Annotated in this window: 48 protein-coding genes, 2 pseudogenes and 1 riboswitch (1 of these 51 running past the window's edge); of the genes and pseudogenes, 35 read left to right on the top strand and 15 right to left on the bottom strand. The window is 45.8% G+C overall.

What is annotated here, in order from left to right; all coding sequences use genetic code 11:
• Both QUA78_RS07375 and QUA78_RS07370 read right to left on the bottom strand, forming a co-directional pair.
• Positions 1–636, bottom strand: the beginning of a protein-coding gene (locus QUA78_RS07375; protein ID WP_333305728.1) for a WD40 domain-containing protein. Its footprint begins 2,565 nt before the window's first position; the window shows 636 of its 3,201 coding nt (coding positions 1–636); the start codon lies at positions 634–636; the stop codon falls past the left edge of the window.
• Positions 637–671: 35 nt separating this feature from the next.
• Positions 672–2,945 (bottom strand): AAA-like domain-containing protein, encoded by a 2,274-nt coding sequence (locus QUA78_RS07370; RefSeq protein WP_333305730.1) that lies wholly within the window; start codon positions 2,943–2,945, stop codon positions 672–674.
• A gap of 629 nt (positions 2,946–3,574) precedes the next feature.
• Between QUA78_RS07370 and fbp the strand changes: the two genes are divergently transcribed.
• From fbp to QUA78_RS07305, 13 genes are all read left to right on the top strand, one after another.
• Positions 3,575–4,648, top strand: a complete 1,074-nt coding sequence (gene fbp / locus QUA78_RS07365; protein WP_333398706.1) for a class 1 fructose-bisphosphatase — start codon at positions 3,575–3,577, stop codon at positions 4,646–4,648.
• On the top strand, positions 4,645–4,785 hold the full coding sequence (locus tag QUA78_RS07360; RefSeq protein WP_333307224.1) for a hypothetical protein: 141 nt from the start codon (positions 4,645–4,647) through the stop codon (positions 4,783–4,785). Before fbp ends, QUA78_RS07360 begins: the two co-directional genes overlap by 4 nt.
• A 116-nt stretch (positions 4,786–4,901) precedes the next feature.
• Positions 4,902–6,056 (top strand): transaldolase, encoded by a 1,155-nt coding sequence (gene tal / locus QUA78_RS07355; RefSeq protein ID WP_333307226.1) that lies wholly within the window; start codon positions 4,902–4,904, stop codon positions 6,054–6,056.
• 261 nt (positions 6,057–6,317) lie between these two features.
• On the top strand, positions 6,318–7,847 hold the full coding sequence (zwf, locus tag QUA78_RS07350) for a glucose-6-phosphate dehydrogenase (protein WP_333398699.1): 1,530 nt from the start codon (positions 6,318–6,320) through the stop codon (positions 7,845–7,847).
• A 156-nt stretch (positions 7,848–8,003) separates the two neighbouring features.
• On the top strand, positions 8,004–9,368 hold the full coding sequence (opcA, locus tag QUA78_RS07345) for a glucose-6-phosphate dehydrogenase assembly protein OpcA (protein WP_333303990.1): 1,365 nt from the start codon (positions 8,004–8,006) through the stop codon (positions 9,366–9,368).
• Between the two features lie 355 nt (positions 9,369–9,723).
• A complete protein-coding gene (locus QUA78_RS07340; protein ID WP_333303989.1) occupies positions 9,724–11,307 on the top strand; it encodes a cobyrinate a,c-diamide synthase in 1,584 nt (527 codons plus the stop codon).
• Between the two features lie 227 nt (positions 11,308–11,534).
• Positions 11,535–12,026, top strand: a complete 492-nt coding sequence (locus tag QUA78_RS07335; protein WP_333303987.1) for an ureidoglycolate lyase — start codon at positions 11,535–11,537, stop codon at positions 12,024–12,026.
• A 212-nt stretch (positions 12,027–12,238) separates the two neighbouring features.
• On the top strand, positions 12,239–13,504 hold the full coding sequence (codA, locus tag QUA78_RS07330) for a cytosine deaminase (protein WP_333303985.1): 1,266 nt from the start codon (positions 12,239–12,241) through the stop codon (positions 13,502–13,504).
• Between the two features lie 26 nt (positions 13,505–13,530).
• Complete coding sequence (locus QUA78_RS07325; protein ID WP_333303984.1) at positions 13,531–13,839, top strand: hypothetical protein; 309 nt, start codon at positions 13,531–13,533, stop codon at positions 13,837–13,839.
• Between the two features lie 11 nt (positions 13,840–13,850).
• Complete coding sequence (locus QUA78_RS07320; protein WP_333303982.1) at positions 13,851–14,303, top strand: hypothetical protein; 453 nt, start codon at positions 13,851–13,853, stop codon at positions 14,301–14,303.
• Positions 14,304–14,398: 95 nt separating this feature from the next.
• Positions 14,399–14,857, top strand: coding sequence for a KGK domain-containing protein (locus tag QUA78_RS07315; RefSeq protein WP_333303980.1), 459 nt, complete (start codon positions 14,399–14,401; stop codon positions 14,855–14,857).
• Positions 14,858–14,967: 110 nt separating this feature from the next.
• Positions 14,968–15,144 carry a DUF4089 domain-containing protein gene (locus tag QUA78_RS07310; RefSeq protein WP_333303979.1) on the top strand — a complete coding sequence of 59 codons (177 nt, stop codon included), beginning with the start codon at positions 14,968–14,970 and terminating at the stop codon, positions 15,142–15,144.
• A gap of 14 nt (positions 15,145–15,158) precedes the next feature.
• Positions 15,159–16,628 (top strand): AtzE family amidohydrolase, encoded by a 1,470-nt coding sequence (locus QUA78_RS07305; RefSeq protein WP_333303978.1) that lies wholly within the window; start codon positions 15,159–15,161, stop codon positions 16,626–16,628.
• 2 nt (positions 16,629–16,630) lie between these two features.
• Here QUA78_RS07305 and rpsU read toward each other — a convergent pair whose 3' ends face one another.
• Positions 16,631–16,825, bottom strand: a complete 195-nt coding sequence (gene rpsU, locus QUA78_RS07300; protein WP_006632476.1) for a 30S ribosomal protein S21 — start codon at positions 16,823–16,825, stop codon at positions 16,631–16,633.
• Positions 16,826–16,998: 173 nt separating this feature from the next.
• Positions 16,999–18,133, bottom strand: a protein-coding gene (gene prfB, locus QUA78_RS07295; RefSeq protein WP_333303976.1) for a peptide chain release factor 2 whose coding sequence is annotated in 2 segments (ribosomal slippage) — positions 16,999–18,060 and positions 18,062–18,133 — 1,134 coding nt in all. Because the reading frame shifts where the segments join, the coding sequence is not laid out codon by codon here.
• Positions 18,134–18,333: 200 nt separating this feature from the next.
• On the opposite strand from prfB, the gene QUA78_RS07290 reads away from it, so the two are divergent.
• From QUA78_RS07290 to QUA78_RS07275, 4 genes are all read left to right on the top strand, one after another.
• A complete protein-coding gene (locus QUA78_RS07290; RefSeq protein ID WP_333303975.1) occupies positions 18,334–19,080 on the top strand; it encodes a Uma2 family endonuclease in 747 nt (248 codons plus the stop codon).
• A 622-nt stretch (positions 19,081–19,702) separates the two neighbouring features.
• Positions 19,703–20,671 (top strand): sigma-70 family RNA polymerase sigma factor, encoded by a 969-nt coding sequence (locus tag QUA78_RS07285; RefSeq protein WP_333303974.1) that lies wholly within the window; start codon positions 19,703–19,705, stop codon positions 20,669–20,671.
• An 899-nt stretch (positions 20,672–21,570) separates the two neighbouring features.
• The gene (locus QUA78_RS07280; RefSeq protein WP_333303973.1) at positions 21,571–22,107 is read left to right on the top strand and encodes a hypothetical protein; all 537 of its coding nucleotides are present in this window, start codon (positions 21,571–21,573) and stop codon (positions 22,105–22,107) included.
• 108 nt (positions 22,108–22,215) lie between these two features.
• Positions 22,216–23,739, top strand: a complete 1,524-nt coding sequence (locus QUA78_RS07275) for a metallophosphoesterase (protein ID WP_333303971.1) — start codon at positions 22,216–22,218, stop codon at positions 23,737–23,739.
• Between the two features lie 216 nt (positions 23,740–23,955).
• On the opposite strand, the gene QUA78_RS07270 is transcribed toward QUA78_RS07275, so the two are convergent.
• Positions 23,956–25,539, bottom strand: coding sequence for a tetratricopeptide repeat protein (locus QUA78_RS07270; RefSeq protein WP_333303970.1), 1,584 nt, complete (start codon positions 25,537–25,539; stop codon positions 23,956–23,958).
• A gap of 248 nt (positions 25,540–25,787) precedes the next feature.
• Positions 25,788–26,516 (bottom strand): Bax inhibitor-1 family protein, encoded by a 729-nt coding sequence (locus QUA78_RS07265; protein WP_333303969.1) that lies wholly within the window; start codon positions 26,514–26,516, stop codon positions 25,788–25,790.
• Between the two features lie 526 nt (positions 26,517–27,042).
• Here QUA78_RS07265 and QUA78_RS07260 point away from each other — a divergent pair.
• Positions 27,043–27,369 carry a PEP-CTERM sorting domain-containing protein gene (locus QUA78_RS07260; protein ID WP_333303967.1) on the top strand — a complete coding sequence of 109 codons (327 nt, stop codon included), beginning with the start codon at positions 27,043–27,045 and terminating at the stop codon, positions 27,367–27,369.
• Between the two features lie 62 nt (positions 27,370–27,431).
• Here QUA78_RS07260 and QUA78_RS07255 read toward each other — a convergent pair whose 3' ends face one another.
• A complete protein-coding gene (locus tag QUA78_RS07255; protein ID WP_333398698.1) occupies positions 27,432–29,615 on the bottom strand; it encodes a VWA domain-containing protein in 2,184 nt (727 codons plus the stop codon).
• Positions 29,616–29,649: 34 nt separating this feature from the next.
• Positions 29,650–31,074 (bottom strand): HAMP domain-containing sensor histidine kinase, encoded by a 1,425-nt coding sequence (locus tag QUA78_RS07250; protein ID WP_333398697.1) that lies wholly within the window; start codon positions 31,072–31,074, stop codon positions 29,650–29,652.
• Positions 31,075–31,337: 263 nt separating this feature from the next.
• On the opposite strand from QUA78_RS07250, the gene QUA78_RS07245 reads away from it, so the two are divergent.
• The 3 genes from QUA78_RS07245 to QUA78_RS07235 are packed head-to-tail and all read left to right on the top strand — an operon-like array spanning position 31,338 to position 32,472.
• Positions 31,338–31,943, top strand: coding sequence for an SLC13 family permease (locus QUA78_RS07245; RefSeq protein WP_333303124.1), 606 nt, complete (start codon positions 31,338–31,340; stop codon positions 31,941–31,943).
• Positions 31,915–32,301: an SLC13 family permease gene (locus QUA78_RS07240; protein WP_333303123.1), complete on the top strand. Its 387-nt coding sequence runs from the start codon at positions 31,915–31,917 to the stop codon at positions 32,299–32,301. Before QUA78_RS07245 ends, QUA78_RS07240 begins: the two co-directional genes overlap by 29 nt.
• Before the next feature lie 15 nt (positions 32,302–32,316).
• Complete coding sequence (locus QUA78_RS07235; protein WP_333303122.1) at positions 32,317–32,472, top strand: hypothetical protein; 156 nt, start codon at positions 32,317–32,319, stop codon at positions 32,470–32,472.
• Between the two features lie 126 nt (positions 32,473–32,598).
• Here the strand turns inward: QUA78_RS07235 and QUA78_RS07230 are convergent, their stop codons facing one another.
• On the bottom strand, positions 32,599–33,792 hold the full coding sequence (locus QUA78_RS07230; RefSeq protein ID WP_333303121.1) for a sensor histidine kinase: 1,194 nt from the start codon (positions 33,790–33,792) through the stop codon (positions 32,599–32,601).
• A gap of 171 nt (positions 33,793–33,963) precedes the next feature.
• Positions 33,964–34,176: riboswitch (cyclic di-AMP (ydaO/yuaA leader) on the top strand.
• Between the two features lie 99 nt (positions 34,177–34,275).
• Between QUA78_RS07230 and ntrB the strand changes: the two genes are divergently transcribed.
• From ntrB to QUA78_RS07210, 4 genes are all read left to right on the top strand, one after another.
• On the top strand, positions 34,276–35,124 hold the full coding sequence (gene ntrB / locus QUA78_RS07225; protein WP_333303120.1) for a nitrate ABC transporter permease: 849 nt from the start codon (positions 34,276–34,278) through the stop codon (positions 35,122–35,124).
• 100 nt (positions 35,125–35,224) lie between these two features.
• Positions 35,225–36,655 carry an ABC transporter substrate-binding protein gene (locus QUA78_RS07220; RefSeq protein WP_333303119.1) on the top strand — a complete coding sequence of 477 codons (1,431 nt, stop codon included), beginning with the start codon at positions 35,225–35,227 and terminating at the stop codon, positions 36,653–36,655.
• 232 nt (positions 36,656–36,887) lie between these two features.
• A complete protein-coding gene (locus tag QUA78_RS07215; protein ID WP_333303118.1) occupies positions 36,888–37,727 on the top strand; it encodes a nitrate ABC transporter ATP-binding protein in 840 nt (279 codons plus the stop codon).
• Positions 37,728–37,773: 46 nt separating this feature from the next.
• On the top strand, positions 37,774–38,562 hold the full coding sequence (locus QUA78_RS07210; RefSeq protein ID WP_333303117.1) for a universal stress protein: 789 nt from the start codon (positions 37,774–37,776) through the stop codon (positions 38,560–38,562).
• A 215-nt stretch (positions 38,563–38,777) separates the two neighbouring features.
• Here the strand turns inward: QUA78_RS07210 and QUA78_RS07205 are convergent, their stop codons facing one another.
• Positions 38,778–38,996, bottom strand: a complete 219-nt coding sequence (locus QUA78_RS07205; RefSeq protein ID WP_333303116.1) for a hypothetical protein — start codon at positions 38,994–38,996, stop codon at positions 38,778–38,780.
• A 237-nt stretch (positions 38,997–39,233) separates the two neighbouring features.
• Complete coding sequence (locus QUA78_RS07200; protein WP_333303115.1) at positions 39,234–41,195, bottom strand: S9 family peptidase; 1,962 nt, start codon at positions 41,193–41,195, stop codon at positions 39,234–39,236.
• 161 nt (positions 41,196–41,356) lie between these two features.
• Here QUA78_RS07200 and QUA78_RS07195 point away from each other — a divergent pair.
• Positions 41,357–42,426, top strand: a pseudogene (locus QUA78_RS07195) (IS630 family transposase); the annotation flags it as partial.
• A gap of 151 nt (positions 42,427–42,577) precedes the next feature.
• On the top strand, positions 42,578–43,315 hold the full coding sequence (locus QUA78_RS07190) for an A/G-specific adenine glycosylase (protein WP_333303114.1): 738 nt from the start codon (positions 42,578–42,580) through the stop codon (positions 43,313–43,315).
• Between the two features lie 100 nt (positions 43,316–43,415).
• Here QUA78_RS07190 and QUA78_RS07185 read toward each other — a convergent pair whose 3' ends face one another.
• Positions 43,416–44,663, bottom strand: coding sequence for an ATP-binding protein (locus tag QUA78_RS07185; protein WP_333303113.1), 1,248 nt, complete (start codon positions 44,661–44,663; stop codon positions 43,416–43,418).
• A 463-nt stretch (positions 44,664–45,126) separates the two neighbouring features.
• Between QUA78_RS07185 and QUA78_RS07180 the strand changes: the two genes are divergently transcribed.
• The 4 genes from QUA78_RS07180 to QUA78_RS07165 all read left to right on the top strand — a co-directional run bounded on the left by QUA78_RS07180 (position 45,127) and on the right by QUA78_RS07165 (position 51,090).
• Positions 45,127–47,859, top strand: a complete 2,733-nt coding sequence (locus tag QUA78_RS07180; protein ID WP_333303128.1) for an endonuclease MutS2 — start codon at positions 45,127–45,129, stop codon at positions 47,857–47,859.
• Positions 47,860–48,110: 251 nt separating this feature from the next.
• Positions 48,111–48,716 carry a DUF3038 domain-containing protein gene (locus QUA78_RS07175; RefSeq protein WP_333303112.1) on the top strand — a complete coding sequence of 202 codons (606 nt, stop codon included), beginning with the start codon at positions 48,111–48,113 and terminating at the stop codon, positions 48,714–48,716.
• Positions 48,717–48,949: 233 nt separating this feature from the next.
• Positions 48,950–50,533: a DUF4335 domain-containing protein gene (locus QUA78_RS07170; RefSeq protein ID WP_333303111.1), complete on the top strand. Its 1,584-nt coding sequence runs from the start codon at positions 48,950–48,952 to the stop codon at positions 50,531–50,533.
• Positions 50,534–50,580: 47 nt separating this feature from the next.
• The gene (locus tag QUA78_RS07165; protein ID WP_333303110.1) at positions 50,581–51,090 is read left to right on the top strand and encodes a tetratricopeptide repeat protein; all 510 of its coding nucleotides are present in this window, start codon (positions 50,581–50,583) and stop codon (positions 51,088–51,090) included.
• 189 nt (positions 51,091–51,279) lie between these two features.
• Here the strand turns inward: QUA78_RS07165 and QUA78_RS07160 are convergent, their stop codons facing one another.
• Together QUA78_RS07160 and QUA78_RS07155 are read right to left on the bottom strand one after the other, a co-directional pair.
• Positions 51,280–51,663 carry a VanZ family protein gene (locus QUA78_RS07160; protein WP_333303109.1) on the bottom strand — a complete coding sequence of 128 codons (384 nt, stop codon included), beginning with the start codon at positions 51,661–51,663 and terminating at the stop codon, positions 51,280–51,282.
• A gap of 122 nt (positions 51,664–51,785) precedes the next feature.
• Positions 51,786–53,132 carry a DUF3370 domain-containing protein gene (locus QUA78_RS07155; RefSeq protein ID WP_333303108.1) on the bottom strand — a complete coding sequence of 449 codons (1,347 nt, stop codon included), beginning with the start codon at positions 53,130–53,132 and terminating at the stop codon, positions 51,786–51,788.
• 863 nt (positions 53,133–53,995) lie between these two features.
• Here QUA78_RS07155 and QUA78_RS07150 point away from each other — a divergent pair.
• From QUA78_RS07150 to QUA78_RS32795, 3 genes are read left to right on the top strand one after another with little or no spacing between them, the layout of a single operon-like run.
• Complete coding sequence (locus QUA78_RS07150; RefSeq protein ID WP_333303107.1) at positions 53,996–54,328, top strand: hypothetical protein; 333 nt, start codon at positions 53,996–53,998, stop codon at positions 54,326–54,328.
• A complete protein-coding gene (locus tag QUA78_RS32800) occupies positions 54,329–54,484 on the top strand; it encodes an ISAzo13-like element transposase-related protein (RefSeq protein WP_445302373.1) in 156 nt (51 codons plus the stop codon).
• Positions 54,429–54,692, top strand: a complete 264-nt coding sequence (locus QUA78_RS32795) for an ISAzo13-like element transposase-related protein (RefSeq protein ID WP_445302372.1) — start codon at positions 54,429–54,431, stop codon at positions 54,690–54,692. Before QUA78_RS32800 ends, QUA78_RS32795 begins: the two co-directional genes overlap by 56 nt.
• Positions 54,693–54,849: 157 nt before the next feature.
• On the opposite strand, the pseudogene tnpC reads toward QUA78_RS32795, so the two are convergent.
• Positions 54,850–56,296: pseudogene (gene tnpC / locus QUA78_RS07145) on the bottom strand (IS66 family transposase).
• Positions 56,297–56,590: 294 nt separating this feature from the next.
• Here tnpC and QUA78_RS07140 point away from each other — a divergent pair.
• Positions 56,591–57,550: an ISL3 family transposase gene (locus QUA78_RS07140; protein WP_333303106.1), complete on the top strand. Its 960-nt coding sequence runs from the start codon at positions 56,591–56,593 to the stop codon at positions 57,548–57,550.
• Positions 57,551–57,671: the final 121 nt, after the last annotated feature.

Genomic DNA, 57,671 nt, shown 5'->3' with positions numbered 1-57,671 from the left:
TGCTAATTGAAACCCCGTTAACTCTATCCCTCGACCAATATTAAAAGGAGTGCGTCGCTTGTCTTGAATTAAATCTGAGGGAGTTGCCACCCCTAACATTGTAAATGTTAATCGACGATAGTCTGGTTGATCGGCTCGATTATTATAGCAATCACGAATCACAGCAAAAAAATCTTCTATTTTAAAATTTAAGCTGATTAAACTGTCCGATTCATCGACAAAAATAACTATATTTGCTGAGATATTTTTGAGTAATACTTCTTCAATGAATTTACTAAATCGTTTAACATTCGATAGTAATCTATTCTGCTCCCACCATTCATCTAAATCAAAAATGTCATACAAATTTAATCGGCTGACGATGCTATCGATCACGCCTGCATACCACTCTTCTGGCGTAATATCTGAGGTGCCAATTTCTGTGATATCAATGCTACTACAGGCGATTCCCTCTGCTTGTAACCGCTGCATTGTCCGCACTCGCAGGGATGATTTTCCCATTTGTCTGGCATTGAGAACATAGCAGAATTCTCCGGCTTTTAAAGCTTGATAAAGTTCTTCATCCGCCTTTCTAGTGACATAAGTTGGGGCATTTGCAGGCAGGCTCCCTCCCACTTGATATTGATAATCTTTCATAGTAATTGTTAATTCATAGGTGGAAAATCAGAGAATCAAGGAATCAATTTGTACAGCCGTACAGGTTCAGGAATTCCCTTTAACTGTTGCAGACCTAAGTCTATCGCATTTAAAGGTGAGTGGGTTTTTACGACTTGATAAACTGTCTCAGAAATACAGATTCCTCCTGGCTCTGCTTTCCCTTCTAAACGAGCAGCTAAATTTACACCAGTCCCCCTGATATCATTATTAAAAAAGAAGACTTCCCCCAAGTGAATACCAATGCGGTGCTGGAGGACATGACTCGGAGGTGAGATTGTGGCAGCTTCGGCGAAATTTCGCTGTATTTCTAGCGCACAGGCGACTGCTTTTACGGCACTTTCTGGAAAGAAAATTAATAAACCATCGCCGATTTCTTTAAGGACTTTACCTTGATATTTATCGCAAATCTCTCGGATGATTCTGAAATCTCGATTCACTAATTCTAGTGTCAGCTTTTGGTTGGCAACTGATAAAGCAGTGGAATTAACAACATCCGAGAACATAATAGCTGCTAAATGACTCTCTACGGGCAAGATTGGTTGGTTATTAGTTTGTTGCCCATCAGTCGCTGGAGGAGAAGCTAGGCGATGGCGAAAATATTGACGGTACAAACCACATAATGGCATGACAGCATTTCCCTGAAATTTGATCAACCCCATGCTTCGCAATTTAAAAGCCTCTCCGGTGTGAATCTCTACAGGTTGTTCGCTGTTAATCACTTGTCTAATTGTTGCTGCTAGTTCTGCATCTGTTTCCAAGTTAACTAAATGCCGTCGTAAATGATCGTAGTAAGGGCCTTCTTCAGTAGGAGCGACTTTTAGCAAGCTATCTAAGGTAATTCTCCCCCTGGCAACTTGGTAGAGAGCAACTCGAACTAAATAAGGATGACCGCCCACCATTTCCATCAGGTCACAAATCTCTTGATTTGACCAATTTAATCGGTGTCGATTCACTAAATCTGTTACCTGTCTCTGATTGAGTTCAGGTAACTCTATGGGCAATCCCACGTTAAATGGCGACTGATTAATATTGAGAGGGATATAAACTTCTTGAGAGTGAGAAATGACTAACCTCAGCTTTTTCCAAATTTCCTCATTTTTGCCCCGCTCGTGCCAAGCTCGTAATAATCCAAAGAAGTCGGTGGCTATTTCGGAATGCTGAAAAATCCGATCGACTTCATCTAACCCTAAAACAAGAGGCCGCTCGCTGTCAGATAGTAGATAGCGTTGGAAATACTTGGTGCTTTTATTTTTACTGCCGAGAACGCCTTTCCAATATTCTCCTAACCTGTCTTCTAAATTTAATTCATTGGTAATCTCACCACAAAACCACTGCAACAACTCATCAAGATTGGTGAGAAAACTGCCATCAGCCCATTGAAAGTTTAAATAAGCCGTTTGATATCCCTGTTCCTTGGCGCGGTCTAAAATTCGCTGCACTAAGGAAGTTTTTCCCATTTGCCGGGGGGCTTTGATTCGGATTAAAGCTCCGGGTTTGACAATAGTTTGGTAGCAGTCCGATTCGATGGGAGGTCGATCGATATATAGGGGTGAATCCAAACTCACAGAACCTTCTGGGTTGTCTAAATTGAGAAGAGAAACGGGAGGTGTGGCGATCGATCGCGGATTTTCCACCACAGGCGACAACTCCTCAACGATATCGCTAACAGAAGCATCGCACGATCGCTCTGCTGCATCCAACTGGGAAAAATCCGACTTCTTCTTTAATACCGGCGTAAGTTCTTCGGGAATATCAGCCATGCTGATGCTAACGCAACCCAACTTATAGGCACGTTCGATCGACTCCCCCGCCGCCAACGTATCGTAAAAACCTACAGCGAATTCTCGTGCGGCGTTATCTCCCACCGCTTGCTTCATGCCGATCACATAGGGAATGTGACGTGCGATCGCCTCAGCTTGCACTTCTGAATAGCAAGCGTTGAGTATTACGCACTCCACGTACTCCTTAAACGCCTCAAACAAAGCTGCCAAAGCTTTGGTATTTACAAGCTTAATTTCTCCCGCCTCATCTTCCAACGCTAAACCGCCTTCTCCTGCACCATGCCCAGAGAAATGCACAATCTCTGGTTTATAATCTAATATGGCTCGCTGCATTTCTCTTGGTGTCACCGCCCACTGTTGCTCCAGTTGAAACTTGTCGCCCTTTTTAGAGCGTTGCAACCCCTCTGCAATTTCCTTCGCCTCTTTCTGTAAGTCCACAGGGGTGGTATTTTTGGGGTTGGCTGCCAAAAACAGGATAATTTTTTTATGTTCAGAAGGAATACTCATCAATCGAACCTTCACGCTTAGGAGATACAGGAGCTTAACGACACTACCCCTGTGACGGCGACATATTTCTTGCCTTTACGCTATTTAACCACAAACATCTTTATTTTTGTTGTCAGTAAACTGACAGAAACGCTCGCCCTGACTCAAGCATAACCAATCAAAAAGGCGATCGCTATTCTCAAGTAATCATTTGAGCAACCTATTCCAGAAGTGCGATCGCCTTCCGCTTTTGCAGTCTTATTTTCATAAATATCGAGATTCTTTGCCCCTATAGAAGCAATTCCTCCTGCTAGATATTTAGAAATATTTTTGATAATTAAGCAAGCAACAATCTTCCTTCTTTTTTCTTCCTTATTCCTTCTGCTCTTCCTCTACGTCAAGAGCAGTTTATTAAAAAATTTAGTAATTTTAAAGACAATGCCCGACTAAATAGTCGATCGAACGCCTCACTCTTTGATAACACTTTCGATGGAGATCTAAAATTCACCTAAAGTTTAGCCCCCTTTGGCAAAACCCTTCCTAAGATAGAAGTTAGGGGTCGATCGGTCTAAAAGCCGATTCAGGGGCAAGTGTCAAGGACTCCATCGAACCCAAATCCAGAGCAGCAAGACAGGGAGGACATCAAAATCATGGTAAACGCGCCGACAGGGGAAACCCGCCTGGGCCCGACCGATCAGGTGCAAGCCTTAGACCGCGATTGCACAACCCTATCCCGTCACGTACTCCAGCAACTTCACAGCTTTTCAGCAGATGCTCAGGATCTCAGCGCCCTGATGAATCGCATCGGACTAGCTGCCAAGCTGATCGCGAGGCGGCTCAGCAGAGCCGGGTTAATGGCAGATGCTTTAGGGTTTACAGGGGCTGTGAATGTGCAGGGAGAATCCGTCAAAAAGATGGATATCTATGCTAATGAAGTGTTTATCTCGGTATTCCAGCAAAGCGGACTTGTCTGCCGCTTGGCTTCGGAGGAAATGGAAAAACCCTACTACATTCCCGAAAACTGTCCGATCGGGCGTTACAGTCTGCTCTACGACCCCATAGACGGTTCTTCCAATCTTGACATCAATCTCAATGTCGGCTCCATATTCAGCATCCGCAAGCAAGAGGGGGACGATGAAGACGGTTCTGCTTCCGACTTGCTGCAACACGGACACAAACAAATCGCGGCAGGCTACGTGCTCTACGGCCCGAGTACCATGCTGGTTTATTCGATCGGTCAGGGCGTTCATTCCTTTACCCTCGACCCCAGTTTGGGCGAGTTTATTCTAGCTAACGAAAACATTAAGGTTCCCGATCGCGGCCCGATTTACAGCGTTAATGAAGGCAACTTCTGGCAGTGGGAGGAATCTTTGAGAGATTACATTCGCTACGTACACCGCAGCGAAGGCTACAGCGCCCGGTACGGTGGGGCTTTGGTGGGAGATTTCCACCGGATTTTATTCCAGGGAGGCGTGTTTTTGTACCCCGGAACGGTGAAAAAACCCGAGGGCAAATTGCGCTTGCTCTACGAATCGGCTCCTTTGGCGTTTTTGATGGAGCAAGCCGGCGGGCGGGCAAGTACGGGTATTCAAGACATCATGGATGTAGTGCCGACCAAGCTGCACGAGCGATCGCCCTTGATAATCGGCAGTAAAGAAAATGTAGCGATGGTTGAGTCTTTTATTCAAGATCGATCGCGCAATCCTAGAACAGTCCAAGAGTGAAGGAAAAGGGAAGTTCGGCAACGGATTATGTAACGGATGTAACTGATGTCAGGAAGAAGGAAGAGGGAAGTTCGGCAACGAGCAATGTACGGGATGTAACGGATGTCAGGAAGAAAGAAGAGGGTTTTAACTTATAACTTTCGACTCCCAATTACCAATTCCCTATTGCCAATTCCCCATTACCAATTCTCAATTTTCAATTCCCAATTTCCAAGTCCCAATTAACAGCTATCAAATTGTAGGAGTTACAGTAATGACAGCAACGCCAACGAATCACCTGTTAGAAATCAAAGAAATTGGCCAAAGTATCTGGATGGACAATTTGACTCGCGATCTGATCGAGTCCGGCGAACTCAAAAAGATGATTGAAAGTAGGGGACTGCGCGGGATTACATCTAATCCGGCTATTTTTGAGAAAGCGATCGCGGGTAATGTGATTTACGACGCGGATATCGAAGCGGGCATCCGGGCGGGTAAATCTGTAATGGAGATTTACGAATCTCTGGTATTTGAAGATATCCGCAACGCTTGCGACATCTTCGCCCCAGTTTACGCAGAGTCGAAGGGTTTGGACGGTTACATCAGTATCGAAGTGCCACCGACGATCGCCAACGACACAGAAAGCACGATTAGCGAAGCCATGCGCTATTACAAAACCCTCGGCAAAGAAAACGTGATGATTAAGATTCCGGGAACCGCTGAAGGTTTGCCCGCAGTCGAGCGAGTCATCAGCGAAGGGATTAACGTTAACGTGACTTTGCTGTTCTCGGTTGACAGCTACGTCGAAACCTTCTGGGCTTACATTCGCGGTTTGGAAGCGCGGGCGGCTAAAGGTTTGGATGTGAGCAATACTGCTTCTGTTGCCAGTTTCTTCTTGAGCCGGATCGACATCAATATCGATGGCAAGATTGACGAGAAACTCAAAAATGTCACAGATATTTCCACAAAAGCCAAACTGGAAGCAGTGAAGGGGAAAATTGCGATCGCCAATGCGAAGGTAGCTTACCAGAAGTATAAAGAGATCGTAGCGAGCGATCGCTGGCAAGCTTTAGCAGCCAAAGGAGCGAAAGTGCAGCGATTGCTGTGGGCTTCCACCAGCACCAAAAACCCCAACTACAGCGATGTCATGTACGTAGATGAACTAATAGGCCCCGATACCGTTAACACTTTGCCGCCGAACACTGTTGAAGCTTGTTTCGACCACTGCGATGTCGCACCCCGGATTGAGAACAACGTTGCAGAAGCTTACACGCTGATCGAAAGTCTCAAAGATCCCGACATCGACATCAACTTGGACAAAGTGATGGCAGACTTGCTCCTCGACGGGATTGAGAAATTCGTCAATCCGTTCCAATCCCTGATAGATTCCTTGCAAGAGAAAGTCCAGAAGTTGTCACCCGTCGCTTAGGCAAATATCTGTATCCTGAAAGGCAGAAGCATTGAGGAGTCGGAATAGATAATTGTTTTGCTTCCTAAATGCTGAGTTTTAAATCCTCTCTAGGAATTTTGAGATTAATGGGTTTCAAAGTTCCTAGAGAGCAAAATCATCTGCCTCCTTTAGCAGTATGAAGAAGCGATTAACTCTCTCACCCCGCAACTAGCAGAAATGACCGCAAACTATCATGGTGTCTTGGCAGGGTTAACAGCACTAGAACAAGGAAAATAAATAATGGTAACGCTACTTGAAAATCCACTGCGGGTCGGTTTGCGAAAAGAACGGGTGCCGGAACCGCAAATACTGGTGATCTTCGGAGCTTCTGGGGATCTCACCCAGCGCAAACTGGTACCTGCAATTTATCAGATGAAGCGCGATCGGCGCTTGCCACCGGAAACTACCGTGGTGGGAGTAGCCCGCCGCCCTTGGAGTCACGATTACTTCCGAGAGCAAATGCGCGAAGGCATTGAAGAATTTGGCGGCGGCATTGGCAATGAAGAATTATGGAAAGATTTCGCTCAAGGTTTGTACTACTGTCCGGGCGACATTGACAACCCCGAAAGCTATCAAAAACTCAAAGCTTTCTTAGCGGAAATCGACGAAGAAAGGAGAACTCGCGGCAATCACATATTTTATCTCTCGGTTTCCCCGAACTTTTTCCCAGAAGCAATTAGGCAACTAGGCGCTGCTCAAATGCTAGTTGACCCAGCAAAACACCGCTTGGTAATTGAAAAACCCTTCGGCCGCGACTTGAGTTCGGCAAAAGCTCTCAACCGAGTCGTGCAGCAGGTTTGCCAAGAACAGCAAGTTTACCGGATCGACCACTATTTGGGTAAAGAAACTGTTCAGAATTTAATGGTGTTCCGGTTTGCTAACGCGATTTTTGAACCGCTGTGGAATCGGCAATTTGTCGATCACGTACAAATTACAGTTGCAGAAACAGTAGGCGTAGAAGACCGGGCGGGTTACTACGAATCCTCTGGGGCGTTGCGGGATATGCTGCAAAACCACTTGATGCAGATTTTCTGTCTGACGGCGATGGAACCGCCGAACTCGCTCGACGCTGACAGCATCCGCACCGAAAAGATGAAAGTTCTGCAAGCAACTCGCTTGGCAGATTTGAATAACTTGGACTTCTCAGCGATTCGGGGTCAATATTCCGCAGGTTGGATGAAGGGCAAACCCGTGCCGGGGTACCACGATGAACCGGGGGTTGCTCCCAATTCGACAACGCCGACTTTTGTGGCGATGAAGTTTATGATTGACAACTGGCGCTGGCAGGGAGTGCCTTTTTACCTGCGAACCGGCAAACGGTTGCCGAAAAAAGTTAGCGAAATTGCGATTCAGTTCCGCGAAGTTCCGCTGCTAATCTTTCAGTCCGCGGCCCAACAAACTACTCCTAACGTTTTGACTATGCGCGTGCATCCCAACGAGGGGATTTCGCTGAGGTTTGAGGCGAAAATGCCGGGGCCGGATTTGCGGACGCGGACGGTGGATATGGATTTCAGTTACGGTTCTTCCTTTGGGGTGACATCTTCGGATGCTTACGATCGCCTGTTAATTGATTGTATGCTGGGCGACCAAACTTTGTTTACCCGTTCTGATGAAGTGGAAGAAGCTTGGCGGGTGGTAACGCCGGCGCTGATGGATTGGGAATCGTCCAACGAACAGGAGTTGGTTCCTAAATACGAAGCGGGTACTTGGGAACCGGCGGAAGCAGAACTGCTAATTAACAGAGACGGCCGCAAGTGGCGCAGACTTTAAGAGTCATTAGTCAGCAGTCATTAGTCCTTAGTCATTGGTCAGCATTAGTCATTAGTCATGAGCTAAGAACTGCTAACTAATAACTGCTAACTAATAACTAATGAGTAATGACCGATGACTAATAACAGATGACTAATAACAAAGGAGAAAAGATTTATGACGATGACACCGATTAAAGCTCCGCCTCTGGTTTCGCTGCAAAATCCTAAAGATGTATCGCTCGACCAAATAGAGGCCGAATTGAGTCAAATTTGGGAAAGTTACAGAGAATCAGGGTCAAAGGGCGATGTTCCGATCGCTAGTAGGGCAACAACTTTTACTTTTGTAGTCTACGAACCCGAAGAAACTCAGCGGTTATTAGCGGATCTGGGGTTTTACGACGGGCCAGTGGACGGTATTACCGGGCCGATGACGGCATCTAGCATCAGGGCAGCTCAAAAAGCTTACGGGCTGCCGAGAACTGGCAAACCTAACGCTGAATTGCTGGCGACTTTGCGGGAAGAAGTGGCTCGCAAAAATTCAAAAGGCGAGGAGATGGGCTCGAGTGGCTTGGGTTCCGGGGGTTCGGGTGTAGCTGATGCGATTGTGGCTGCCAATCCCTGCCGGATTATTGCTCTGTGCCCGACGGCGGGGGAAGATACGGGCGTGCAGGCTCAAGTGGCTGCTTATTGTCCGGTTCACAAGCGCACCACTGGCAATCTGATCTGCTGCGAGTACATTACGCTGCGGGGTACGGAAGCTGCTTTGGAACGGGTGAGCGGCATCGTGACGGCGTTGACGATCCCGGATTTGCCGACGCTGCTGTGGTGGAAAGCGAATCCTGATGCCGATCGAGTTTTGTTCCAGCGGCTGGCGGCAATTAGCAGTTCTGTGATTGTTGACTCTAGCAGCTTTGCCGAGTGTGAAGCCGAATTGCTGTTGATGCAAAGTCTGATCGAGGAGGGAATTCCGATCGCGGATCTGAATTGGCGCCGGCTGGCCGCATGGCAGGAGTTGGCTGCTGAGGCTTTTGACGCCCCGGAACGTCGCGCTGCGATTCGGGAAATCGATCGGGTGACGATCGATTACGAACAGGACAATTCTACGCAAGCGCTGATGTATTTAGGTTGGCTGGCGAGCCGGCTTCAGTGGCGTCCTGTTGCTTTCAAACAGGAAGAGGGGGATTACCAAATCAAGCGAATTAAATTCGCGGGGCCGGACGAACGGTTTGTAGAAGCGGAGTTGGCTGCTATTCCTACTGCTGATACGGGCGATGTCCCGGGCGATTTGATTGCTCTGCGTTTGAATTCTACGAACGAAAAGGCTGACTGCGGTACGGTTCTGTGTTCGGAAGTCGGCGGCTGTATGCGGATGGAAACGAAGGGCGGCGCTCAAACCGATCGGTTTAACCAGGTGAGTCCTCTGTTCGATCAGGTGACGGAACAGTTGCTGGGCCAGCACTTGCAGAGTTGGGGCCGAGATGTGCTTTACGAAGAAAGTTTGGCAGTGACGGCTCAAATGCTGAAGTTAGCTAAGCGGTAAAAAGAAGTTCGGCAACGGATTGTGTAACGGATGTAACGGATGTAACGGATGTCAGGAAGAGGGAAGAAGGATGAAGGATTGAGTTAATATTCAGTGGGGCAGGCAATGTCTGCCCTACTTTTTTAGGAGTTATGAATTTTAAGTTATGAGTTTTGAACTTAATAATGTTCTTTGACTCAAAACTCTAAATTACTTCCAAAAAGCAACGCAATTACCTCTATTCTTCTCATTCTTCCTTCGCGCCCTTCGCGTCTTCGCGTTTCGTTAAATTGGTATTATTTGAGAAGTTCAAGACCAATACTCATAATTTTATCACCTGTTTGATTTCTGTATTTTTTGTAACTAATCTAGAACTATGGCTTTAGTAATTGCTGGCGAACGCAGCGGGGCGGGAAAGACTACTGTAACGATCGCCCTTTTAGCTTTTTTAATCCGTCGCGGCTTGAATGTTCAATCTTTTAAGGTTGGCCCCGATTACATTGACCCGATGTTTCATGCTTTTGTTACTGGTCGCCCCTGTCGGAATTTAGACCCGGTATTAACGTCTGAATCTTATGTAAAAAAGTGTTTTTCTCGTCATATTCAAGATGTCGATTATGCCTTAGTTGAAGGGGTGATGGGACTATTTGATGGGGTTTCTCGGAAGAAAGAAGAAGAAAGTTCGGCAACGGATTTCGTAACGGATGTAACGGATAGAAGTTCGGCAACGGTTGTACGAGATGTAAAGGATTTAACGGATTTAACGGATTTAAGGAAGCCAGAAGGAAAACAACACTATTCTATTTCCTTTGCTTCTACGGCTCATGTGGCTTATTTGCTGAATTTGCCGGTATTGTTTGTGATAGATTGCAGCAGGCTCTCTGGTTCTGTGGCTGCGATCGCCCACGGTTTTCGTTCTTTTAACCCTGACCTTAAATTCGCTGGTTTGGTGCTGAATCGGGTGGCGAGCGATCGACATTTGGAACTGCTTCAAGATGCTCTCCAACCGCTCAATTTACCTATTTTAGGCGTTTTGCGCAGGGATGAGGCTGTTACTATTCCCGATCGACATTTGGGGCTGATTCCTGCTGAGGAGTTGCCGAATCTTCATGCTGCGATCGATAAACTGGCTGATTTGGCTGCTGTTAGTTTTGACTGGGAGCAACTTTTGCCTTGGTTGGCTGCAACTCGAAATGGGGGGGGTGAGGGGTCTGAGCAACTTTTGGGTAGGCACAGTCTCCCTTCGGTTATTATAACTCAAAAAGATGATGTTGTCAACTCTTTGGGTAAACAATTTGGAGTGAGGATTGCAGTTGCGCGCGATCGGGCTTTTAATTTTTACTATCAGGACAATCTTGATTTGTTGGAAGAGTTGGGTGCGGAGTTGGTATTTTGGAGTCCCCTTGATGACTCGGTTTTTCCCGACAACGTGCAAGGGTTATATTTTGGTGGTGGTTTTCCCGAAGTGTTTGCTCAAAATTTGAGCGGTAATGTTTTAATTCGGGATGCGGTAAGAAGTGCGATTTTTTCGGGAATGCCGACTTACGCGGAGTGCGGCGGTTTGATGTATTTGTGCGATTCTATTGTAGACTTCGATGGCAATTCTTGGCAAGGGGTAGGTTTGTTGGAAACTGCTGCTGCGATGGGAAAGCGTTTGACGCTGGGATACCGAGAAGCTGTGGCGGTGAGGGATAGTTCGGTGTTAACTGCTCTTGATGAGGTTTGGGGACATGAGTTTCATCGATCGCATTTAAGTGTGGAACCGAGTAATCCAGTTTATCACAGTTGGAGGTATGGCAAGCGGGGGGAGGTTGAGGCGGTTGCTGAAGGTTGGGGAGTTTGTCAGGTACACGCTTCTTATTTGCATTTGCATTGGGGTGCTCGACCTGATATTCCGGCTCGTTTTTTGCAGCAGTGTGCTGATTTTGATTGTAAGGGTGTTTTGGGCGATCGGACTTAAATAATATTTTTTTAACGAACCGCGAAGACGCGAAGGTCGCTAAGGAAGAGAAGGAAGAGGAAGGGCATGATGGGTTATGTCTGTAGCGATTTGGAAGTAAATCAATTAAGTTTTTTGTGGAACAACTCAAAAAGCCTATTTCTGGCTGTTTCCAGAGTATAAATCCAGTGGTCTTACTATTTATATTAGAATATTTATGACGGATCGAGCTAGGGATGTTGGGATTTATGAGCGAATCAATTTCGACTAAGCAATTGTTGGAACAATGGGTGACACCGGAGAATTTTCGGAGTTACGGTCAAGTTATTTTTGCGGCTGTGGACGGCAAGTTTTTCGATGCTGACGATGCTCAGTTAAACTTGCAAAATGGGATTCCTAGATTTTACATTATGCGGCTGCACCAGAAAGGTCGCAAATTTCGTCTAATTACGAGGCACGTTCAATGTACTCAGTGTTTGGGTTCTTTGGATGGGAAGGATTGGTTGATGGCGGTTGCGCCTCCTGGGGATAGCTATAAACCGAGTTTAGAGGATATGGCTGCTTTTCGGATTCCGGGCAATTGTTTTATTAAGTTAGATGTGGGAACTTGGCACGCTGGGCCGTATTTTGATGCGGATTTTGTTGATTTTTACAATTTGGAATTGAGCGATACTAATTTAGTTGACCATTTTACCTTTGATTTTGTTAAAAATCACAATCTGGAGTTTGAGATTGTCTGATGTTGGCGATTTGTAGTTGCGCTTTCTTTTTGGTGATTATGGTTATAGGTGGGTTTTTTGAGTAAGATTTTTTAACCGGAGAGGGCGCAGAGGACGCAGAGGAGGAGAAGGAGGGGGTTCGCAAGTGATTGGGGAATTCTTTTGGCCTCACTAGGCTGAATGGCGACGCTTTAAAGATAAAGTTTACCATTGTTAAAATAGGTGCAATTGTCATGCCTGAGCAAAAGTATAGCATTGTTCTGCGCGAATGTCGTTTGTTAGGTGCGGGCGACAGTCAAACAGTGGATATCGCCATATATGGGGACAAAATAGCCGCCGTATCGCCGCAGATTCCCGAATTGGGAGAATCCGAAATCGAAATTCAAGGCAAATTAGTCAGTCCCCCGTTTGTGGAGTCGCACATTCATCTCGATTCGGCTTTGACTGCGGGGGAACCGCGATGGAATCAAAGCGGCACTTTGTTTGAGGGAATTCAAATCTGGGGGGAACGAAAGCAAAGTTTAACTCTGGATGATGTCAAAAAACGGGCTGTTGAAACTTTAAGGCTGCAAGCGTCTCAAGGGATTTTGTTTGTCAGGAGTCACGCTGATGTTAGCGAACCGACGCTGACTGCTTTGCAAGGACTTTTGGAAGTTCGAGAACAAGTCAAAGATTGGATGACTCTGCAAGTTGTGGCTTTTCCTCAAGACGGGATTTACGGAAGTTCAGAAAATGACAAACTTTTAGAGAAATCTCTGGATATGGGTGCGGATGCTGTGGGCGGGATTCCGCATTATGAGTTGACGCGGGAAGATGGGGTGAAGTCGGTTGAGCGAATTTTTGAACTTGCTGAAAAATACAATAGATTAATAGATGTTCACTGCGATGAAATCGATGATGAACAGTCGAGATTTTTGGAGGTGGTAGCAGCTTGTGCGATTAGAAGCGGGGCGGGTTCGCGGGTGACGGCTAGCCACACGACGGCTTTCGGTTCTTACAACAATGCTTATGCCTTTAAGCTGATGGGAAGTTTGGCAAAATCGCGAATTAATTTTATTGCCAATCCTTTAATTAATATCACCCTGCAAGGCCGCGCTGATACTTATCCCAAACGCCGTGGGTTGACGCGGGTTAAGGAGTTGTGGCTGCAGGGATTGAATGTGAGTTTTGGCCACGACTGCGTGCAAGATCCTTGGTATAGTTTAGGTACGGGAAATATGTTGGATGTCGCTCATATGGCGGTTCATGTTTGTCAGATGACGGGAATGGCTGAGATTGCAGCTTGTTTTAATATGGTCACTGTCAACGGTGCTAAAACTCTCAATCTGGGAGATGATAATTATGGGATAGAGGCGGGGAAAACTGCAAATTTGATTGTGTTGGATGCTGAGGATTGTTATGATGCAATTAGGAGGCGCGCTGCTGTTCGGTATGTGATTTCGCGGGGTAAGTTGCTGGCGGAAACAGAACCTGCTAAAATTAGTTTTCATGGTATTTGACAAACAATATTTTAATCTGTTAAATTGTGAATCAAGGTGCTATTCCCGATGAGAGTCCGAGAAATTTGCAGGAGCAACTGCTACTGCAAGATGCTAAGGCTGGTAATTGCATAGTAATTCATTGCGGTACAGATAGATTGTTGGGAGATGCAGCGAGACTTATGGCTGTTTATGGCGGAAATTCTGAAGATTGGGATAAAATGACAAGTATTGAGGCTTTTGAAATTAATGGATCTTCCGTACAAGTCCATTGGTTTCGGAACAGTCAGACTCTTCAAGATGTGGAGTTTAAGTTCAAGCGACAGTATCCCAAAACAGCCCCTAAAAATCTGTAGATAATCAAGTTATGAAAATTCGTTGTATTGCTAATACGGGTGAATCTCTCCCTGACAAATATATAGATCCGCCACGCGGTTACACTAGAACAGTTGAGTTACCGCTAACTATAGGCAAGGAATATGTTGTTTATGCTATCCGAGAATGGAAAGGGACTATTTGGTACTACATCTGCAATGATAATTATAGCTATTATCCCATCCATAATCCGGCGCCGATGTTTGAAGTGGTTGACAGTAGGGTTTCTAAGTATTGGCGGTTTGAACTTTCGCCCAATGGTTTGTTAATGATAGCGTTTGAACAGTGGTTTACAGATCCTTATTTTTATGATAAGCTGACAGACCAAGAAGAGGCGGAGGTTGAGATTTTTGAGAAGGTTAAGGAACTGATGGATGCTGAGGATTTTGATTTGCCTCCGCTGGATGTTGCAGTTGAAAAGTTGCGGGAAACTGTCAGTGTTTGAGTGGGAAAAGTGCGATCGCAAATTGTTTCTTACCACCTTGACTCACATACCTTCAAATGGTATCACATAGGAATCAGCATAATTAGGTCAAAAAAATGAACGAAAGACTTGAAACCAATAAGAACTATGAGGCAGTGGGTGATGATGATGTTTTGTTATTCGTCGGCAATCAAGCAACTTTTCTGGTACGAAGGTTTAAAGAGCTAGCCGCTAGCAAGTTTAGTGAGATACTTGGGCTTACTGCACAAAAGGAATCTCGCCAGATATCAGTAATGAATTGGATGAGAGAACTGTGTATTAACGAAGAAACAAAAATTATGGGAGGGGATATAAAGTGGAACTCCCCTAAAGAAGGAATCGATTGTCAAGTCCTCAAAATTGGTTCCAAGGGTTGGGAAAAAGGAAAGGTTCAAATCGAAGTCAATAAAAATATAAATTCTAAGGAAACGCAGACATCTATAAAGTTTTGTCCTGATGAACCACCAGAGCAAAAATCGCCTCTAGATGATATCAGACAATCCGAGGAATACAAAAAACTGAGCAATAATAACTGACAGCCCGATCGCGATTACAATACAATAATCGATCGCACGTATATCTGAATCTTAGATTTTCAACCGCAGATGAGGGCAGATGTACGCGGATGTTTTTTTGGGAGGGACTAATGACAAATATAGAAGAATATGTCGATCGCACGGCCGAACTGATAAACTTACCGTTTGACCCGGAACATCGGCCCGGTGTTGTGGTAAACTTCGAGAGGATAGCTGCGATCGCCCGACTCGTTACTGAATTCCCCTTACCCCCAGAAGTAGAACTCGCGCCGGTGTTTGAACCTTAGATTTTTAACCGCAGATGAACGCAGATGAACGCAGATGTTTTTTAGAGAAGGCTGATGCGGTTGCTACGGCAGCGGCTGTTAAATGTGGTAAGGTTACGGCTACAGAGGCGGTAAGTGCTGCTTTGGAACGGATTGCTGTTAAGGATAAAGCTTTTAATTGCTTTACTGCAATCACTGCATCAAGCGCACTCGCAGCAGCCGAAAATATAGATAATTCGATCGCAAATAACCAAAACCCAGGCCCTTTAGCAGGCGTTCCCTTCGCAGTCAAAAACCTGTTCGACATCGGCGGAATTACTACTCTAGCAGGGTCAAAAATCAACGCTGACAATCCTCCGGCTACCCAGGACGCGGCGGTGGTCGCGCGACTCAAGCAAGCCGGGGCTGTGCTCGTAGGTACGCTCAACATGGACGAGTACGCCTACGGTTTCGTTACCGAAAACAGCCACTACGGGCCGACTCGCAATCCCCGCGATACTACCCGCATCGCCGGCGGTTCCAGCGGCGGTTCCGCAGCAGCAGTCGCCGCCGGTTTTGTACCCATCACTCTCGGTTCTGATACTAATGGTTCCATCCGCGTACCGGCTGCTTTGTGCGGTGTCTTTGGGTTTAAGCCTACTTACGGCCGTTTGTCGAGGGCTGGCGCTTATCTATTTTCGGGTAGTTTGGATTGTGTGGGGCCGTTTGGGCGATCGATCGGAGATATGGCGCTGCTGTACGATATCCTGCAAGGCCCTGATTCTCGCGACCCAGTTTGCACTCAACGCCGGCCTGAACTTTGTTCGCCGCAGTTAAATCAAGGCATCGAAGGATTGCGAATTGCTGTTGCTGACGGGTATTTCGCCGCAGGGGCCGAACCGGAAGCAATGGATGCTGTAGAAATAGTTGCTAAAGCCTTGACAAATGCCTTGGATGGTGGTATAAGCACAGAAAAAACAACAAACCCCCCAAAAATAGGGGGGCTTGCAACTGTCAGCATACCGGAATCCGATCGCGCCCGGGCTGCGGCATTTATCATTACCGCTTGCGAGGGGGGAAACTTGCATTTAGACAATTTACGATCGCGCCCTCAAGACTTCGATCCGGCGACGCGCGATCGCTTTTTAGCGGGAACCCTGATCCCTGCGACTTGGTACTTGCAAGCGCAGAGATTCAGACAGTGGTACCGCGATCGAATTCGCGAAATATTCCAACACACAGACATCATCCTCGCACCCGCAACCCCGATTGCTGCCCCTGAAATTGGCGTCGAGAAAATGGTAATAGCGGGACAAGAAATCTTAGTGCGTCCCAATCTCGGACTGTTCACCCAACCCCTATCATTTATTGGCTTGCCCGTTCTTTGCGTGCCCGTACAGCGGCCCGGCGCTTTGCCCTTGGGGGTACAAATTATTGGTGCTCCCTACAGCGAAGCGGTGATTCTCCGAGTCGCTGCGGTACTTGAATCGCAAGGCATTATATCTGCCGAATCAATTGACCCCTAATTCTAGGGTTTGTTGTTGCGGTGGAAGCGTCTCTTAGTCCTTCTGGCAATAGCTTTGCGCTTCTGCTTTTCCAAGGGGGTTTCAAAGTGGCGGTGCTTTCTCATGTCGGGGAAAATACCCGCTTTGGAAACTTGCCGCTTAAACCGTCGTAGGGCTGACTCAATCCCTTCATTTTCGCCTATTACAACTTGGGTCATTCTTTCTCCTTAGTGTTTGTTAGATCAAGTTTTATCATATCAAGCTTTTTGACGGCGCGACCTGTTGAAGGTCGGGCGATCGACCAAAACCCCAAAATTATACCAAATCCGCTGCCATCACCGCTCTTGATTCTTTAGTCCGCGCAGGGGGGCTTTGTATGTGAAAGCGGGAATTATATTCGCGCGGTTGCATCGGTTTGGGCTATCAACTGATTTTCCTGCCGCAGGTAAGCTTGAATAAACGGGTCTAATTCGCCGTTCATCACATCTTCGATGGCGGTTGTTTCCACCCCAGTACGCAAATCCTTGACCATTTGGTATGGGTGAAACACGTAATTGCGAATTTGGTTTCCCCAAGCCGCCTCCACCATGTCGCCGCGAATCTCGGCAATTTCCGAAGCCCGCTGTTCCTTAGCAATCACCAACAGCCTAGCCTTGAGTAATGCCAAAGCTTTTTCCTTATTTTGCAACTGACTGCGTTCTTCTGTACAGCGGACGGCCAAACCAGTAGGAAGGTGAACGATGCGGACTGCGGTTTCTACCTTGTTAACATTTTGCCCGCCCTTGCCGCCCGCGCGGGAAGTCGTGATTTCCAAATCTTTTTCTGGAATGTCCAACTTGACGGATCGATCGAGAATTGGCATCACTTCGACGCCCGCAAAACTGGTTTGACGCTTGTCGTTAGCATTAAAAGGCGAAATTCTGACCAAGCGGTGAGTGCCTTTTTCCGATCGCATATAACCGTAAGCGTAACGGCCGACAATTTCCAAAGAAGCCGATTTAACACCTGCTTCCTCTCCCTCGGAAATTTCCATTAAATGTACTTTGTAACCTTGACTTTCCCCCCAGCGGGTGTACATCCGCAGCAGCATTTCCGCCCAATCTTGAGCATCTGTGCCGCCTGCCCCGGCGTTAATCGTCAAAACAGCGCCGCCTTCATCGTAGGGCCCAGATAGTAATTGTTGCAGTTCCCACTGGTCGAGTTCGCGGCTTAACTGAGAAAGACTCGATGAGGCTTCTTGGAACAAGGACTCGTCGGCTTCTAACTCCAGCAGTTCTAAAATAGCTTTAGCATCTTCCAAGCTCGTTTGCCAGCCGCGATATTGGTCTAAATGAGATTTGAAGTCATTAAGTTCTTGGAGGGTTTCTTGAGCTCGATCTTGGTCGTCCCAAAATGCTGGTTGGGCGCAGATTTGCTCTAAGTCTTGAATTTTGGCTGTGAGTGCGGGGATGTCAAAGATAGTCCTGGGTTGCACCCAGTCGATCGGACAATGTTTCGATATTGTGTTTGATGTCTAGAACTTCCACTGTTAGTTCTCCGGCGTTGTGGGGTTTATTTTTGATTTTAGCTGAAATTGGGATCTTTCAACAAAATGTTATTGCTTCTTCCTAATTAGATATAGTGCGAACCCGTTGTATTAAAAACTTTACCGCATTAAAAATTAAAAATAAAAAAAAGTTGCTAGAATCTAGAATCAGGTTAACGATCTCAATGGGAGTCAATTACCATGATTTCCCCAGAACTAAAATTCAGCTTGCCGTCCACCGAAGACCTGCCCTGTTCGGACGATACCCCTGTGGATAACGAAGACCAGAATCTGCTGCCGAACCTATTGTTGTTTGTCCTGACCAGCATTTGGTCGGCTCGCATGGATTGGTACTTTGGGGTGGATATGGCGGTGTATCACACGACGGGAATCAGTCCCAAAGTGCCTGTCGTCCCCGACGGGTTTCTCAGTTTGGGGGTGGAACGCAGAAAAGGGGGCAAATCTCGCCGCAGCTATGCTGTCTGGGAAGAAAACGAGGTTGTGCCGATCGTAGCATTGGAAATGGTGTCTCACAAACCCGGTGGGGAGTACGACGAGAAGATGTCGATTTATACCGGTTTAGGAGTTTTGTACTACATTATTTACAACCCCGAATTTTGGCGGCGCGATCGGCATCAACCGTTTGAAGTGTACAAGCTGATTGACGGGCAGTATCGGCAGCAGATTGGCGAACCCTATTGGATGCCAGAAGTGGGACTGGGCCTAGGGCGATCTCAGCAAGTTATTGGGGGCATCGAGCAAGAAATTCTGGTTTGGTACGACGAGTCAGGAAATGTCTATCCCCTGCCGGATGCAGCAGCGGGGCAGATGCGCGAGCAGTTGAGGGTAGAACGACAGCGAGCTGAGGGTCTACAACAGCGAGCCGAACGCCTAGCTGAGTATTTGCGATCGCAAGGGATCGATCCTGATAACCTACCTGAAATCTAACTTGAAATGCGATCGCTTTACCCGATTAAAACCAGCGTCCCGATAGAATTAACAACGTTCCCCCCATAGCTCCCGCGTAACACTTCCTCGATTTGTTCCGTGAAACAGTGAATTGGTATTAGCCACTTTCCATTGCTAATAGACTTCTGCCCAAGTCTATCTGCGATTATGCGCGAGCATCGCATCCCAAATGTGCAAATTTAAAGAAGGGTGAGGAGAGTTTATATCTAAATGCTCCCTCCTGTGTTGGGCCGCTCCCCCAGAGACCGTATTTTTACAAAAACCTGTTTTTTGGAACCAGCCTTTAGCTATAGTTGGGCAATTAATTGACCAATTTAGTATATTGACAAAACCAACTAATTGTGCAACTTGCGCCTCACAGCAATATAACTTTACACAAACATACCAACTTTATCTATTTGGCGTTGAGCTCAACAATTGAATAATAAATAGTGAAGTTTTTTGGTGAATGTACGCTTAAATTAATTCAGCCCTTGTCCTTGTACCCTCTGCTATCTGCATCAAAGCCTAATTGTATTAACTGCCTGTTTTGGAAGCATAAGAATCTAGAGCGTTTTTTGCTGCGTGCATACTACTCAAAAGGAGTCAGTTTGATAGGGATATGAATTTAGATTCTCAAGTAACTACGTTTTCAGGAGATAGCTCAGAAGATATCAGCACGGTTTTTTGGTCATTTTGGCAGCAGTATAAAAATGATCTTTATCGTTGCTGTTTCAAGTGGATGAACTATAACCCAACCGATGCTGAAGATGCCCTCAGTCTGGCGATGCTCAAAGCATGGGAAAAGGTACAAAAGTATGAGGGGAAAATTCCCAATTTTAAGGCTTGGCTGACGCGGCTGACTCGTAATCTCTGCATTGATATTCATCGCGCGCGCGATCGCCCCGCGACAAGAGTTGAGAATATAGAAGCGATCGCCTCAGTCGAGGAAATAGAACTGGTTTCTCTGCACGATACGCCCCTGGGCGCTCTGGAGAGGGGCGAGAAAAACATGGTGGTTCGCCGCGCGATCGATAACTTACCCCAGAAGATGCGCGAGACTTTTATCCTGCACTTTTATCAAGAACTCTCTCATCAAGAGATTAGCCAACAGCAAGATATTTCCTACCAGAATGTCTCCAAACGCATCTCGCAGGCGCGGGCTATTCTGCGAAAAGAGTTAAGGGGATATTGGATGGGGGATGATTCTACTGATGGGGAGGAGTCTCCAAAAAAGGAAGAGTCGAAAAAGAGGGTGGGAGTTGAAGCTAGTGCGATCGAGACTATTATCTTATCCGCAGTAGTAGAGGAAGTAGAGATAGTGGTCAGCGAGGAACCGCAGGAGGTAACACCATCCCAGCCGCAGAGAGAGTCGGTGATGGTTGTGGCCCAATCCGATCGGAAATTAGAATTCAAGCAAAATGCTTTTCGGTGGTTTGAGGCGACGCTGTATATTTGGCAGCTAACACAGGCTTTAATCAAGATTCAATATAGAAATTTTTCGATTGTCAGCAAGCTAGATCGACTACATTCCCATCAGTGCTGGCGGGTGTGGATGGATAGTGGCGGCTTTTGGCTCTTTTCCATCTAAAGAATAGCAGAATACAAAAGCGCATATTTCCAGAACAGTCTTGGACACAAACGCTTTGTTGCCATCCTGAGTCCTTTGCTAAGGAACTGTAGTGTAGCCAAGGATCTCGCCCGATGATTCACAACGCTTGCGCTGCGTTCAGAATGACATAATTGCGTTGGTTCTGCATTGAGGGTTTTTGAAAGAGTTGCGAACACTTTTTCCTGAAATCTCTTGGCATTTTAGCCAAGTTGAGAGGGATACTGCTGGCAATTTTTTCAGACTATTACAGTCCTGGACGCACAGCCTCTACATATAGCGTTTTGTAGGGGACAATCCCGCCGTGGTTGCCCCTATTCCTAGGATTGTTGCGTCCAGGACTGAATTAAACAAAACTTTAGTGTCTCTTAATAGGGAACGCAACTTCAGCCTCAGTTACCTGATGGTTGGTTTTGTCATGGGTTCCTTTTAGCTTTGACGGCGAGACACCCGGAAAAGTTCCAACATATAGAGGACTTACGCTCTTCATATATATAGCGTTTTGTAGGGGCAATCCCCCGTGGTTGCCCTGCACCTGGAGATTATGCATAATTCCCGATATACTCCGAAAAATCTCTGTTTCTTGCGTCTAGTTTTATGAGGTGCATTCAGTTAAGTAGTCCAGGACGGAAAAACCCGGTTTCTTAACGTAATTTCGTCATTTTAGCTTGAGGATGAGAATGAGAAACCGGGTTTTTTAGGGAGAAGCGTGCGTAAGTCATGTTAAGGAAAAAAAAATCTACATCTCAAAATTCACAAATGAGTCTCTGTAATCGTCTTATAGATGTGAAGGGCACGAAAAAAGCGTTCAGATGCTAATTAATAAAATGCCCTTCTCATCACAACACTAAACACAGTAGGCAGAAAAAAATATGGTCAGGATGAAAATCGAATTAATTGATGTTTATTGCCGAGATACTGAAGATGTAACTGGTGCTGACGAGTTTTATCTCGTTGGTGCTTTGGCAGGCGGGACAGTCGTAAAGCCAATTCTGACGAAGCCTATCAGTATCAATGACAAGCAAAGGAAAACATTCCCTGCAGGCGAAAGCGTTTTATTTGAAGGCGAAGTCCCACAAGGACAAAGCGTCAAAGGCGGAATAAAGGCTTACGACGAAGATGCTGCAAAAGACTGGGCTCAGTACGGCTCGGTAGTTAGCGGAATTAGCGGTGCTGTTTCAACTGTTTTATCAGCGACAGGTGTAGGAGCTACGGCGGGAATGATTCTTGGAGTAGTTACAAAGGGGGTAGGCTTTTTCAGTAGTTTGGATAAAGATGACTTACTGGGTACTACCGAATTAGAAATTTCCGCCACAGGACCCTCCAAGGAGGAGCGCTCCTGGCTAATACAGAAACTAGGGGGCAGTGGTTGGTCCAACTGGGATTACACACTTCGCTATCGGATTTCTCGTTCCTAAAAACGCAGCAATTTCAGTCCGATTTCCCGATCTTGTATGTAGGGTTAAACTACAGAGAAGCCCGACATACAAGATTTTTTTTAGCCACTTATCAAGAGATGAATAAAAATGCCAAAGAATAAAATTATTGTCTTAAGTGACATACACATCAGTACCAATGAACCCACAAACTGGTATCAAAAAGACTTCCACGAACCATATCTATCAGCCATACTAGATTATGTTATTCGTGAGTCAGACTCAATTCAAGAGCTAATTTTACTCGGTGATATATTCGATTCTTGGACTTATCCTCCCGATCGGCGACCCCCTACTTTTACTGATTTCCTAAACGCTAATCCCAATATTTTTGGAGTGGATGGAAAGTTAAGTCAGGCTTTGACGGCTCTACAAGGAAAGGTGACTTATGTCAATGGCAACCATGATATGGAAATCACTGAACATGATTTGCACCAAATTCCAACTTCATCAAATTATAAAGTCCAATATTCTCCCAACCCAACTTATTATGTCCAGACTGCCGGAGGCAAAAAGATTGCCTTTACTCACGGGCATATATTTACGATGTTTAATGCCCCCTACCTCGACACTGAAATTAGCCCATTACCTCTCGGCTATTTCATTACCCGCTCAGTGGCTTATATGTTAAACAAAACACTTAAACCCGGACAAACTGTTGCTGATTTGCAGGGTCAAGGTGCTCCTAACTCAATGAATTTACAGGGGTTAGTCTCCTCAGTTGATGCCGCAATTTCTTCGGGATCTATGGGGTTAGTTAATTTAGTTCTCGACTACATTATGGAAGTGACTGGAATCCCGCAAGATAAGCCGATTATCTTACCAAACGGTCACACAACCACTATGGCACAAGCGAAGGAAGTGTACCGTAATTTGCAGAACAAGTGGGTTTCTGATTGGGGAGGCGGTAAAGATGGTATATCAGCCACGGCAAAATCTGCGATCGCCGATTTAAATGGGACTTATATTGCTTGGTTTGCCCAACGATCTGCTCTAATTTATGACTCAGACTTGATTGTTTTAGGACATACCCATACCCCCAAGCTAGGTATAACCAATGGTTTTGTTAAGTACGCTAATAATGGTTTTGAATGTCCTTCAAGTCTTGATATTCCGCCTCAAGGGGTTAATTTCTCAGTGGTTGATACAGATAACTGTCAAGCTAGTATTTATCAGGTGATTAAGCAGAATACATCTTATCAAATAAGCCCTTATTCTGCTCTTCCCGACTCAGTGATTTTTTCGGCAATATCGATGGATTATTCTTGTTATGTCACTATTGACAACTCCAACGGAACGTCTACATTGAATTTAACTCAACCACCTACAAATAAGCGCGGTCATTATGTCGTCAGTCCCCCTCAGCAGATTATTCCAGGTCAAAAAATAAAGTTCTGGTTACAGGATTATGCGGGGATATTTGGCTCAGAAGGTAGTGTAATCTATTCGGGAGGGGGTCGCTCTATGACTTTGACCTATGCTTGTCCTACCGGCATCAGCAAGAACAAATGTTCAGGTGCCAACTTCTACACTTCCAATGATGGAGAGAACTGGAGTGAACTTAATAAACCTACACCTAAGGGTCATCCCTTTTTCGTGAAGTTTGTTTTGTAATATCCACAAGTTTTATTTCTCCAAAAATCGGCTACCCATTTAACTTGGGATAATAATCCAAGGACGATCGTCCTTGCATTATTATTGAGTCGAGGTCGTCAAGAACTTGTGCACCGCAATCTATTTCAGCAATTTCTTTGACTCCTTGCGCTGACGGGCGATCGCCAACAGTATGTAGGGGCTGTACCTGTGAGAGTCAGCCCTACAGGTTTATTGCTAGATATACTGCGAACCTGTTGAATTGAAAGTTTTACCGCATTCGTGAGCGCATACGTCCAACCTTTTGGAACAGGAAAAACTTTTTGTGAGGTCTTCGCGAAACCAATCTCTGGCGATCGCATCTTTCACCGATTGAGTTCTGAGAGAATTAAAACCATTTCCGTACTTTTCAATTAAAGCCAGCATTTGCGGTCTGTAAGTGTGGTTGTAAACAGCGTATTTAGTATGGCTTACCCAACAGCAAGGCCAGAGTTCCGCTTCAAAACTGATGAAAATCTCTTTGCTGGCTTGAGTTTGACAGCTAATTTCTACATTGCGGTAGTAATTATTTAGGCTACCAAATGTTTCTACAGCTTGGATAAATTGGTCTCCCTGTGGGTTTTTATATTGTTCCAAGGATGGGGGTTGAAGTTCTTCGCTGGCTGGCTTTGATGGGACAGAAGGAGTGGGTTCTGTTGCTTGAGAGGTTTCGATAGCTATAGCTTGATACCAAGCATAATTTGCTTTTTCTGGTTGCCCCAACTGCGTCAACACTTTAGCTAAATTGCGATAAGCTCCGGCAAAATTGGGTTTAAGCTCGATCGCCTTTTGGTAATAAGCACTAGCTGGCTGCCACTGTTGCTGTTGAGCATAAAGACTGCCGACATTAGCATAAACTTCTGGAAAATTAGGCTGAATTTTAAGTGCCTTGGCGTAACAGTCTGCTGCTGCTTGCATCTTCCCCAAACCTTGAACAGCATTGCCTAAAGTTTTCCAGGCTGCTGCAAAATTAGGTTGAATTTTTAGGGCTTGTTGGCTGGCTGCGATCGCATCTGAGAGCTGTCCTTGTTTCAAGCGTTCCTCAGCTTGTCGGTGGAACTGAAGCGCGGCCTGTTCTTGATGCTGAGGGGCTGCTACATTAGCTGTTGCTGGTTGGTTTGGGCGATCGCTCTTAGCATCTACCTGAGAGTTTTCTGGCTTCTGAGGCTGTTGATTTGCGGACTCTTTGTCATAAATCTCTTTCGCCACAAAACGAGAGGTAGCTTTCGGTACAAACTCGACAAATCCTAATTGTTGGGCTAAATCCCGTGCTGCTTCTACTTGGTGCTGGTTGTGTTCAAATATCAAGTAGTGCCATACAGCTTTTCCGCCAGCTTGGATAAAGGCATTAACCGACTGCATTATCCTGTCCCAGTTGGTATTTTGGCGGTAGATGCTGTTAGTATCAGCCAACCCGTCGATACTAAAAATTACGCGATCGTCTTCTCCTGTCATCGCCTGTGCCAGGGCTTGCCACCAGTCGCGATTGCGTCCGCTACCGTTGGTGTACAGGGAGATATGAGGAACTCCCATGCGGTGCAAATATTCGATCGCCGGAATTGTAGTATTGCTAGTCATAGCATCGCCGTAGTTGCCGCACATATAAACCAAATCCAACTGAGAGCAAAAATCTTTTGGGAAAATTCTCTCAATATCCTCCATCTTTAATTCCGCCCCCGGCAAAATCGGGTTGTCGGTGCGGGGGCACTGCGGGCAAGCTGCATTGCACCGGGAGGTAATTTCTACGCTGACTCTCCTGATATCTTCATATTTTAAGTACATGAGTTTTCCCCAATTAATTTTTTATGAATGTTGAAATCGCGATCGACACAATTAGATAACAAGAGTTTTGATTGAGTGATTAAAAATTAAAATTATACCTCATGTCTGCCGGCTGGGAACATGAGATAAGTTTTATTAATGAGGGATAGAGGAGGCAATGAGGAATATCTTGGTGGTAAATCTTAATCAAAAACCGCGGCCCGATGTCGATCGAGCCGCGGTTTTTTTTTAAGCTAAAGTTTCAATTATTAATCGCGACCGTTGAGAGCAATCAGCAGGCGCAGAATAAAGATGAACAAGTTGATGTAAGTCAAGTACATCGACAGAGCGGCGGGCAAATACTGGTCGTCGCGGTAGCTGCGGGGTAATATGTAAAAATCGACGATCGCAGCGCCGGCGAACAGAAATACGCCGATGCCGGAAATGCCAATTTCCAACCAAGTTGGGGTGTAGATGCCAAATAGAGATAGCAGAAACTGACCGCCAACGACGACTAACAAAGCAATGACACCTAAACTGATAGTTTTGGTGAGGGCCATGCCGTCTTCTTCAGAAAGGTTGGAGCCAATTTGGCGGGCGGCGATAAAGGTAATGCCGCAGCCGAGGGCTGCAAAACCGATGCCGGAGATGCCGACGCCTTGGGTTCTGAGGGCTGTAAATACCAATCCGCTGAGGGTGTAGCCGGAAAGCAGGCTGTAAGTTGCCAGCAGGGGCAAAGCGGTATTTTTGTTGCCTTGTTCGGCGGCACCGCGGGCGACGAAGAACAGAATTAATTCTACGACGATCGCGGCGATGAAGGTGGGAAAGAAGATCCCGGGATAGTTGCGGATCACTCCGAGACCGCCGTAGGCGCCTACCGCAGTTAAGACGAGTCCGCCGCCGACAAAGGGGAGAGCGTTGGCGATGACGTTGGGGCCTACTAGCGCTTGGTTTTTGGCCTCGCGCACGGCTTCGCGAAAATTGCTAGTGTTACTCACGAGGATTTACCTAATTTTGGCTGAGAATTGCTATCTATCATTTTGACAGCTTTACACTTTGTTTGCAAAACCTGAAAGAGTTTAAAGATTTGATAAAGAACGGGGGTGAAATCACTCCCAAGCAGGGATCGATTGTTTATAATCGACTGCGTACAAGTCTGTGCCGTGTCGCCCTCTTGCACCGTTGCGCGTCGCGGCATAGCTATAATTGAGGTTAAAGAGCCGGCGTTATCTGCGGCGAGGGGCAAGCTTAAAGTCGATCGAATCGCAGATAAGTAAGCTCAATCAATTTTGGATTTGGCATTTACTATTTGGGATTGAGGACTCTATGGTAGAGGTAGGGGCCGCAGTTGATTTTAGGTTTTTGATTTGCGACTTAGTTGAAATTAGGGACGGGAAACCGCAATCATCTAAAATCTAAAATCGGTTTGGTTAGTTGCTAAGGTAGCTCAGACAGGGAATGCCCAAAAAATTAACGATCGAGAGATCGAGTTCGACAGACAAAATGCTAAACAGGTAATGTCCAATGCCCACCTTTTTTCCTAGCAAATTATTGCCAACTGCCGCCGGAATTTTATTGGCTGCCGCCGCTGTGATTTCCGGCAGTCAAGCTGCCGTTGCGGCTAATGTCGGAGCCGTTTTTACCGCTGCTTCAGGGCAGGGTTCAGAAAATTTGCTGCTGGCTCAAATCGGTCAACTCCGACAAGGTACAACTTCTCCCAGCCCGAGTCCGGGAACCGCAAGGCAGGTGCCTCTGCCCGTCAAAATTCCCGAGCCTTCGACTGTGGTAGGGTTGGGTTTAGTTGCGGGTTCGCTGGCTGTGAGTCGCCGGAGAGTGAGAGTTAAAAATTAGACTTTTGACCAAAAGTCTAATTTTTGGATTTTTAACAGCAGATAAATACGGGTATCAGGATTTTAGCCGATCGCGTCGCGCAGAGCATTTTTAGTCATAGCTGCGATCGACTGTTCGGTAGCTTTGGGCAAGTGATAGTATTTCCCTCCAGAAGTCTTGGCCAACTCCTTCGCAAAGCCAGTAGAAATAAACTTGCTCTCGGTATCAATCACCAGCAACTGCATTCCCAAACCGCGAATTTTCGCAGCAATTTCTAATAATTCAGCTTTAATATCTGGCTTTTCTCCATCTACAATCGGTTCGCCCAAAGAACGAGCCAAAGGAATATTACCGCGCCCGTCGGTAATGGCGACAATCGCAACTTGACCGATATCTCCAGACTGACGCGCGTTGACTCCCACGCGCACTGCTTGAGTCAAACCGTGGGCCAAGGGAGAACCGCCGCCGCAGGGCAACCTTTCTAAGCGCTTGCGGGCCAAGGCTATCGAGCGAGTCGGCGGTAGCAGCACTTCTGCTTGTTCTCCGCGAAAGGGAATCAGAGCAACTTGGTCGCGGCTTTGATAAGCTTCTGTGAGTAGCTGCATGACTGCACCTTTGGCCGACTGCATCCGGTTGAGGGCCATCGAACCGGAGGCATCGACGACAAAGACGACTAAAGCTCCAGCTTTTCTGGCCAAGCGCTTCGCCCGAATGTCTCCCTGTTCCACAAATACACGGCGCTCAACCCCCCCTTGCCCCCCCTTAGCAAGGGGGGGTTGACTCGCCTGTTGCCCCCCCTTAGCAAGGGGGGGTTGATTCGCCTGTTGGCCCCCCTTGCTAAGGGGGGGTTGGGGGGGGTTAGAATTCCTGTCGCGGCGGGCTTTTTGGTAGGGTGCGGCGGCTCTGAGGGTTGCGTCAACGGCGATGCGGCGGACGGGGCCTTTGGGCAATACTGGCTTGACGTAACGGCCTCTATCTTCAGAGAAAATGGTGCTTCTACTGCCCGATTTGCCTTGGCGGTTAGCAGCTTGGGCGAAGAAAAGCACGCTGGGGTCGAGAATTACGCCTTCGGGGTCGAAGAGAAATTCTTCAGGAATGGTATCTTTTTCTGGTTCTTCTTCAGGTTCCGGGTTGTCTTCATCCTCTTGGTCTTCTTCGTCTTCTTGCTCGTTTTCTGGTTCGTCTTGTTCTTGTTCTGACTGCTTTTGGGGAGGCGGTGGGGGGGGAGGAGGAGGAGAGTTTTCGTCTGGGGGAGTTTGGATGATGGTGGCGCGGGGTACGATGACTAATTCTACGGCGCGGCGCAGGTCTTCGGCGTTAACTTCTGTGCGTCCCTCGATGGCTGCTGCCGCTTTGGCGACGCGGACTGCGAATATTTCGGCGCGGTGTCCTTGAACGCCGCCCCGGATGGCTTCTTCTACTAGGTAGGCAATTTGTTCGCGTTTAATGCTGACATCTTTGAGCCATTCTCTGGCTAGGATGATTTGGGTTTTGAGGTTGTCGGTGTCTTCGGCGTATTGATTGAGAAATTCTTGGGGGGAGCTGGAGTAGGATAAAGCTTGTTCTACTGCATAGACTCTTTCTTCTAGTTCGAGTGCTGCGTCGGCTGAAAGTACGATCGCGATGCGATCGAGCAAATGTTCTCTGAGCGGCCCTTCTTCGGGGTTGTAAGTGGCGATAAATAGAGGTTTGCAGGGGTGTTGGAAGCTAATTCCTTCGCGTTCTATTTGGTTGCGACCTTCGGTTAATACTGTTAGCAATTGGTTGGAAATGTTGTCATCGAGGAGGTTAATTTCGTCTACATAAAGTACCCCTCGATTTGCTTGGGCTAAAAGTCCTGGTTGAAATACGGTTTGGCCGAATTTTACTGATTGTTCGACATCAACGGAACCCAAGAGTCTGTCTTCTGTGACACCCAAAGGAATTTGGATGAATGGTGTGGGAATTATTTCTGTATTTGGATAATTAGTATCGGTAGTGTGGGCATCTTGCCCGCTTTCTTCCAATAGAGAAGATGCCTTTTGTTCAATATTTTCATTAGGTTCGGCGTTGCAAAAAGAGTCTTTAACAATTTCAATGGGTGGCAGTAAGGAGTGCAAGGCGCGGGCCATTACTGATTTGGCTGTCCCGCGGCGGCCTGCGATCGCCACTCCTCCCAATCCGGGATCGACTGCTGCTAACAGCAGGGCTAATTTGATTGCTTCTTGCCCGACTACGGCGGTGAGGGGAAAGGCTGTGGTGGAAGGGCTAAGGTTGGCTGCGGGCATAGGATTTTCGGATGTAAAAATTTGAACTTAATGTTTAGCTTACTTGTTGAAGGATTTTAACTTCTAGGGGCAGAATCACGGTAAAAGTTGAGCCGACTCCTATTTCTGATACTAGCTCGATTTTGCCTTGCAGCAGCGTGACGAGCCGCGATACTATTGCTAATCCCAGGCCTGTGCTTTCGGTGGGAAAGAGCTGTTTGCCGGCTTCTCCTGCTTGAAAGAAGGGGTCAAAGATGCGGTTTGTATCTTCGGGGGCGATGCCAATGCCGGTATCTGTAATTGCGATCGCCCAATTTGCTTCTCCAGCACGGCGGCAAGTTAATTCAATGCTACCAGATTTTGTATAGCGAATGGCATTGCTCAGCAGGTTGATCAGAATTTGTTGCAGCCGCTGTCCGTCGGCGATTACTTGTGTTGGGGCGCAGTCGCTGGTAACAAAGAGCTTGAGTCCTTTAGCATCAGCAATTGGCTGCATCATTTCTACTGCGGTGTTAATTAGAGATTGTACATTAGTTCGCTGCAGGTTAAGTTTAATTTTTCCGGCATTGGCGCGAGAAAGTTCTAGTGTGTCATTAATCATGCCCAGCAACTGTCTGCCGTTGCGCAATACTCGCTCGATGTGTTCGGTGCCGGGGAGGGTATCTTTGATTTCAGATTGCCATTTTTCTTGGCGCAAAAACAGTTCGGAATAACCGATAATTGAGTTGAGAGGAGTTTTGAGTTCGTGAGCTAAATGGTAGATGTTTTCTTGATTGACACTGACGAGGCGATTGAGTTCTTGATTTGTGAGTTTTAACTGAGTTTGGATTTGTTGAATTTCCCGCATCCTCTGAGCGACGTAGCTGTTGAAACACTGGCCAATTGCTTCGTCTATTACGGCATCTATCAGCCGAAAAGCTCTGAATACGTTGGCGGTGCTTCCTGCTAGCAATTCTGCTTCTAATTGAGAGAATATTATTTGACGCAATAAGTTGTATTCCCGGGCTACTTCTGCGGCGTCGTAGCCTTGTTCGGCTCTGATTAATCCGTGATCTAAACTGGCTTGAATTATTACTTTTATGTCGCTCTTTTGATATTGCGAGAGCACAGTTGTCATCGCCGCCAGCAGGTAAGGTATGTGATTTTCTATCGCTGACTGCGGTAAGGTGTCAGCGGTTTCAATTTTCCGATCCAAGCGTACTGCTTCAATCCAGTGTTTGAGGATAGTATCGGTTTTTTCGGCGAGCACTTGGCTATAGTCCATGATTTCTGCGTGGGGGTTGAGTTTGGCAGATATTGCCCATGCTTCATTGTAGTTGAGCGATCGCCCGATCGCCATACCAAACTTTGGGCGATCGCGACCCTGCCAAAAGAAGTAGTTTTGAGGTGATTTTTTTCCTGTGCCGGATCTCTGTCGAGTGCTCGTTCCCAGGTTGTTGCTACCAAAACCAGCACTTAAACTTATTGACAGAAGAGCCATAAAGTAGTAAAATTTCCAACACATATAATTTTTAAATTTTAATTTTTTCAGGGGACTAAATAGAAAACGTGCAAGCTGCGATCGCTGCAACAACATTTATATGTGTAGTTTTCTTAATAATTACAGAATGGATACACCTCACAGTTGCGGCCTTTCTGGGAGCGCTGATGCTGGTTTTTACCCACGTAAGGACGTTAAACGACGCGATCGAATATATCAGTCGGAGTCACGCAACGCTGGGCTGATTCTTCGGAGTCATGGTAATGGTAAGAGCCTTTGAGCCTACCAAAGTATTCGACTACTTGGCAACTCAAATTGTGTTTTTGGCTAAAGGCAAAGGCAAAAATCTCTTGCTGGGTATTGTCGGGATTACTACCCCAATTTGTGCAGTTTGGCCCAATGCCACGACAGTCATGCTGCTAGCACCATTAATTCCGCCAATTGCAGAAGAAGTCGGTGTAGATTTTGTGCCGTTACTGATTTTAATGGTATTTGTGGCTAACAGTTCGGGACTGCTGACAATCGTGGGCGATTCAGCGACATTCATTGTCTGTGATGCTATTAACATGAGCTTTGCAGATTACCTGGTAAAGTTAAGTTTGGGCGGGGCGATCGCATTAGCAGTTATATTAGTTATGTTGCCTTGGATGTTCCGCGAAATTTGGAACAAAAAATTAGAATATTTGGAACACTTGCCGCACCCAAAAATCAATCACCCGCGAGTCTTAGCAGTGGGCGGCTTAATTATAGCTTTTGTGCTGACATTTTTTGTAATAGGAGAGTCTCTGCCCGTGCCTGTTTCATCGGCAGCGGTTGCTTTATTGGGGGGCTGCTTTGGCAATGCTCTTAGCTCACCATTCCCAAATTGATTCTGTTAATAATATTTTGCGGGATTTAGATGGGAGAACCCTGCTATTTTTTATGTCTATCTTTGTGCTGATTGGCGGTTTGGAAAAAACCGGAGTCATCGCCAGTATATCTGGAATATTAGCAGTAATTTTAGGTAAAAATATTTTTGTTGGTTCCCTAGCTTTGTTATTTTTTGTGGGTTTGATGTCGAGCGTGGTGCCAAATATTCCGCTGGTAGTGGCGATGGTGCCGCTGCTAAAACAGTATGTTGTCAATGTCGGGCTCGCACCGGCAGAGGTGCTGGCTCCGGATTTTGCAGGGCAGTTTCCACCTGCTGTGCTGCCGCTGTTTTATGCGATGATGTACGGAGCAACTTGAGGCGAAAATGGCACGTTGGTAGGAGCTTCTTCTAATATAGTGGCAACGGGAATTTCTGAACTGCACGGGCGGCGGATTTCTTTTCAAACTTTTCTCCGTTACGGGCTGCCTGTGATGGCGCTGCAATTAATAAGTCCGGCTGTTTATGTAACTATTCGGTTTCTGATTTGAAGAAGTCATGAGTTATTAGTCATGAGTTATTAGTCATTAGTCATTGCTTTTGTTGCTAGAGAACTAAAGAAAGGGTAAGGTGCTTAGGTTGAAGCCTAAATATAGAGGTTGAAGTGAGTCCTGAATCTAAACTCCATCCAATTCTAACGGAAAAATTACAGTGAAGGAAGAGCCAACTCCTACTTCAGAAACTAATTCGATTTTACCTTGCAAGAGGTTGACTAATCGAGCGACAATTGCTAGCCCTAAGCCGGTACTGTCAGGAATGTAAGCTCCCAGGGGGTTGTCGGATCGAAAATAGGGCGTAAAAATCCGCTCGCAGTCTTCTGAAGCAATGCCAATCCCTGTATCGGTGATGGAGATACTCCAATGTTTGTCTGACAATAATTCGGTTTTTATGAGAATAGTACCAGCTTGGGTGTAGCGAATGGCGTTGCTCGCCAAGTTGGTGATAATTTGCTGCAAGCGCAAGTAATCTGTCATTACTTGATCGAGAACCGGATCGCACTCAACGGCGATCTCTAAATTTTTTTCTTTAGCCAAAGGTTCCAGTATTTCGACAACAGTGCCGATCGCCGATCGCACATTTGTGGCAGTTAGCTGCAATTTTATGCGTCCCGCGTCGTACCGCGAGATTTCGAGAGTATCGTTAATTAATCTAAGTAACCGTCTGCCGTTGTTGAGGACTTTATCAATATGTGCCAAATTGGGAGCCGAATCTTTAACTCTAGCATTGTTTCTTTGGCGCAAAAACAATTCTGAGTAGCCAATAATAGAAGTGAGGGGGGTTTTCAATTCGTGAGCTAAGTGAGATAGATTCTCTTGACTGGCGCGAAGTAAGCGAGTCAGCTCTTGATTTGTAAGTTGCAATTGGTTTTGCAACTCCTGTAGTTCTTGGAATCTTCCCTGGGTATAGGTTTTGAAACAGTCAGCAATTGCTTCGTCGAGGGCCGTGTCAATTAAGCGGTAAGCTCGGTTCACTTCAGCGGCTGAGCCTTTTAGCAATTCTGGCTCTATAGCCTCGAAAATTACCCTCCGCAGCAAGCGGTATTCCCGCGCAATTTCTTCGGCATCGTAGCCTTGTTGTGCCCTGACAGTCCCGTGTTCTAAACTTTCTTGTATGACTGTCCGAATGTCGCTGTCTTCTGATCCGGACAGCATAGTTACGATCGCTTGCAGTACGATGGGAAGGCTGTCGCGCACGGAATCGTAGGTGAGTTGCTTGGCGGTTTCGATTTCCTCGTCGCCGCGAACAGCTTCGATCCAGTTTTCGGTAATTATGTCAACTTTATCTTGTAGCGCTTGGCTAAAATCTATCATGGCTCTTAGATATAAATCAAGTGAGCGATCGCATTTTATATCTCTAGGTTAGTTTAATAATTAACTTTTTAAATTTTTACTCAACTTTTTAGCTTCGCCGATCGCAAGTAGCTACTCCTAAAGACGTATTGACAGCATTATAAGCTCGTGCTAGCTTAAGTTAAATTGGCTTAAAAAGTCAAGCCTAATCCAGCACTGCGCGATCGAACCAAGCGTGTGGCTGGAGCGGAGGAACCAATTTTCGGGGCGAATCTCTACAGAATTATAAAGCAAAGTTAAAAATTGCTAAATTTGAGTGTAATTTTTGATTTTGAAATCTCTAGAGAAGGACATCTCTCAGTCCTAGCCCGTCAGCTAACTTCGCAGGCATTGAGAAGAGACTGAAAAGCCAAATTTCTGAACAAGATTGTTTGGCTTCGTCAGTGTCTCAGGTTGGTATTGTTCAAGATTCTTGTACCTGCCCTGACTCTGAAGGAGATTGAAATGTTCGTACAGCTTAATTTATCTGCGATCGCACTTGCAGGAGTTGCAACGTGGAAGCGTGTAAAACCCGTTGTCATCCGAGATGCTGTTTTGTTACCTGCTGCGGGTTTTTTGGGAATTCTTGGTGTGTGGTGGATTATTGCCAGCTTCAACAGCGATTTGATTCCCACTCCGTATCAGGCGTTAATCGCTAATTTAGATTACATATTCCATCCATTTTATCAGCGCGGGCCTGGAGATTTAGGCATTGGCTGGCTGCTGCTAGCAAGTTTGCGCAGAGTGTTGCTGGGATTTTTCCTGGGTGCAGCAGTTGCGATTCCCGTAGGATTTCTGATCGGGATGTCGAAACCGGCCATGATGGCGCTCAATCCGCTGATTCAAATCTTCAAACCGGTGTCGCCGCTAGCTTGGCTGCCCATAGCTCTATCGATTTTTAATTTAGCAGAGCCGTCGGCAATTTTTGTCATATTCATCACCTCTTTGTGGCCGACAATTATCAACACAGCTTTGGGAGTTTCTAGCGTTTCCCAGGATTATCTGGATGTGGCGCGAGTGTTGGAAATGCCGCGCTGGAGGCGGATTACCAAGATAATTTGGCCCGCGAGTTTGCCATACATTTTTACAGGTTTGCGGATTAGTTTGGGGATTGCTTGGCTGGTGATTGTGGCGGTGGAAATGCTGACAGGCGGTGTGGGAATTGGCTTTTTTGTCTGGGATGAGTGGAGCCGTTTGAATCTGAGTTCGGTATTTTTAGCGGTGTTTGTAATTGGCTTAACTGGATTGTTGCTCGACGCTGCTGTTGACAAAGTTCAGGAATTGGTCACGCATCGATCGGTCATTAATCATTAGTGATTAGTCAGTTGGCCGTTGTTACGAAAGCAGTTAACAGTCAACAGTTAACAGTCAACAGTCAACAGTTAACAGTTAACAGTCATTAGTCAAATTAAATATGAGTGACAAATTTTCCAATGAATGGAACCGCCGAGAGTTTTTGCAAGGAATGGGAGCGGCGGCGGCGGGAATGGCTTTATCTGGTTGTGCAATTAGCGCGGATCGATCGGCAAAAGGACTCACAGAAGAAGCCTCAGCCGTAAAGCCGGTTGTCGATTCCCGAACCTTAGAAAAACCAAATTTAATCGTAGGATACGTGCCGGTTAACGATTGTGCACCATTTGCGATCGCCTGGAAAAAAGGCTTTTTCCGCAAATACGGTTTAAACGTCCAACTCAACCGCGAAGCAAGCTGGGCAACCTCCCGCGACGGCGTAATCTTCGGCCGCCTCGACGCCTCCCCAGTCGTATCCGGCGCTGTCACAAACGCCCGAATTGGCGCAGAAGGAGCGCGCCACGCACCCCTGTGCGCGGCAATGACAATTCACCGCCACGGCAACGCCATGACGATGAACAAAGCTATGTGGGATTTCGGTTTGCGCCCGTGGCACGAATACAACGGCAATTTGGAAGAATTTGGCAAACAATTTCGAGCCTTTTTTGACAGTCAGCCACCGGAAAACAGGGTTTGGGCAGTGGTTCTGAGTTCTGCGATTTACGAATACTTTGTCCGCTACATATCGGCGGCTGCCGGTGTCGATCCGTTCAAAGAATTTCGGGTAATTATTGTGCCGCCACCGCAGATGGTAACGAACATCAGGATTGGCGCGATGCAGGCTTACATGGTGGCCGAACCTTGGAATACGCGGGCAATTCAAGGCAATTTGGGAGTGGGTTTTACCTTCGTGCAAGGCAAGGAAGTTTGGCTGGGACATCCCGATCGCCTTTTGGGAGTAATGGAATCATTCATTGATGAAAATCCGAAGACTTATTACTCGCTGGTTAAGGCAATGGTGGAAGCTTGTCAGTATTGCAGCAACCCGGAAAATCGCAGTGAAATATCGGCGCTGCTGACTGAGCGATCTTTTACGGGGGCGAAACCGAAAAAAGGGGCGATCGACAAATTTACGCGACCAGCAATAGTTGGCGCCTACAACTATGGAGGGTTTGACGGAAAAGACCGCACCATACAATCGGAAGATGCAACTATTTTCTATGACATTCCTAATAATTTGCCTCAAATACCGGGAAATCATTCAACATTTATGTGGCAGTCTCAGAGTCTGTGGTTGATGACTCAAGCCGCTCGCTGGGGACAGATTAAAGAAGTGCCAAAAAATGCTGAGGAATTAGCTAAAAAAGCTTGGAGAACCGACCTTTACCGCAAGATTGTGGCCGAAATGGCGATCGATTGTCCGAAGGAGGATTACCAAGTGGAACCAGCAGAACTTTTCATTGATAAAAAGGCATTCGATCCTAGCGATCCGGTGGGTTATTTGAATAGTTTTGAAATTCGAGCCAACCGCCCTCAGTCTTTTTTTCAGTCTTAATTTCTACATTCCCGAACGCAGAACCTCTGCGAGGGGGCGCACCTTACCGCTTACGCAACCGTTCGGAAATCAAATTAACACTTTAAGTAGGTAGGCGCTGTAAAAACCTATTATGTTAAGGATTGTAAAGTATCCACATTCCCTAAGCGTGGCTAAGTTAGCCCTGTTTACATATTGTTACATAGCTCGGTTTAATCCCGCTTACCTACTTACTACTTTTTAGGAGAATACCGTGACTCAATACTTTTCTACTTCTATTGAAGCCAGCAACCAAGTCAAGAAGCAGCCTGAATTTCTGGAAATTAACAATTTGTTCAAGTCGTATACAAATGCTGACGGTAGCGAATTTAGCGTTTTGGACAAGATCAATTTAAGTATTGGAGAAAACGAATATATTTCGGTAATCGGTCACTCGGGTTGCGGCAAATCAACGCTGCTAAAAATAGTGGCAGGTTTGGAAAAACAGAGCGACGGAATAGTGACACTGGAAGGAAAAGAAATTCGCAAACCGGGAGCCGATCGCATGATGGTATTTCAGCACTACGGATTGCTGCCTTGGCTGACGGTGCGGGAAAATATTCGGCTGGCAGTTGATGAAGTTTTGCGAAGTCTCAGCCGTTCCGAGAAGATTAGTCTTGTCAACGAACACCTAGCAATGGTAAACTTAACGGCAGCAGCCGATAAATATCCAGACGAAATTTCAGGAGGCATGAAACAGCGGGTTGGGATTGCGCGAGCTTTGGCGATTCGACCGAAAATGTTATTAATGGACGAACCGTTTGGAGCGCTGGATGCTCTGACTCGCGGCAAGTTGCAGAAACAGGTGCTGGATATCTGGGAAAATCACAGACAAGCTGCAATGATGATTACTCACGATGTGGATGAAGCTATCTATATGTCCGATCGCATTGTGCTGATGACAAACGGCCCGGCTGCGACGATAGGTGAAATTTTGTCAGTGCCGTTTGCGCACCCGCGCGATCGCCAGGAGTTGCGGGAATCTCAGGATTATTACGAACTGCGCAACTATGCTTTGAATTTTCTCGATCGCTACTTTACCCAAGACGAATAACTCCCGACGGACAGACAAAACAATTCACTTAAGAGAGGTCAAGCCTGTGAATCTCAAAACAATTTTAGCTCGTTTTGAAAGTGCATTGAGATACCAAAATTTAGCAGAAGAAATGGTGTTGCTGCCTGAGCCACAAGTACCCATTTCTAAAAAAGCACAATCTATAAATTCGGCAAAAACAATCAATTTTATTGTCGGTTACAACAGTTCTCCTAAAAGTCAAATCGCTCTGGACATTACGCTTTGGATTGCGCATCAAACTCGTTTAGTAACAACTCAAGAAGTCACGGTTCAAGTCGTCTACGTGATCGACGAAGCGCCCAACAGCTACGGCGAAGATACTGGCAATTTTGCTGTGGGAAATCCCTTGGCTGCCAAGCCGAAAGTGTCGGATTTAGAGGAAACCTTCGCCCTTAATTGTGCAGCGCCTGCGATCGCTTTACCTCCAACGGAAATCCCCTCAGTATTCCCAGGAAACACTTGGCTCGATCCGCATTATTTCCAAGCTGTTTTTGGCCAAAATAATGAGTACGAGGTAGCAGATAGGTTGCTGTGGCAAGCGCGCTGTTTGGCGGAGGAATGGCGCGGTTTATTCAAAGCTCATTTGCGTATCGGGCGGGTTGCTACAGAACTGAGAAATGTGGTTGAATTAGAATCTGCAAATTTACTGTTCTTGGGCTGCGATTCGGGCAACCACTCGCTGGTTAGGGAACTAGGCAATAATTTTCCGTGCTGCGTACTCGGAATTCCTTCGGCACTCAGCTATCAGATGGATGTTCAGCCTGAAGAAAGTTTGAGCAAGTTGCAGTTTGCTAAAGCTATGTCTGCACATTAAGCTTGTTCAGCACTTACGCAAAACTTTTATAGCGGTAAGGTACGCACTGCGCACCCTACCGCTATAATTCGCGTGCCAAACCTTTTTTTGCCTTAGTCCTAAGTCGATGAAAAATTAAAAATAGTTTGCTGGATCGAAGTCCCAATTACGAGACAATTAGGAGTTTTTTGATTGTTGAAATTTTTAATATTACCGTCAATAAAAATTCTAGGCACTTACCTGATCATAGACAATTCGTTAACTAATTTTATCCTTCCCCGGCACACAGAGCGCAGGAGCCGATCGATAGAGCGTTTGTCTTCGTCAGTCAAATTTTCGTCAAAAATAGCCGCCATCAAACCGTACCTATCGGCTAGAGTAATGTAGCCATTATGATTCACTTCGGCAAACAGCTCGGCCAAAGCAGATGGAATCAGGTGGACAGGAGTTTGCATAGTAATTGAGTCTGAATTCGAGGATGGCGCGATCGGGCGTTTCTGCGGTAACAAAAGGCGATCGCACTCTAAAATTTTGTCAGTGTATTGTCTTAAAACCTGTGACAATAAACAGCAAAAAAGTGTGAGAATAAACAGCCAAATTAGTGAACGACATCACATTCAATATTTGCGAGTTATGCTATGGCTTGCAGTTGCGTTTTAGCACAAATAGAGCAACTGCAACCTTAATTTTTTCTAAAGATTGTAAATCTGCACTTCCTCCACAGGTTCAGCTAACTCAAACTTAAACACCCGGGAATAGAAATAAAATTCGCCGTCAAGAGTTCTTTTGATATTTTCAGCGCGGCGAAAACCGTGGTGTTCCCCTTCATAAGCAACATAAGCAACCGGCAAACCTTTAGCTTTCAATATCTCTACCATCATTTCCGCTTGATTGGGGGGAACCACTTTATCTTCTAATCCTTGAAAAAAGATAACGGGACAAGATAAACGTTCCGCAGAATGAATGGGCGAACGAGCTACATACAAATCTTTTCTTTCAGGATAAGGCCCAATTAATCCATCCATATAGCGCGCTTCAAATTTGTGAGTATCCGTTGCCAAAGCTTCCAAATCGCTAACTCCATAATAGCTCGCACCGGCCTTAAACACATCGCGGAAAGTAAGAGCGCACAGAGTAGTGTACCCCCCTGCACTGCCTCCGGCGATCGCCATTCTTTCGCCATCAACTAAACCTTTTTGAGCTAAATATTTAGCACCGTTAGCGCAGTCGTCAACATCGACAATTCCCCAACTATCTTGCAGTCTTTTTCTGTATTCTCGGCCGTAACCAGTGCTGCCGCCGTAATTAACATCGAGTACGGCAAAACCGCGACTCGTCCAATATTGAATTTTCAAATTCATGCTGCTAGAAGTAGCAGCAGTTGGGCCTCCGTGACTTTTGACGACAAGCGGCGGCTTTTCACCCGCAGGTGCTGCGAAATCTTGATTTTTCGGGGGATAGAAGAAACCGAAAGCAGTCAAATTGTTTTCCGTGGGAAACTCGATTGGTTCCGGTACAGAAAGATAACCCGGATTGATGCTTAAATTGCTCGATTTGCGCAATACTTCTAGTTGGCTTGTTGCTAAATTTAGGTGTACAATAGCAGTAGATTCAGTCGGCGAACCTGCCAGAAAAACAACAGTTTCTCCCCGCGCTTTGAGCGAAGAAATATCAGTGTAAGGCGTCTCAATTGTTGTCAAATGCTTTGTCGTTAAATCAAGACTCGCTAAATGCCACTTGCCTTGCTGAGTGTAGGTGCAAATAATTTTGCTTTCCGAGACAACGGCATAAGTAGACATTCCAAAAACCCACTGGGGAAGTCCGAATTCAGCAGCCATTTCGCACAAGCTGGTTTTTATCTCTCCTTCCCCCCTTATCAAGGGGGGATTGAGGGGGGTTCTAGATTGCCAGCGGTAGAAATTCCACCAGTTAGACTTGTCAGAAACAAAATACAAAACTCCATCGGGCGACCATTCCGGTTGAAAAATCGACTCATCAACCCCGCCAGCAACTAAGTATTTTTCACCTAAAGAACCGTCAGCATTAATTTCTGCCACCCACAATTCTGTGCCATCCCACGGCATATTTGGATGGTTCCAACAAATCCAGGAAAGTTGAGAACCATCTGGGTTCAAACGAGGGGAAGCATAAAAATCATTGCCCTGAGTTAAGATCTGAATATCTGCGCCGTTATCTAAATTAATGCTAACAATAGTATTGACAGGTTCCCCCTCACCTGCATGGTCTTCGCGCACGCAAATCAGGCGATTTCTCTGCTTCTCAACTATCGCATCTGCATAGCGAGAATTAGCAGCAGGTGTCAGAGGTTGGGGTTGACAATCTAATGCTTGAGAATAAATACGTTGGTCGGCAAAATGAGAAAAATAGACAACACCGCCAGCAACTGCAAAGGAAGCGCCGCCGTATTCGTTAACGCGAGTGCGAACATTAAAAGGATGCGGTGTCACGTCGTTGATTGTACCGTTAGGAGTGCGCCGCATGAGGACGCTTCTTCCCGCTTCTGAAGGCCTTCCCTCAACCCAATAAATATCATCGCCGTCAATAGCAATTTGTCCGAGTCCGACAGTTCCAGAAACAATTAAATCGGAAGAAATAGGTGATTTCCAAGAGCCGTAAGGTGATACTGTATTCATATAGTTGAGGCTGTTGTGTTTGATGCACAAATAAATTTATATTTGTACTTTACACTAATTCAGTCACCGGGGAAGCAAAATGTCCAAAAAATTCGTACTAATTAATACCATTTTTTTAAAGATATGATAGACTTACATGAAAAGTAAAGGAGAGAATTTAAATGTCTGGTCGTCCTCATCTAACGATTACAGAATCTGTAGAAGTATTGCTAGAGATTAGGAAGCAACAAAAAAGAATTTTGACATATAATAAAGTTCAAATGCTTTATTTGTTTCAGTCAAAACAAGTAGAAACAGTCAGAGAAGCAGCGTCCGTTTTAGGTAAGGGTGAAGCCACAATTCATCGCTGGCTTTCTCAATATAAAGAGGGTGGCATAGAAAACTTGTTAAAAAATCGCCAGATTTTTGGCAGACCCAAAAACTTTTCAGTTGAAGTAGTAGCTTGATTACAACAAGAATTGAGAGACCCATCAGGGTTTCATAGTTATAAAGAAGTTCATTTCTGGCTCTGGTTAATCAAAGAAATACCCAGTAGTTATCAAGCTGTATACTCTTTAGTTAGAGGAGAATTAAAAAGCAAATTAAAAATCCCAAGACCGGGCGAGTAGCGAACAAAAGTCAACGGCAGTTTGTGATTTCAAGAATAATTTGCACAAACAGATAAAAGCCTTGCTAAGCAAAGCTTCTGACCAAGTAAAAAAGTACAAAACTTTGGGATTTTGGTGCAGTGATGAAACTCGAATGGGACTTCATACAATGAGCGAGAAGAAAGTTAACACTAAGCGGTGTAAAGCCTGTAGGAGAACATCAATGAAAATTTGAATGTTTCTGGCTGTACGGAGCCGTATCTCCATCCACAGGAAGAAGTTTCTTTTGGGAATTTTCCCATTTGGATAAAGTTTGTTTTCAAGCATATTTGCAACAATTATCCCTTGAGTATCCCGAGGAATTGCATATTATTCAAGTCGATAACGCTCCCGCTCATCTTTTAAGCAAATCTGAATTGCCAGACAATATTATTTTGCTATTTCAGCCTCCTCATTGTCCGTTCGTAAATCCAACAGAAAGAGTGTGGGAATATCTGAAAGATTTTTTAGCTTGGTCAGTTTTTCGTAATCTTGATGAACTCCGCATCAAAATCCAGGAAAAATTGGCATCTTGCACAAATCATGTCATTGGTTTTCTCACAGGATGGTCTTGGATTTTACATTCTTTATCTCTATCACATCTTTTAAAAAATGGTATTAATAAGATTTTTTTTATTAACCGCAGAGTAGGCAGAGTAAGAGAAGAACGAGAGCAGAAAAAGAGCTTTTTACTAATTATTTAAATATGCTAATATATAGATATAAACTTGGCAACTTATCAAAAGTACCAATCAAATGCCTGCCTTAAATACCGTTGTTTTTTCTTCCGATATTGAGCAGGGGTCAAAGCATTTAGACGCTGCTAAAATCCGCTGGTTCCAACGCCGGCTGAAAGCTTGGGCCGAGCAAAATTTCCGTGATTTTCCTTGGCGGCGCACCTGCGACCCCTACGCGATTTTAGTGGCTGAGTTCCTGCTGCAAAAAACTACTGCCGCTACAGTGGCTCCGATTTATCAAGAATTTGTCGATCGATATCCGACTCTCTCCGATCTAGCGATCGCGCCTGCGGAGGAAGTTGCTAGCTTGTTGCAGCCTTTGGGTCTTTTTTTTCGGGCGCAAAAGCTGCGGGAATCGGTGCTGGTTATCCTAGAAAATTATCAGGGAAATGTTCCCCGCACGGAAGCTCAGTTGCTGGAACTTCCCGGAGTTGGCAAGTACATTGCGAGATCGGTTTGCGCTAATGCTTTCGGACAGCCAAAAGCGGTGCTCGATACGAATGTTGCTCGGATTTTGCAGCGTTTTTTTGGGATTGACGGCGGTAAAGTAAAATCCCGATCGCCCGAACTTTGGGAAGCTGCAGAACGAGTCGCTCCCAAACAGCAAGTCGGGCCGTGGAATTTAGGACTGCTGGACTTTGGGGCGGCAGTTTGCACTGCAAGAAACCCCCGCTGCGGCGAGTGTCCGCTGCAACAGCAGTGCGAGTACAAAATGAGCAGCGAAATCAATTCTCTGCTCGTTGCCGAACTCAGTTGACAAATTTTGTGCAGTCATTTTAGGGTCGGGTTCACAACAATTTCTGACTCAAACCAACAATCTCAAAAACCCGCCCCTACCCAACGGTAAATACTATTAATTAACTGTGACGCAGCGGAAGTTCTATCCGAAATCTAGTACCTTTACCAGGTTCCGAAAAACACTTGAACTCTCCTTTGTGCTGCTCTACAATTATCCGATAGCTGACAGAAAGTCCAGATTCAATGGTTGGTTCCGCAGGTTGTGCCACCAAAAAGGTATCAGAAATTTGCGCTGTGATCTCTTTGCTGATTGCCATGTCGTTATCAGCAATCTCAATACAAACCCGCTGAGCATCGACCACCTCAGTGCTAATCAAAATCACAGGCTTAAATTTGATTGATTCCAACTCTTCCAAGTCTTGAGCCGACTCTTCTAAAGCATCGATCGCGTGATTGATAATATTCAGAAAAGCTTGATTGAGAAGACCTGCATAACACTCAATCTGTGGCAAATTGCCGAATTGTTTCATCACCTTGATGTCTCGCCTTCCCTCGCGAGCCGGCAAGCGGTGCTGCAACAACAACAGAGTATTTTCTAAACCGTCGGAAACATCGAATAACTGCCAGCCCGATCGATCGCTGCGGGAAAAATCCTGTAGCGACAAGATTATTTGGCGGATGCGATCGCTCCCGGTACGCATGGAACTCACAATTTTTAATAAATCGTCGAGAACGAAGTCCACATCCATATCTTGCTGTTTTTGCAGAATTTCCGCTCCGGGAGTAACTAGCTCTTTTTGATACAATCGCAGCAGTTCAATTAAATCGGTAGCGTAGCTTTGGACGTGAGTGAGATTGCTGTAAATAAAAGTAATGGGGTTGTTAATTTCGTGGGCGATACCAGATACCAATTCGCCTAAAGTAGACATTTTTTCACTTTGCAGCATTGGATCGCGCGACAGTTGCAATTCTTGCTGGGTGAGTTCCAACTGCGCCCTCAACTCGCGCGATCGCTTAGACGCGCGCAGCCGCCCCAAAAATTCCTGCTTAACTATCGGTTTAAACACAAAATCGTCAAAGGGCGCGTCCAATTCTGGGGGTTCTTCAAAGCGATCGGCTGTTGTCAGCAGAATAAAATAGGCTGTAGCCAATTGACGATCGGCTTTCACCAACCGGCACACCTCCAAAAAGTTGATTTGAGGCGAAGTCCCGTCGCAAATTATTAGATCCGGCAAAAATTCCCTCGCCAAGTCTAAACCCTCATTACCGTCGGGAGCAACTCTCACCTCATGTTCCTCCCTCCCCAGCAACTCTTGCACGACTTCAACAGTCACAGCATCCGCGACGATCGCCAGAATCTTTGGCATACTTCTACCAGCTCCATAAATTACTTTTTAGGATACAACCGCCAGAATTGCGGTGACATATTTAAAATTCCAAAAGAGTTCAATTCCACCAAAAAACAGCCCATCCCTGCTCCCTCAAAACCAAAAATAGCCCATACCATTTTAGATTTTATATTTTAGAGTAAAAAATTGGGAATGACTTACTGTATAATAGTTGGGAGCTTGCCTAAAGTTGCATATTTTTTGGGGACTGGTATCACGAGAAGGTATAATTTTAGACTGGTAATGCAAAAATGCAAATTTTCTCCTTCGTAATTAATGTTACATCAGAGCTTTCGGCCGAAAGACTGCTGAGGGCGATCGCAGATACTTTCTCAAATTGCGCCAGGAAACAATAAAAAACTTTAAAATCAATTAATAGTATCGTTAAATTCACCTTCTCGGTCAGCACCTGAGAATGCCAATTACCAACACCACCTCAACTTTGATTCAATCCGAAACACTAGAACTATTAGAATGGCCGCGCCTGTGTCAGCACTTGGCTACCTTCGCGGCCACCAAACTCGGCGTCGCCGCCGCCCTCGACCTCCAAATCCCGCCAACGATAGCTCAAACAGCAGAAATCCTAGCCCAAACTCAGGAAGCTTATCAGTTAGAGAGCCGCGCTGGCGGTGCTTTGAGTTTTGAAGGAATCCAAGATATCGGCACTTCCCTGCAGCGAGCCGAACTCCAAGGTTTGCTCAGCGGCGAAGAATTGCTGGGAATTGCTACTACCCTCGCCGGAGCAAGGCAATTGCGCCGGATAATTGACTCTCAGGCAGATGTGCCGACGCTAAAAGAACTGGCAGCCCAATTGCGGACTTATCCCGAACTAGAGCAAGAAATCCACCGCTGTATAGACGATCGCGCTCAAGTAGCAGACAGAGCCACTCCTAAATTAGCAGGAATTAGAGTTCAAATGCGACAGTTGCGCGATCGCATTTATCAAATCTTGCAGGGAATTTTGCAGCGCCAATCCAACGCCGTACAAGAACAGCTAATTACCCAAAGAAGCGGACGCTTTGTCATTCCCGTCAAAGCTCCCCAAAAAGATGCCATACCGGGCATCGTTCACGACTCCTCGGCCAGCGGCGCGACACTGTACGTAGAACCCCACAGCACAGTCAATCTTAACAACCAAATGCGGCAGTTGCTCAGGCAAGAACAAGCCGAAGAAGAAGCAGTCCGCCGCGCCCTCACCGAGCAAGTCGCAGCAGTAAAACCCGATTTAGACAGATTGGTGGTGGTAGTTACAACTTTAGATTTAGCGGCAGCTAAAGCGCGTTACAGTTATTGGCTGCAAGCAAATCCGCCGAAATTTATCGAATTGGGAGAGCCAGAATTAGCACCAAAAAATCCCGAAAAAGAAGATGAGGAAAAAGAAGAAAAAGAAGATGAGGAAAAAGAAGAAAACAGTCAATTATTAATTCGCAACCTGCGATCGCAAATCACCCTGCGCCAGTTGCGCCATCCTTTATTAGTTTGGCAGCAACAGCACGAGCAAGGCTTTCCAGTCGTGCCAGTCGATTTAACCATCGGGCCGCACATCCGCGTCGTCGCCATCACTGGCCCCAACACGGGCGGCAAAACTGTTACCCTCAAAACCTTGGGATTGGCAGCTTTAATGGCGAAAGCAGGAATGTTTGTTGCCGCCCGCGAACCCGTAGAATTGCCTTGGTTCGACAATATTTTGGCCGATATTGGTGACGAACAATCTTTGCAGCAAAGTTTGTCTACTTTCTCCGGCCATATCCGCCGCATCAGCCGCATTTTAGAAGTTTTACACAATAAATCGCAGGCCCAAGGGGAAGAAAATTCCAACCTCTCAATTCCCAATACTTCGGCTACTTCGGATTCTCTCAGTACAAATACGCTCAGTACAAGTTCCCCAGCCCCCATACTTCGGCTACGCACTTCAACGGAGCTCAGTACAAGCTCAGCACAAGTGCCCCATGCCCCATGCCCCATGCCCCATGCCCCATGCCCAATTCCCAAATCTTTAGTTTTGTTAGACGAAGTAGGAGCAGGTACAGACCCCTCAGAAGGCAGTGCATTGGCGATCGCCCTGTTGCAATACCTCGCCCAACATTCCCTATTAACAGTTGCAACTACCCACTTTGGCGAACTCAAAGCCCTCAAATATCAAGACTCGCGCTTTGAAAATGCCTCAGTAGAATTTGACGACAATTCCATGCAGCCAACCTATCGCTTGCTGTGGGGAATTCCCGGACGTTCCAACGCCCTCACCATTGCCAAAAGACTCGGTTTGCTACCAGAAATTGTCGAAGAAGCTCAAACTTATGTCGGAGGAGCGTCTCAAGATGTCAATCAAGTGATTGCCGGACTCGAAGCACAGCGCCGAAAACAGGAAACCAAGGCCAGAGAAGCAACTCAACTGCTACACCAAACCGAAAAACTGCACAGAGAAGTTTCTCAAAAAGCAGCCGCTTTGCAAGAGCGGGAGCGAGAACTAAAAATAGCTCAGGAAGTGGCAGTAAATGAGGCGATAGGGTCGGCAAAATCAGAAATTGCTCAAATCATTCGCCGCTTGCAGTCTGGCAACCAGACGGCTCAAAATGCCCAACAAGCGACAGATACTTTAAATCAAATTTCTGAAAAACACCTGCCCTCTCGCCAACAACCGGCTAAACCGAAACCGGGTTTTATGCCGAAAGCGGGCGATCGCATCCGCATTCCCAGCTTGGGCCAAACCGCCGAAGTCCTCAGCGGCCCCGACGCTAACGAAGAGTTGAGCGTCCGGTTTGGGATTATGAAAATGACTGTCAAACTAGGAGAAATTGAATCCCTCGACGGTCAAAAACCGGAAACGAAAGCTCAATTAGCCAAGGCGGCCGCCCAAGCACAAGCACTCGCTACGGCTAAAGCTAAGCAAGCAGCGGCGGAACCGGCAAAACCCAATCCCGAAATTGCCATTCGCACTGCTAATAATACGATCGACCTACGGGGTGCGAGAGTTTCAGATGCAGAAATCGAAATAGACAGAGCTCTTTCCAAGGCCGTGGAATACGGAGTGCTGTGGATAATTCACGGCAAAGGTACGGGACAGTTGCGGCGCGGGGTTCACGAGTTCCTCGCTTCTCACCCGCAGGTTTCCCGCTTCGAGCTCGCCAGTCAAAAAGAAGGAGGTGCAGGTGTGACGATCGCTTATTTACATTGATTTGTGGCATCCCGTGGCGTAGCATGGTGAGGGGTGAAAATCTATGGGTTTTGCTGATTGCGACCGATCGAACTTGAAACGGCAACTTTTAACCCGCAACTCCGTCCAGCAGTTAGGATTGCCGGAATCAAAGCAACGAGCTATGGAGAAAAATTAACAGATGTGCTGTTGCCCACAGGCCGCAAAGCTTTCATCACTGCATACTGTTTGATATCCTGCCTCAACCTGTCTTAATTTCCCGTGCTGAAGCCATGCGCTCGACCGTAAAGTCCTCCGCTCCCACAAACGAAACGGGCCCATCTCCCAACTGGGAAGAATTGACCCAAAAAGCACCAGAACCTACCCAGTTGGACAACATTAAAGCCCAACTGGATTTAGTGCTGTTAGCTCTAGAAGCACTGGCAGAAATTGGCTCAGAGGCGATGCTCAAGGTAGCAGCCGAACTGAATTTAGAGTCAATGGTAGCCGATCGAGTAGCTTTGTGGCGGCTGCGCCAATCTAACCCGCTGCGGAAAGGCCAGGGAGGGCGCAAAAAACTCGATGTTGAGGAAGCTCGATCGCTCGTTTTGATAAGCTGTCATTTGGCAAAACAGCACCAAGCTTTAATCCGCCGCGCTGTTGCTTTGCTAGAACAAATGGCAGAGCAAAACCGCGAACCTCACACAATCGCTTTGCTGGGAGATTATATTGACAGGTTCAGCAACACTTATGGCTCGCGCATGGAAGATGCAGAAAATTTATCGGCCCGAGAACTGACTGATTTGGCCCTCAAACTCCTGATCGATTTGCTGTTTTACAGCAGTCCCGGGGGCCACCGCCGCCTCTGGCTGGCTCTTCTAGACCGTGCTAAAAATTAAGCTAAGCATAATGGGAACGAGAATGACAAAGATCGGGAACAAGCAAGATGCCTGTTCCACCAGAAAATTTATTTATTGTGGAACAGGCATCTTGCCTGTTGCTAAAAAAGCTTGTTGAGAATGCTGCCAAATATTAGATAAAACATAGTTATTCCCTCTTCCCTCTTCCTTCTTCCTTCTTCCTTCTTCCTTCTTCCTTCTTCCTTCTTCCTTCTTCCTTCTTCCTTCCTGCTATGGTTCTCAAACGGTACACGCCCCCCACTTGCACGCTGGAAATTACAGCCAAAAGTTCGCCTCTCTCTCGCTGGGCGGGCCAACCCGTGTTTAAATCTTTAAGTTTCGAGCTGCGACTCGACGACCCCAGGCTGCCAGATACCCAACACGTTACCCTCAGGGGCGATCGAATTCAACTCGAAACCCTCCACGAAGCTGTCAGCAACTACGTTCAAAACTTGCTCGGCGAATCCCGCGATTGGGAAAGCAACCTCAACTCTCAAACCGGGCTTACCGCTGCTGGCCCAGACTCGCCAGAAGCCGCGCATAACGCCGTTATATTCGATCGAGCCGTCAACACTTCCGAACTAGCAACTTCCAACCCCTACTCTCTCCCAACTTCCTACCTTCCGGTTCCCCCCCGCTTAGAACCCCGCGGCTTGCTCGCCCACAACTTATTTTTAGGATCTTTGAGCGCCGCAGAATCCGGGCCGGTAGTTCCCTTGAGCACCCTGCAACTGTTTGACTTGGCCACAGCACTAGATGACTGCGCTGCCGAAGTGATGGCGCTTCCCAACCTCAACCGCGAGTCCCGACGGCCGCTGTCCTCACCCTGGCTCAAGGTGGCAGCAATGATGGTCGCCAGCGCGGGCCTGACGACAGGAATTATCAAAATGCTCGATCGGGCCGCCACCTCCCCGCAAACCGCCACAGCCCCCGCCGCCGCCCCCGATCCAGGAAACCCCCAGCTAGCTGCCGGCGTCTCCCCCAGTCCAGTTCCCGCCCTACCGACACCCCCAGCACCAAAACCCGCAGCCACAAACGCTTTACCGCCCCTGCCGCCCCCGCCCATCAACACCGCTGCCTCCCCCAGCCCCAGCTTGCCTCCCATCGCCCTCGCCCCAACTCCCCCCACCAACAAACCCAGCCCCATCCAGCAGCCACCCCTGCTATTTCCCGCCAACGGCAGCGCACCCAGCGCCCCACAGAGCGCCCCAGCTTTCCCTCAAGGGCAAACAATCACTATTCCCGCCCCCGAAGAACCGCCCATTTCCGCCCCCCAAGCACCCGCACCAGTACCCTACCTGCTGCCCCCCCTACCGCCGAGACTAGCTCCCGCCGTACCGCCCCCCCTGCCGCCCTCCCTGTCTGCTTCCCGATTTCCCGTTCCCCCACCGCAACCCTTCCCCCGCTCGATCGAGCCGATTCTCCCCCCCGCCAGTACCGAACTCCCACCTCTTGAGGACGCTCAACCAACCGCGGAGTCCGAGGATAACAACCAGGCCGCGGCGAGCAAAAAAAACACCACTTTATTTGATACAATTCCTCAGGTTTCAGAAGCTAGAACTTACTTTGAGGAACGCTGGAAGCCTCCAGAAGGAATGGAACAAACTTTGGAATACAGCGTGCTGATCGATGAAAATGGGTCAATTCAAAGTATCGTGCCGATGGGAAAAGCAGCAGCAGATTATATCGAGCAAATTAATATGCCATTAGCCGGCGAACCCTTTGTTTCTGCCGTTTCCAATGGAAAAATCCCTAAAATTCGAGTGGTTTTGAGGCCAAACGGTCGAGTACAAACCTTTTTGGAAGAGAGTAATTAAACGCTATCAAACACATTGTCCCGATGGGAAATCTAGGTTAATTGCCAATGTTAAACAAGTTCAAAAAAAATCAATTTTTAACGGCGGCAGCAGCAGCCAGCATATTGACAGTTGCTCCAGTTTGTGCTGCCAATATCTCTTTACCCGTGCGAGCAGAGTCACCAGTCAACAATAGTTTAGTTCAAAATACGGGAGCAAACGAATATTTCCAACAAGGCTTAAATTTTGCCGCCCAACAAAACAGAGCAAGTGCAGAAGCAGCATTTCGCAGAGTAATTCAAATAGACCCCAATTTTGCCGAAGCTTACGCTAACTTGGGCAGCATTCTAGCCAATCAAAACAAATTAGCAGAAGCGCTTCCCAATTTTGAAACTGCAATTCGCCTCAAACCTAACGTCCCAGAATTTTATTATATGCTCGGGCAAGTCTTGTACGCACAAAATAAGAGGGCAGAGGCAGTAGAGTCGGTAAAAAAAGCCAGGGATTTATTTAGAAACCAAGGCAAAACTCAAGAAGCAAATACACTCGACCTAGTTATCAAGGACATCAGCAAGTAACACCATTTTAGATTTTAGTATCGTAGGGTGCGCACCGCACCCTAATTTCTAGCATTTTCACAAAATAATGCAACTCTAGGGAAGCTCCCAACCTTTATGGAATCTCTCATTCCCAATTCTTCAATTCTTTAATCTATCATCTAAAATGGTATCACGGCTTCCCATGAAAATCGGGTTGTGCAGTTGCTCTCACTTCCCTTTTTTTCTATCCCAAACTTCTCCAATCCAATAAAAAACTGCAATCCCGCAAAAACTATATAAAAAATCTTCAATACTAGCAGTACGATTTGGTAAAAGCGCTTGCAGCAGTTCTTCCGCAGCAGTGAACGTAGTAAAAATTGCGGGTCCGAAAGGAATTGAATAATTAAACAAATTAATGTTTTTTTTGCCAGCGGCTCTATAGCACAAAAAAGATGCTATTCCGTACAAAACAAAGTGGCCGAGTTTGTCATAAGGCGGATGAGCGAAAGGAAAGTTGACTAATTTTCCGGTATCTGCTAAAAGCATGATACTGAGAAGAATTAAAAAGTACAAAAAACCAGCAACAATCCAGAATTTTTTTGATAACTTCATCTTATTTTTGGCGATACCGACTAGACACAAACCAAGTCTGCGCCACGCGAAACTAATATCAAATCTGGTTAATTACGTATTGTATTTGTATGCCTCTGCCTACCCCTAGCAGCCGCTCAAATTTAATTTGTTTTCACTGTCAAAACTTGCGGCGGCGACGCATCGGGCGGATAAATAAAATCCACTTCTACAAGTCGCTTTTCTCCCGATTTCATCTCTAACTTTACCAAAGGTTCCCCCTGCTGTCCCCGCCGCTGGACTAAATGCACGTAGCGAGTTAGAGGCACTTTACTGTCATCAGTATACCGCACTCTGACCGTCCCCCTAAAAAAAGTTTGAGGTGCCGGAGGTTCTAAAAAACTAAGTCCTCCTGAAGTTAATTTGTCTGTCTTAACTGGAGTTTGAATGGCGACAGTTACAGTTTGATTTTTGCTGGTAAAATTGTACAGCGGCAAGCTGAGATTGTATTGAATTCCGTAATTGCCGTGGGCGCGGTATGCTGTATCTGGGTAGCGGACTAGCATCCTCGCACTTTGCACTTGATTTGTGCCCAGCATTCCGCGCGGGAGGCTGCTTAATGGGTAGGAAAATGCTGTTCCGGGTTGGGGAATTGCTAGGTTTGATGTGGCGGGGTTGTCTGAGAGAAGTGCTCGCCATTCTGAACCTAATGCTACACCGGCAACTCGGCCGTAAATTACTTGACCTTCGGTGATTTCTGGCGGTGTGGGAGCTCGATCGCGCGGCCCGGCTATATTACCATTGTCTAATAAGTTTTGCCATTCTGCTAAGTTGGGCGATCGCTCGTTCCCCTGTTCGTCAACTCGGGCAAACATCGCCAGACTGGCAACATAGACTATACCATCGCTGCGCAACCGCATCAAGGTCGATCGACCGTTTAGCGGCGGTACCAATCCCCGCACTGGTATCGGATGATTCATCAACAGTTGGCTTTTTCCCGGTGGAATAATTAACCCCGGCCCAAAGTCAGACTGTCTCCTTCCTCTGAGAATATCATTCACAGCGCGGCTTCCCGGCCCCGCGTAAATATTGCTGTTTGAATTATCGACTTGCGGCGGCAATTCAATAAAAGGTGCATCGGGTTGACTGAGATAACTCGCAGCTTGCAATATATCTAACGTTACAGGTTTATTGCCCGGATTGTAAACAATGACTCCTTGATACAATGTTCGCAAATCTTCGGGCGCGGTTGCTTTGGCAATGTGGTGGGCAAATATGTCGAAACGTCCTTGAAACGCAAAGTTTAAATGTGCCGCCGGAAATCTTTTACCATCCGGGGGAAATGTCGAAAGCAAAATTCCGTCTTGCAGCACTACTTCGGGACTGTTGCTGTTAAATACTGGGATGTTGTCTAACTGTCCGGGGAGAGGTCGCACTTCTTGGATTTGCACGATTTCTTGAGATGCGGGAGGGGTTTGGGCTAAGGGGATAATTGATAGAACTGGCAGCATTTTTTGATATTTTGCATTGGTTCGAGGAGATTTTTTTATTAACCGCAGAAGGCGCTGAGGGCGCTGAGAAAGAGAGGGCAGAGAAGAGGAGGTAAATCTTCGTGTCATGGCTGGTTTTGTACGGATATTTGGCGCACTCGTCCCTAGCAGATATTGGGATTTTTACCGCGCCCACTGTTGTAATATGTAATTGTAAGTGCGATTCGTTTAGCCGAAACCTGAAAGGGGGGATGGCTAGCAGCGATAGGGTAAGCCCACTAGGGTTGGAGTTCGCACTTTAATCCCCCATCGCCGACAACTTACTATTCATGCAGGTGAGAAAACCTAGTCGAGCATCTAGCTAAGACAACTAGGGGAAAACGGGAAAAATGAAGGTGTCAACCAACATCATCATAACTAAAATCCAAAATAAATCAAGTCCTGACATCATGGTGCGTGATTGAAAGCACACAGAGAACCAGATACGAATCTGGTTTCCCCTACACAAAGACTGACAAACTTAGTGTAAAGCGGACTATCGGGATAGCTGAATACCGACACCGCAAGCAAAAATCCTATAACCGAATCATTGCGAAAGCGATGAAGTCGTGGGGTAGAAGCGCAAGCTAACGAATTGTCGATATAACCGTCGTAACACATTGCCAGAGGATATAAGGAATGAAAAATAAATAAGTTGATGAATTATCGGTTATACTGAAAAAAAGTGCGCTTATTGTAATTTTTACCAAAACAGAGATTAACTCACAACGGATTTTTATACTCAACTACTCTAATTTGCGTTTAAACCCATGTTTTATTCTAATTCAATTGAGTCAGAAATGAAAAAAATTTATAAAATTTTATCAGAAAAGGATAAATAAGGTATGCAGAAGAAAGAATCTAAAAAATTGGGATGGGGTGGAATTAGCTATGTAATGCAACTTTTGGGATGCAGTCGAAATACCATCATCAAGGGATGGGAAGATTTAGAAAAAATGGACGAACAGACACTAAATAGTTCTAGGATCAGAAAGAAAGGAGGGGGAAGAAAAAGTATTCTGTCTACTCAAATCGGCATTGATGCAGCATTTTTAGAAGTTTTAAAAAATCACACAGCCGGAGACCCAATGAATGAGTTAATTAAATGGAATAATTTGACGCATAAAGAAATAGCTTCTGGACTACGAACGGCAGGTTTCACCATTAGTCTACCCTGAGTGGGAAAGCTATTAAAAAAGCATGGATATGTGAAACGAAAAGCCCAAAAAAAGCCAACAATAGGAATCAACAAAAATCGGGACGCTCAATTTAAAAATATTGCGAGACTTGATACAGAGTATAGAGAAGCAAACAATCCTATCCAACCGCTTTGACACCAAAAAGAAAGAAGTTTTAGGAAATCTGTATCGTCCTGGAACTCTGTATACAACGGAACCTGTCACTACGTTAGATCATGATTTTTGGAGTTTAGGTCACGGTAAAGTGAGCCCACATGGGATTTATGATTTTCAACAAAACCGAGGATATATAACATTAGGAAATAGTAAAGATACCAGGGTAAACGCATCTAAATTAATTTGACACAAACGTGGATTTGTGCATTACTAAATAACTAAAAAAACCTTCTTAAAATTCTTAATTTTAACCCGACTTGAGCAGATTAAATCAGAACCTTAAGATTTTCTGAACTTCTTAAAGCCGGATAATTTTTCTTCTTAGATAGCTGTTATGTAAGGATTCAGGTCTGGAAAAGGGGAATGAGAGAAGGCAGGAATGAGAGACAAGAATGGGCAGAAATAGCCTCACGGAAAAAAGCCATTGCAGAACGAGTTTGAAAGCGACAAGTCTGGATAACACGCTCGTAGATGAGCAGTTTGCTTAAATCGTTCCATTGAGCGAGAACCACCAGAAACTTTCCGCTTGGTGACAGCCAGGCGCAATGAACGTTCAGCAAGATTGTTATCAGGTGGAACGTGAGGATCTTCAAGAAAGTACCACCATTGGTCTGCTTTATCCCGTAACGAGCTCAACAACAAACCTGCGGCATAACCAACTGTATCTCGCCAAACTTGCAAAGCTTGATTCAATCGTGCTTTGAAATCAACCGCCCACTGGCAATAGGTCAGCATATCTCCCTGTTCTCGCCAGAGCCGATGCTGTTTAAAAGCTTCATTAATTAATTCAATAAATACTGTCGCGACAGCAGCATTATTATTTTGACCAGGGAGTGCCAACACCTTCTTGAAATGCCGCAGTAAATGAGCTAAGCATTTCTGTTGTGCTTGAACTTGGCAACCATTATAAACACTGAAATCGTCTGAACTTAATACTCCTGCAAATTCAGTGCCTAACATCGTTTCCAATTCAACTCTGCCACGAGTATCGGCAGCATGGAATAAGCAAAATCCTTCACCACTAGCTGTCCATAACCATTCCTTGACTCCCATCACGCACCAGGGAGTCTCATCTACATGCACGTTTGGTCTGTGTGTTGCCCATTCCCATAAATCATTGATAGTAGGTTCTACCGCCTCAGCTACTCGTTGATTTGTTTTCTGAAGTGTTCCGGTACCAATCTCAATTGCACCTAGTTCCCATATCAATTCCTGTTGCTTTTGATAGGATAAGTGCCCATAGTTTCCCAGCCATACTAGTAGTGCTTGGAGATTAATGTTCAAGTCTTGCCCCCCAACTATTCCCTCTGGTAATGAACCACGAACTACTCCACCACATTCGAGGCATTTACATGACTGTGTTTGATATTCTACGACTTCAATCGGTTTGGCTACTAAACAAGCCACTTGTTGTGTTTGAAGACTAATTACTTCACTTAATTCTCTACTTCCACACCAATTACATATTTCTGGGTTGCTAATTTCAGATCGGTCTATCCTGCCAAATCCTTTGCGGGTTTTCCCTTGATATCCTGGTTGCCCACCTGGTTTCTTTTTCGGCTCTTCTTCCGCTGAGACTTTGGCTTTTTCGGATTTCTGGATTAGATCGAGCGCAGGCGGCTGTGATGATGTTTTACTGTTAGTTCTACTTTTACCCGTTGCAATCGCTAGTTTCTCTTTCAGTTCTTCGATGATTTTTTGCAGCCCCAGCACCAATTCAACTAGTTCAGCTTGGCTCAACTGTTCTATCTCGGCTTTTTCTTGCTGTGTATTAGCTTCGGGCTTTTTCATGTGTATACTCTAGCAGATTTTTCCCCTTCTATCATTTTTCACCTGAATCCTTACGCTGTTATATTTCGAGTATTAACTGGCAGAGTTTAAAATTTTAACTAAATAATTATTGTCCATTGCCGCTCGATACCGTTTCATTTTAGACTTTGTGCCGGAAGTTTTTTCTTGTTTCAGTAAATTTAGGACACTCGCGACGTAGAAGTGCAAAGTTTTGGCTCTTCCGTACTTATTGTGCTTTAATATTAGTTAAAAGTTCATGATAATTGTGACGACAGAATAAATAATGAAAAGTTAATGACAAATATTCTCATTTTGCCCGGTGTCATAGTAGAAGATTACAAACAGACAGGAGAAACATTAATATTAGTAATAAAATCACAAAAAACGACAGCCTCTTGCCCTGTTTGCAGTCAATGCAGCCATCATTTACATCAAAATTATAGATATCTAGTGAGAGATTTACCAATAGGTAAGAGAGAAGTAATGCTGAGAGTAAATCGGCGCAGATTCAAGTGTAAAAATTGTCGCAAACCTTTTAATGAAAGTTTGACGTTTCTCGAAAAAAAGAAAACTTTTACAAAGAGATATGCACAAAGTATTGCTGAACAAGTTGTCCATAGTGACATTAATAACGTGGCTAAAAACAATAAATTAACAGAAGAAGAAGTTTGGTCAATGGTAAAAACTGTAGCCAATCAAATATTACCTGTTGATGTACAATACTTACACAAATTAGGCATAGATGAAATTAGTTTAGTAAAAGAACAAGGAAAGTTTATAGTTGTATTAGTCGATTTAAAAACACATAAATTAATAGGTTTAGTTGCCGATAGAAAACAGGCGACAATCGAAAAGAAGATGCTTGAATGGGGAGAAGAAGTCTTAAACCAGATCGAAGAAGTAAGTATGGACATGACGGGTAATTATAAATCATTAGTCAAAAAACTTTGCCCGAATGCTGATGTAACAGTAGATAGATTTCATGTGACAAAAATGATTCATGAGGAATTAAATCAGGCGAGAATCGAGCAAAAAAAGGCAGCCTCATCGCTAAAAGCGAAAGAAAGAGCAAAATTATTGGAGAGTTTAAAAGGAAGTAAATATACATTGTTGAAATCAGAGAATGACAAGTCTCGCCAACAAAAATTAAACTTAAAACAAGTAAAAGATGCTTCGCCGTTACTAGGAGATCTGCACATTTTAAAAGAAGAGTTTCATACTTCCCACATTCCGCAGATATTCAAGCAGAGGTAAAGGAAGATAGATTCGGCAACAATAAACTCCCAAACGATTGCCGTGCAATCGTTTGGGAGTTTTTAGTGTATAATAGATTTCTGCTGTAAAGCAACTCTAAAAATCATGAACCAGCCATTAT

It is taken from the genome of Microcoleus sp. K4-B3 (assembly GCF_036704615.1).
Taxonomy (GTDB): Bacteria; Cyanobacteriota; Cyanobacteriia; order Cyanobacteriales; family Microcoleaceae; genus Microcoleus.
Note: the sequence above shows the minus strand (reverse complement) of the source record. Positions and strands in the feature narration are given on the sequence as shown.

Excerpts from the sequence above, each read along its gene's own strand:
- QUA78_RS07370 (WP_333305730.1), bottom strand. The coding sequence starts at position 2,945 with ATGAGTATTCCTTCTGAACATAAAAAAATTATCCTGTTTTTGGCAGCC.
- fbp (WP_333398706.1), top strand. The coding sequence starts at position 3,575 with ATGGTAAACGCGCCGACAGGGGAAACCCGCCTGGGCCCGACCGATCAG.
- tal (WP_333307226.1), top strand. The coding sequence starts at position 4,902 with ATGACAGCAACGCCAACGAATCACCTGTTAGAAATCAAAGAAATTGGC.
- zwf (WP_333398699.1), top strand. The coding sequence starts at position 6,318 with ATGGTAACGCTACTTGAAAATCCACTGCGGGTCGGTTTGCGAAAAGAA.
- opcA (WP_333303990.1), top strand. The coding sequence starts at position 8,004 with ATGACGATGACACCGATTAAAGCTCCGCCTCTGGTTTCGCTGCAAAAT.
- QUA78_RS07340 (WP_333303989.1), top strand. The coding sequence starts at position 9,724 with ATGGCTTTAGTAATTGCTGGCGAACGCAGCGGGGCGGGAAAGACTACT.
- QUA78_RS07335 (WP_333303987.1), top strand. The coding sequence starts at position 11,535 with ATGAGCGAATCAATTTCGACTAAGCAATTGTTGGAACAATGGGTGACA.
- codA (WP_333303985.1), top strand. The coding sequence starts at position 12,239 with ATGCCTGAGCAAAAGTATAGCATTGTTCTGCGCGAATGTCGTTTGTTA.
- QUA78_RS07320 (WP_333303982.1), top strand. The coding sequence starts at position 13,851 with ATGAAAATTCGTTGTATTGCTAATACGGGTGAATCTCTCCCTGACAAA.
- QUA78_RS07315 (WP_333303980.1), top strand. The coding sequence starts at position 14,399 with ATGAACGAAAGACTTGAAACCAATAAGAACTATGAGGCAGTGGGTGAT.
- QUA78_RS07310 (WP_333303979.1), top strand. The coding sequence starts at position 14,968 with ATGACAAATATAGAAGAATATGTCGATCGCACGGCCGAACTGATAAAC.
- QUA78_RS07305 (WP_333303978.1), top strand. The coding sequence starts at position 15,159 with ATGAACGCAGATGAACGCAGATGTTTTTTAGAGAAGGCTGATGCGGTT.
- rpsU (WP_006632476.1), bottom strand. The coding sequence starts at position 16,825 with ATGACCCAAGTTGTAATAGGCGAAAATGAAGGGATTGAGTCAGCCCTA.
- QUA78_RS07290 (WP_333303975.1), top strand. The coding sequence starts at position 18,334 with ATGATTTCCCCAGAACTAAAATTCAGCTTGCCGTCCACCGAAGACCTG.
- QUA78_RS07285 (WP_333303974.1), top strand. The coding sequence starts at position 19,703 with ATGAATTTAGATTCTCAAGTAACTACGTTTTCAGGAGATAGCTCAGAA.
- QUA78_RS07280 (WP_333303973.1), top strand. The coding sequence starts at position 21,571 with ATGAAAATCGAATTAATTGATGTTTATTGCCGAGATACTGAAGATGTA.
- QUA78_RS07275 (WP_333303971.1), top strand. The coding sequence starts at position 22,216 with ATGCCAAAGAATAAAATTATTGTCTTAAGTGACATACACATCAGTACC.
- QUA78_RS07270 (WP_333303970.1), bottom strand. The coding sequence starts at position 25,539 with ATGTACTTAAAATATGAAGATATCAGGAGAGTCAGCGTAGAAATTACC.
- QUA78_RS07260 (WP_333303967.1), top strand. The coding sequence starts at position 27,043 with ATGCCCACCTTTTTTCCTAGCAAATTATTGCCAACTGCCGCCGGAATT.
- QUA78_RS07255 (WP_333398698.1), bottom strand. The coding sequence starts at position 29,615 with ATGCCCGCAGCCAACCTTAGCCCTTCCACCACAGCCTTTCCCCTCACC.
- QUA78_RS07250 (WP_333398697.1), bottom strand. The coding sequence starts at position 31,074 with ATGGCTCTTCTGTCAATAAGTTTAAGTGCTGGTTTTGGTAGCAACAAC.
- QUA78_RS07245 (WP_333303124.1), top strand. The coding sequence starts at position 31,338 with ATGGTAAGAGCCTTTGAGCCTACCAAAGTATTCGACTACTTGGCAACT.
- QUA78_RS07240 (WP_333303123.1), top strand. The coding sequence starts at position 31,915 with ATGCTCTTAGCTCACCATTCCCAAATTGATTCTGTTAATAATATTTTG.
- QUA78_RS07230 (WP_333303121.1), bottom strand. The coding sequence starts at position 33,792 with ATGATAGATTTTAGCCAAGCGCTACAAGATAAAGTTGACATAATTACC.
- ntrB (WP_333303120.1), top strand. The coding sequence starts at position 34,276 with ATGTTCGTACAGCTTAATTTATCTGCGATCGCACTTGCAGGAGTTGCA.
- QUA78_RS07220 (WP_333303119.1), top strand. The coding sequence starts at position 35,225 with ATGAGTGACAAATTTTCCAATGAATGGAACCGCCGAGAGTTTTTGCAA.
- QUA78_RS07205 (WP_333303116.1), bottom strand. The coding sequence starts at position 38,996 with ATGCAAACTCCTGTCCACCTGATTCCATCTGCTTTGGCCGAGCTGTTT.
- QUA78_RS07200 (WP_333303115.1), bottom strand. The coding sequence starts at position 41,195 with ATGAATACAGTATCACCTTACGGCTCTTGGAAATCACCTATTTCTTCC.
- QUA78_RS07190 (WP_333303114.1), top strand. The coding sequence starts at position 42,578 with ATGCCTGCCTTAAATACCGTTGTTTTTTCTTCCGATATTGAGCAGGGG.
- QUA78_RS07185 (WP_333303113.1), bottom strand. The coding sequence starts at position 44,663 with ATGCCAAAGATTCTGGCGATCGTCGCGGATGCTGTGACTGTTGAAGTC.
- QUA78_RS07175 (WP_333303112.1), top strand. The coding sequence starts at position 48,111 with ATGCGCTCGACCGTAAAGTCCTCCGCTCCCACAAACGAAACGGGCCCA.
- QUA78_RS07170 (WP_333303111.1), top strand. The coding sequence starts at position 48,950 with ATGGTTCTCAAACGGTACACGCCCCCCACTTGCACGCTGGAAATTACA.
- QUA78_RS07165 (WP_333303110.1), top strand. The coding sequence starts at position 50,581 with ATGTTAAACAAGTTCAAAAAAAATCAATTTTTAACGGCGGCAGCAGCA.
- QUA78_RS07160 (WP_333303109.1), bottom strand. The coding sequence starts at position 51,663 with ATGAAGTTATCAAAAAAATTCTGGATTGTTGCTGGTTTTTTGTACTTT.
- QUA78_RS07155 (WP_333303108.1), bottom strand. The coding sequence starts at position 53,132 with ATGCTGCCAGTTCTATCAATTATCCCCTTAGCCCAAACCCCTCCCGCA.
- QUA78_RS07150 (WP_333303107.1), top strand. The coding sequence starts at position 53,996 with ATGCAGAAGAAAGAATCTAAAAAATTGGGATGGGGTGGAATTAGCTAT.
- QUA78_RS07140 (WP_333303106.1), top strand. The coding sequence starts at position 56,591 with ATGACAAATATTCTCATTTTGCCCGGTGTCATAGTAGAAGATTACAAA.